General features: G+C 34.2%; 50 protein-coding genes and 2 riboswitches. Of the genes, 7 read left to right on the top strand and 43 right to left on the bottom strand.

The window, feature by feature from the left end:
• Positions 1 to 841 precede the first annotated feature (841 nt).
• The 10 genes from BN38_RS05170 to BN38_RS05125 all read right to left on the bottom strand — a co-directional run bounded on the left by BN38_RS05170 (position 842) and on the right by BN38_RS05125 (position 10,915).
• A complete protein-coding gene (locus BN38_RS05170) occupies positions 842 to 1,063 on the bottom strand; it encodes a DUF951 domain-containing protein (RefSeq protein ID WP_044565924.1) in 222 nt (73 codons plus the stop codon).
• Positions 1,050 to 1,895, bottom strand: a complete 846-nt coding sequence (locus tag BN38_RS05165; RefSeq protein ID WP_044565923.1) for a mechanosensitive ion channel family protein — start codon at positions 1,893 to 1,895, stop codon at positions 1,050 to 1,052. Before BN38_RS05165 ends, BN38_RS05170 begins: the two co-directional genes overlap by 14 nt.
• Before the next feature lie 73 nt (positions 1,896 to 1,968).
• Entirely contained in the window at positions 1,969 to 2,463 is a 495-nt protein-coding gene (locus tag BN38_RS05160; RefSeq protein ID WP_044565922.1) for a GDSL-type esterase/lipase family protein, read from the bottom strand.
• The gene (locus BN38_RS05155; RefSeq protein ID WP_044565921.1) at positions 2,460 to 4,454 is read right to left on the bottom strand and encodes an alpha-amylase family glycosyl hydrolase; all 1,995 of its coding nucleotides are present in this window, start codon (positions 4,452 to 4,454) and stop codon (positions 2,460 to 2,462) included. The genes BN38_RS05160 and BN38_RS05155 overlap by 4 nt, the downstream gene beginning before the upstream one ends.
• 15 nt (positions 4,455 to 4,469) lie before the next feature.
• The gene (gene fusA / locus BN38_RS05150) at positions 4,470 to 6,527 is read right to left on the bottom strand and encodes an elongation factor G (protein WP_044565920.1); all 2,058 of its coding nucleotides are present in this window, start codon (positions 6,525 to 6,527) and stop codon (positions 4,470 to 4,472) included.
• Between the two features lie 141 nt (positions 6,528 to 6,668).
• Entirely contained in the window at positions 6,669 to 7,025 is a 357-nt protein-coding gene (locus BN38_RS05145) for a DUF956 family protein (RefSeq protein ID WP_044565919.1), read from the bottom strand.
• A gap of 3 nt (positions 7,026 to 7,028) precedes the next feature.
• The gene (locus BN38_RS05140; RefSeq protein ID WP_044565918.1) at positions 7,029 to 8,000 is read right to left on the bottom strand and encodes a PTS system mannose/fructose/sorbose family transporter subunit IID; all 972 of its coding nucleotides are present in this window, start codon (positions 7,998 to 8,000) and stop codon (positions 7,029 to 7,031) included.
• Positions 8,001 to 8,011: 11 nt separating this feature from the next.
• Positions 8,012 to 8,827 (bottom strand): PTS mannose/fructose/sorbose transporter subunit IIC, encoded by an 816-nt coding sequence (locus tag BN38_RS05135; protein ID WP_044565917.1) that lies wholly within the window; start codon positions 8,825 to 8,827, stop codon positions 8,012 to 8,014.
• Positions 8,828 to 8,836: 9 nt separating this feature from the next.
• Positions 8,837 to 9,853 carry a PTS sugar transporter subunit IIB gene (locus tag BN38_RS05130; RefSeq protein ID WP_044565916.1) on the bottom strand — a complete coding sequence of 339 codons (1,017 nt, stop codon included), beginning with the start codon at positions 9,851 to 9,853 and terminating at the stop codon, positions 8,837 to 8,839.
• Between the two features lie 69 nt (positions 9,854 to 9,922).
• The gene (locus tag BN38_RS05125; RefSeq protein WP_044565915.1) at positions 9,923 to 10,915 is read right to left on the bottom strand and encodes a Gfo/Idh/MocA family protein; all 993 of its coding nucleotides are present in this window, start codon (positions 10,913 to 10,915) and stop codon (positions 9,923 to 9,925) included.
• An 85-nt stretch (positions 10,916 to 11,000) separates the two neighbouring features.
• Here BN38_RS05125 and BN38_RS05120 point away from each other — a divergent pair, with 85 nt between their 5' ends.
• The 6 genes from BN38_RS05120 to BN38_RS05095 all read left to right on the top strand — a co-directional run bounded on the left by BN38_RS05120 (position 11,001) and on the right by BN38_RS05095 (position 18,997).
• Complete coding sequence (locus BN38_RS05120; RefSeq protein WP_044565914.1) at positions 11,001 to 13,844, top strand: insulinase family protein; 2,844 nt, start codon at positions 11,001 to 11,003, stop codon at positions 13,842 to 13,844.
• Positions 13,845 to 13,919: 75 nt separating this feature from the next.
• Complete coding sequence (locus BN38_RS05115) at positions 13,920 to 15,026, top strand: 5-bromo-4-chloroindolyl phosphate hydrolysis family protein (protein ID WP_044565913.1); 1,107 nt, start codon at positions 13,920 to 13,922, stop codon at positions 15,024 to 15,026.
• 21 nt (positions 15,027 to 15,047) lie between these two features.
• Positions 15,048 to 16,064, top strand: a complete 1,017-nt coding sequence (locus tag BN38_RS05110) for a 5-bromo-4-chloroindolyl phosphate hydrolysis family protein (RefSeq protein WP_049944447.1) — start codon at positions 15,048 to 15,050, stop codon at positions 16,062 to 16,064.
• Complete coding sequence (locus BN38_RS05105; RefSeq protein WP_044565912.1) at positions 16,061 to 17,179, top strand: toxic anion resistance protein; 1,119 nt, start codon at positions 16,061 to 16,063, stop codon at positions 17,177 to 17,179. Before BN38_RS05110 ends, BN38_RS05105 begins: the two co-directional genes overlap by 4 nt.
• Positions 17,180 to 17,187: 8 nt before the next feature.
• Positions 17,188 to 17,448 carry a dihydroxyacetone kinase gene (locus BN38_RS05100; RefSeq protein WP_044565911.1) on the top strand — a complete coding sequence of 87 codons (261 nt, stop codon included), beginning with the start codon at positions 17,188 to 17,190 and terminating at the stop codon, positions 17,446 to 17,448.
• Positions 17,449 to 17,662: 214 nt separating this feature from the next.
• Positions 17,663 to 18,997 carry a hypothetical protein gene (locus BN38_RS05095; protein ID WP_044565910.1) on the top strand — a complete coding sequence of 445 codons (1,335 nt, stop codon included), beginning with the start codon at positions 17,663 to 17,665 and terminating at the stop codon, positions 18,995 to 18,997.
• 57 nt (positions 18,998 to 19,054) lie between these two features.
• Here BN38_RS05095 and BN38_RS05090 read toward each other — a convergent pair whose 3' ends face one another.
• From BN38_RS05090 to BN38_RS04930, 33 genes are all read right to left on the bottom strand, one after another.
• The gene (locus tag BN38_RS05090) at positions 19,055 to 20,452 is read right to left on the bottom strand and encodes a S41 family peptidase (RefSeq protein ID WP_044565909.1); all 1,398 of its coding nucleotides are present in this window, start codon (positions 20,450 to 20,452) and stop codon (positions 19,055 to 19,057) included.
• Positions 20,436 to 20,795, bottom strand: a complete 360-nt coding sequence (locus tag BN38_RS05085) for a hypothetical protein (protein WP_044565908.1) — start codon at positions 20,793 to 20,795, stop codon at positions 20,436 to 20,438. Before BN38_RS05085 ends, BN38_RS05090 begins: the two co-directional genes overlap by 17 nt.
• A 3-nt stretch (positions 20,796 to 20,798) precedes the next feature.
• Positions 20,799 to 21,809 (bottom strand): tRNA (adenosine(37)-N6)-threonylcarbamoyltransferase complex transferase subunit TsaD, encoded by a 1,011-nt coding sequence (tsaD, locus tag BN38_RS05080; protein WP_044565907.1) that lies wholly within the window; start codon positions 21,807 to 21,809, stop codon positions 20,799 to 20,801.
• Positions 21,806 to 22,243, bottom strand: a complete 438-nt coding sequence (gene rimI, locus BN38_RS05075; protein WP_044565906.1) for a ribosomal protein S18-alanine N-acetyltransferase — start codon at positions 22,241 to 22,243, stop codon at positions 21,806 to 21,808. The genes tsaD and rimI overlap by 4 nt, the downstream gene beginning before the upstream one ends.
• A 4-nt stretch (positions 22,244 to 22,247) precedes the next feature.
• On the bottom strand, positions 22,248 to 22,919 hold the full coding sequence (gene tsaB / locus BN38_RS05070; RefSeq protein ID WP_044565905.1) for a tRNA (adenosine(37)-N6)-threonylcarbamoyltransferase complex dimerization subunit type 1 TsaB: 672 nt from the start codon (positions 22,917 to 22,919) through the stop codon (positions 22,248 to 22,250).
• Positions 22,900 to 23,346, bottom strand: coding sequence for a tRNA (adenosine(37)-N6)-threonylcarbamoyltransferase complex ATPase subunit type 1 TsaE (gene tsaE, locus BN38_RS05065; protein ID WP_044565904.1), 447 nt, complete (start codon positions 23,344 to 23,346; stop codon positions 22,900 to 22,902). Before tsaE ends, tsaB begins: the two co-directional genes overlap by 20 nt.
• Before the next feature lie 131 nt (positions 23,347 to 23,477).
• Positions 23,478 to 24,083, bottom strand: a complete 606-nt coding sequence (locus BN38_RS05060; RefSeq protein ID WP_044565903.1) for an ECF transporter S component — start codon at positions 24,081 to 24,083, stop codon at positions 23,478 to 23,480.
• Positions 24,084 to 24,188: 105 nt separating this feature from the next.
• Positions 24,189 to 24,305: riboswitch (FMN riboswitch) on the bottom strand.
• Between the two features lie 147 nt (positions 24,306 to 24,452).
• A complete protein-coding gene (locus BN38_RS05055) occupies positions 24,453 to 25,046 on the bottom strand; it encodes a hypothetical protein (RefSeq protein ID WP_044565902.1) in 594 nt (197 codons plus the stop codon).
• On the bottom strand, positions 25,043 to 25,702 hold the full coding sequence (locus BN38_RS05050) for an ABC transporter ATP-binding protein (protein ID WP_044565901.1): 660 nt from the start codon (positions 25,700 to 25,702) through the stop codon (positions 25,043 to 25,045). The genes BN38_RS05055 and BN38_RS05050 overlap by 4 nt, the downstream gene beginning before the upstream one ends.
• A 3-nt stretch (positions 25,703 to 25,705) precedes the next feature.
• The gene (locus BN38_RS05045; protein ID WP_044565900.1) at positions 25,706 to 27,853 is read right to left on the bottom strand and encodes a hypothetical protein; all 2,148 of its coding nucleotides are present in this window, start codon (positions 27,851 to 27,853) and stop codon (positions 25,706 to 25,708) included.
• Positions 27,854 to 27,924: 71 nt separating this feature from the next.
• Positions 27,925 to 28,317: a lactococcin 972 family bacteriocin gene (locus tag BN38_RS05040; RefSeq protein WP_084593751.1), complete on the bottom strand. Its 393-nt coding sequence runs from the start codon at positions 28,315 to 28,317 to the stop codon at positions 27,925 to 27,927.
• A gap of 206 nt (positions 28,318 to 28,523) precedes the next feature.
• Positions 28,524 to 29,420 carry a helix-turn-helix domain-containing protein gene (locus tag BN38_RS05035; protein WP_044565898.1) on the bottom strand — a complete coding sequence of 299 codons (897 nt, stop codon included), beginning with the start codon at positions 29,418 to 29,420 and terminating at the stop codon, positions 28,524 to 28,526.
• 12 nt (positions 29,421 to 29,432) lie between these two features.
• A complete protein-coding gene (locus BN38_RS05030; RefSeq protein ID WP_044565897.1) occupies positions 29,433 to 30,089 on the bottom strand; it encodes a winged helix-turn-helix domain-containing protein in 657 nt (218 codons plus the stop codon).
• Between the two features lie 152 nt (positions 30,090 to 30,241).
• A complete protein-coding gene (gpmA, locus tag BN38_RS05025) occupies positions 30,242 to 30,931 on the bottom strand; it encodes a 2,3-diphosphoglycerate-dependent phosphoglycerate mutase (RefSeq protein WP_044565896.1) in 690 nt (229 codons plus the stop codon).
• Positions 30,931 to 31,980: a rod shape-determining protein gene (gene mreB / locus BN38_RS05020; RefSeq protein WP_044565895.1), complete on the bottom strand. Its 1,050-nt coding sequence runs from the start codon at positions 31,978 to 31,980 to the stop codon at positions 30,931 to 30,933. Before mreB ends, gpmA begins: the two co-directional genes overlap by 1 nt.
• An 8-nt stretch (positions 31,981 to 31,988) precedes the next feature.
• The gene (gene metK / locus BN38_RS05015; protein ID WP_044565894.1) at positions 31,989 to 33,158 is read right to left on the bottom strand and encodes a methionine adenosyltransferase; all 1,170 of its coding nucleotides are present in this window, start codon (positions 33,156 to 33,158) and stop codon (positions 31,989 to 31,991) included.
• The gene (ispF, locus tag BN38_RS05010) at positions 33,158 to 33,631 is read right to left on the bottom strand and encodes a 2-C-methyl-D-erythritol 2,4-cyclodiphosphate synthase (RefSeq protein ID WP_044565893.1); all 474 of its coding nucleotides are present in this window, start codon (positions 33,629 to 33,631) and stop codon (positions 33,158 to 33,160) included. The genes metK and ispF overlap by 1 nt, the downstream gene beginning before the upstream one ends.
• A 7-nt stretch (positions 33,632 to 33,638) precedes the next feature.
• On the bottom strand, positions 33,639 to 34,340 hold the full coding sequence (gene ispD / locus BN38_RS05005) for a 2-C-methyl-D-erythritol 4-phosphate cytidylyltransferase (protein ID WP_044565892.1): 702 nt from the start codon (positions 34,338 to 34,340) through the stop codon (positions 33,639 to 33,641).
• Entirely contained in the window at positions 34,341 to 35,441 is a 1,101-nt protein-coding gene (locus BN38_RS05000) for a PIN/TRAM domain-containing protein (protein WP_044565891.1), read from the bottom strand.
• 22 nt (positions 35,442 to 35,463) lie between these two features.
• Positions 35,464 to 35,943, bottom strand: a complete 480-nt coding sequence (locus BN38_RS04995) for a CarD family transcriptional regulator (protein ID WP_044565890.1) — start codon at positions 35,941 to 35,943, stop codon at positions 35,464 to 35,466.
• A gap of 88 nt (positions 35,944 to 36,031) precedes the next feature.
• Positions 36,032 to 36,937 carry a diacylglycerol/lipid kinase family protein gene (locus BN38_RS04990; protein ID WP_044565889.1) on the bottom strand — a complete coding sequence of 302 codons (906 nt, stop codon included), beginning with the start codon at positions 36,935 to 36,937 and terminating at the stop codon, positions 36,032 to 36,034.
• An 89-nt stretch (positions 36,938 to 37,026) separates the two neighbouring features.
• On the bottom strand, positions 37,027 to 37,827 hold the full coding sequence (locus tag BN38_RS10745) for a hypothetical protein (RefSeq protein WP_049944446.1): 801 nt from the start codon (positions 37,825 to 37,827) through the stop codon (positions 37,027 to 37,029).
• On the bottom strand, positions 37,827 to 38,510 hold the full coding sequence (locus tag BN38_RS04980; RefSeq protein ID WP_044565888.1) for an ABC transporter ATP-binding protein: 684 nt from the start codon (positions 38,508 to 38,510) through the stop codon (positions 37,827 to 37,829). Before BN38_RS04980 ends, BN38_RS10745 begins: the two co-directional genes overlap by 1 nt.
• Positions 38,503 to 38,868, bottom strand: a complete 366-nt coding sequence (locus BN38_RS04975) for a GntR family transcriptional regulator (protein ID WP_044565887.1) — start codon at positions 38,866 to 38,868, stop codon at positions 38,503 to 38,505. Before BN38_RS04975 ends, BN38_RS04980 begins: the two co-directional genes overlap by 8 nt.
• A 959-nt stretch (positions 38,869 to 39,827) precedes the next feature.
• Positions 39,828 to 40,397, bottom strand: a complete 570-nt coding sequence (locus BN38_RS04970) for an energy-coupled thiamine transporter ThiT (protein WP_044565885.1) — start codon at positions 40,395 to 40,397, stop codon at positions 39,828 to 39,830.
• A 65-nt stretch (positions 40,398 to 40,462) separates the two neighbouring features.
• Positions 40,463 to 40,551: riboswitch (TPP riboswitch) on the bottom strand.
• Positions 40,552 to 40,598: 47 nt separating this feature from the next.
• A complete protein-coding gene (locus BN38_RS11100; RefSeq protein WP_154649917.1) occupies positions 40,599 to 40,751 on the bottom strand; it encodes a hypothetical protein in 153 nt (50 codons plus the stop codon).
• 163 nt (positions 40,752 to 40,914) lie between these two features.
• Entirely contained in the window at positions 40,915 to 41,949 is a 1,035-nt protein-coding gene (locus tag BN38_RS04960; RefSeq protein WP_044565883.1) for a YveK family protein, read from the bottom strand.
• An 8-nt stretch (positions 41,950 to 41,957) separates the two neighbouring features.
• Positions 41,958 to 43,076 (bottom strand): EpsG family protein, encoded by a 1,119-nt coding sequence (locus tag BN38_RS04955; RefSeq protein WP_044565882.1) that lies wholly within the window; start codon positions 43,074 to 43,076, stop codon positions 41,958 to 41,960.
• 401 nt (positions 43,077 to 43,477) lie between these two features.
• Entirely contained in the window at positions 43,478 to 44,539 is a 1,062-nt protein-coding gene (locus tag BN38_RS04950; RefSeq protein ID WP_044565881.1) for a DUF4097 family beta strand repeat-containing protein, read from the bottom strand.
• A complete protein-coding gene (locus BN38_RS04945; protein ID WP_044565880.1) occupies positions 44,532 to 44,888 on the bottom strand; it encodes a DUF2089 domain-containing protein in 357 nt (118 codons plus the stop codon). The genes BN38_RS04950 and BN38_RS04945 overlap by 8 nt, the downstream gene beginning before the upstream one ends.
• 196 nt (positions 44,889 to 45,084) lie before the next feature.
• Positions 45,085 to 46,326, bottom strand: coding sequence for an SLC13 family permease (locus BN38_RS04940; protein ID WP_044565879.1), 1,242 nt, complete (start codon positions 46,324 to 46,326; stop codon positions 45,085 to 45,087).
• Between the two features lie 29 nt (positions 46,327 to 46,355).
• A complete protein-coding gene (locus BN38_RS04935; RefSeq protein ID WP_044565878.1) occupies positions 46,356 to 47,390 on the bottom strand; it encodes a uroporphyrinogen decarboxylase family protein in 1,035 nt (344 codons plus the stop codon).
• 36 nt (positions 47,391 to 47,426) lie between these two features.
• On the bottom strand, positions 47,427 to 48,701 hold the full coding sequence (locus BN38_RS04930; RefSeq protein ID WP_044565877.1) for an L-cysteine desulfidase family protein: 1,275 nt from the start codon (positions 48,699 to 48,701) through the stop codon (positions 47,427 to 47,429).
• Between the two features lie 263 nt (positions 48,702 to 48,964).
• Between BN38_RS04930 and BN38_RS04925 the strand changes: the two genes are divergently transcribed.
• On the top strand, positions 48,965 to 49,840 hold an 876-nt coding region (locus tag BN38_RS04925), incomplete at its 3' end, for a DMT family transporter (protein ID WP_044565876.1).

Here is a 49,840-nt window from a genome sequence, read left to right as displayed (position 1 = left end):
TTCCCACTGCTGCCTCCCGTAGGAGTCTGGGCCGTGTCTCAGTCCCAATGTGGCCGTACACTCTCTCAAGCCGGCTACTGATCGTTGCCTTGGTGGGCTGTTATCTCACCAACTAGCTAATCAGACGCAAGTCCATCTTACACCGCTAACACTTTGATTAATGCTTCATGCGAAGTATTAATATCATAGGGTATTATTCTCCGTTTCCAGAGGCTATCCCCTTGTGTAAGGCAGGTTACTCACGCGTTACTCACCCGTTCGCCACTAATTCACTTAAGGTCATTCCGAAGAAATCTTTTAAGTTTCATCGTTCGACTTGCATGTGTTATGCACGCCGCCAGCGTTAATCCTGAGCCAGGATCAAACTCTCATGAAAAATTTATGAGAGCTCTTGATTCAAGCTCTGCTCATTTACACTGATCTAAAATCAATGCGTGATTTATTTTTTAATCATCCGTTCAAAGAATCAACTTGGATAAGTTGTCAATAACTTATTTAAAGTTTTTTTGATAGGTTGATTATGTTTTGTTTTTACATAATCATTGATATTAAATTTCATTGTAGATGTTTTTTTAAAACATCTGGTTCAGCGCGATTCTTATTGAATCGACTTTTATAGTCTACCATTTAATTTTTATCTTGTCAAATCTTTTTGTAAGTTTTTTACAATAAATTTACTTGACCTTTACAAATTAAGTGTATCGACTTTTTATAGTCTATCACCTTTTCGCTACTTTGTCAAGAGTTTTTTTACTTATTTTTAAAATTCTTGACTAGCCTTTTTGGTGTCGACTTGTACTAAGTATACACAGGTCATTTTTTTATGTCAAGTCTTTTTTATTTATTCTACTTGATAGTTTACTATTGATACCATTTTGCCGTCTTTGTCTTGGATTTTCCTTATCTTTTTGTCAAAATCTATTCTGGTTAACCATATATTTTTTTCACATCCAAGACATTTTAATTTAATATCAGCTCCTGTGCGTTCAATCTTCCATTTATTTTCTCCGCATGGATGCCCCTTTTTTAGACTTACTATATCTCCTATTTTATATTTCTTCATTTACATCCTTTCCTTTTGTTACTGCTACTACTTGCGTACTAGGATTTAGATTTCTTTGGTATATTTCCTCTATTATAATCTTTCTTTCTTCTCTAGCCAGTGCCCACTGATATCCAGGCATAGCTATACCAGTTGTTTTTGCCACATATGATCTTTCATTCATTTCCATGATACCAAATAGGCTAACGTCTTTTAATATATATTTAGCTAGATCTTTGTTTGCCTTTAATTTTTCTCCTACATTTTTTACAATCTCTTCTAGTTCTTGGTAAGAAACTTCGTAGGATAGATAAATATTGCATTCAAATTTGATTGGTCCGCTGTTCAAATTCTGTACATTTGTTATTTGTGAATTTGGTATGGTATGCAAGGATCCATCATAGTCTCTAATCTTGGTGTGGCGCATTCCAAGGGTTTCTACTGTGCCTTCAACTCCTGCTGCCTTTATCCAATCTCCTACTCTAAAGGTATCATCTACGATTATTATCGTGCCAGTTACTATATCTTTGACCAGCGTTTGTGCCCCAAATGCTATGGCACCCCCACCAATTCCTGCTGTGGCTATGATTGAGCGAGTGTTTACCCCAATCATATCTAGGATTATCATTACTATTATAAAGCCAAGTATAAATTTCACTACTGAATAGAGATTCTTAGTTAGTGTTTCTATTCTTACTTTTCTATAACCATCTTGGTCCATTTTGTCATCAAAGGCCTTCTTTATAATTCTAGATATGGCTTCTAATAACAGTTTACCTAGTACTATAACTATGACTACTAATATAAGATCTTTTATAACACCTGCTTTAGTTATTTTTTCTATGTTGTTCATCCAAACTCCCTTCTTATAGTATATAGTATATTATAGCCTTAATAATTAGCAAAATAAAAGCAGCTTAAAGCTGCTAAATAATTTCTATTGTTTTTATTATCTCATGGGCCAATCTTTGGTGAAAATCTTCTCTCATATGAAGGCCATCTATAAAATATGATGGTGGAATTTTTCTTGCGTCAAGAGTTGGATAAGGCAAACCCTCTAACATTTCCCCATAGGAATCTATGGTATTGTTGATAAGCTCATATATAGGGTAGGCTTCTTCCTCTTCTATATAGGGTGGAATTATAATAAGATTTTTATTTGCCTTTGACATTTTTAATATTTCTTTGATGTTTGCAAAGGCAATTTCTGCTGAAATACCCTGGTAGATGTCATTGGTTCCTGCAAATACTATTAACAAATCACACTTAATAGGTATAAATCTTCTAAGCACATCCGAGGTCATATCGCCGTTTCTGCCTAAGTTTGTTGTTTCATATCCTGCTTCTTTGAGGTAATCTACGTATGATTTTTCTACTAAATATCCTTCAGTGAAGGAATCTCCTAAGCAAGTGATTTTCATTTATTGCATTTCTCCAAAGCCAAAGCTGTTCTTGATGGGATATATATTTTGATTCCATCGTAGTCAGTTCCAGCTAATCTTTCTGTCTTATAAACATAGTCATGGGAAATTCTTCCAACCCCACCAAATCTTACCTCATCCGTATCCAAAACCGTCCTAAATTCTCCAAGATCGTGGATTGGCAAAGCAAATGATTCATAGGAATTTGTAGGATGGAAGTTAAACACATAAACTATATCCTTGTTTCTAAAGGCGATAACCTTTCTATCATTATCAAGCCACAATCTAAATGTAGTGTTGCCCAATTGCTCGTACTTTTTAATATGTTCAATCATAGCCTTATCAAAATCACCTAGATAATGATATTTAAGATAGTCTGCATCAAGAATAGACCATTTTCTTGTAGCGTGTGAAAATGAGTACCCATTACCTTCTCTTGGGAAATCAATCCATTCTGGGTGACCAGATTCGTTGCCCATAAAGTTTAGGTAGGCATCCGCTCCCATAGAAATGGTAATCCATCTAATCATCTTGTGAAGGGCTATAGCCCTGTCAATTATATAATTTGTGCTATCTTTGTCCATGGACCAATACATTTCCTTATCAGCTAAGGTAAAGATAGTTGTCTTTGATCCAACCAAAGCTTGGTCGTGACTTTCTACATAGGATATGCGTTTTTCTTCTGGTCTGTGAGTTGAAAGTTCGTACCACATATTGGATAAATCCCAATCTTCGTCTTGCTTTTCAAGAGTTTTTTCCCAAAAATCTGGCATACCCATAGCAAGCCTATAGTCGAAACCTATGCCAGCCTTAGATATTGGCAGGCACATGCCTGGCATACCCGACATATCTTCTACTATGGTGATAGCATCAGGCTTTACTTCCCTAGCCAATTCATTGGCCAATTGCAAGTAATTGATGGCTGCAATGTCTGTGTTCATGGAAAAATATTTGCTATAGTGGTCAAAATTTTCTCCACGACCATGGTTTTTATAAATCATAGATGTGACACCGTCAAATCTAAAACCATCGAAGTGAAATTCTTCTAGCCAATATTTGACATTAGATAACAAAAAGTGAAGCACTCCTGGCTTTGAGTAATCAAATAATTTACTATCCCAATCTGGGTGGTTGCCCTCAACTCCTGCATGGAAGAACTGGTAGTCAGTTCCATCAAATTCGTTGATGCCCTCTATAGTATTTTTGATAGCATGGGAATGAACCAAGTCCATAATCACATTTATCCCCATATTATGAGCAGTATTGACCAAAGATTTGAGGTCATTGATTTGTCCATACCAAGAACTTGGAGCATAAAAGTTGCTGACTTGATAGCCAAAAGATCCATAGTAAGGGTGCTCAGCTATGGCCATTAGTTGGACGGTATTATAACCATCCTTTTTAATTCTTGGCAAAATATTTTTTTCAAATTCTTTGTAAGTTGAAACTTTTTCTTCCTCACCAGCCATGCCTATGTGGGCTTCATATATCAACAAGTCATTTTTATTAATTTTGAAATCTTGGTCAGTCCACTTAAATTTGGAACGAGGGTTTTGCAATATAGCTGCAAAGTCATTTTTGTTATCTCTTTCCACCCTTGTGGCATAAAGAGGAATCCTATCTTTGATAGCTCCATTGGCATCAACTAGGGCCTTAATCCTAGATCCATGTGGGATGGTCCTTATTCCTTTTATGAAGATTTCCCAATCCTCGTCATTTATTTTAGTAAGTGGGTGGGCGTGCCTATCCCAATCGTTAAAATCACCTATTAAATATAGGCCATCGGCCTTAGGAGCCCATTCCCTGTATATCCAGCCATTTTTGACTTTGTGAAAGCCATAATAGTGGTGAGCATTGGCAAAGTCTTTTAAGCTTTTATTATCTTGTAAGATTCTTTCTTTTTGCTTTTCGTATTCATTCATTCTCAGATTTATGTCGTTTTCGTAGTCTTTTATCCAAGGATCAATTTCTAATATCTCCCACTTTGCCATTGCTACCTCCTGATATTATTCTGCTCTATCTGCTATTACTTTTTGAGTGATTTCTTTTGGTACTTCTTCATATCTATCAAATTCCATTGAGAAAGAGCCACGTGCTGATGTTTGACTTCTTAGGTCGATAGCGTAGTTTAATACCTCTGCTAATGGAGCTTCTGCTAAGATGATTTGGCTACCATCTTCTTGTGGTTCCATGCCAAGTATTTTGCCACGTCTCTTGTTCATATCGCCCATAACATCACCCATGTTGTCTTCTGGAACTTTGATTTCTAGTTTCATAACTGGTTCAAGCAATATTGGATTTGCTTCTTCTATACCCTTTTTGAAGGCTATCTTTGCAGCAGTTTTGAAAGCTTGTTCGTTAGAGTCTACTGGGTGGTAAGATCCATCGTATAAGGTTGCACGAATACCAGTAACTTTAAATCCTGCTAGTGGTCCTTCAGAAAGAGATTCTTCTAGTCCTTTTTCTACTGCTGGGAAATAGTTCTTTGGAACTGCTCCACCAAATACTTCTTCGTCAAATACAAATTCTTCTTCTGTTGGTTCAAATCTGATAAATACATCTCCGTATTGGCCAGCACCACCAGATTGTTTTTTGTGCTTGCCTTGTACGTCAGATTTGCCCTTGATAGTTTCTCTATATGGAATCTTGTAATCTACAACTTCTGTATTTACACCGTAGTTGTCACGTAGTTTATCCATGATAACTTCAAGTTGCATATTGCCAAGACCAGATAGGATTTGTTGGTGAGTTTCTATATTTCTATCGTCCACAAATGTTGGGTCTTCTTCTATAAGTTTTTGTAAAGCTTCAGATATTTTATCCTCGTCATTTTTACTTACTGCTTTGATTGCGTAGAATAAAACTGGTTTTGGATATTTGATTTTTTTGTATTCGATCTTATTGTCAGCTGTAGCAAGGCTGTCACCTGTTGATAGGTCGTCAAGTTTTGTAAAGGCGCCAATATCACCTGCTATTACCTTGTCAGATTTGATTTGTTCCTTACCTTTTAGGTAGAATAGGTTAGATACCTTTAATTCCTTACCCTTTGTCACGTCATAAATCTTGTCATCTTTGGAAACTGATCCAGATAAAACTTTAAATATTGAAATTTTACCTACAAATGGATCTGCAAGAGTTTTGAAAACTACAGCAGAGAACGGAGCATCTTCGTTTGACTCAAAAGCTTCATAGCCTTCTTTTACCCTAAATCCAATGTTTGCAGCTTCATCGTTGATAGATGGCATATATTTTGTAATTACTTCAAGAAGTTGAGTTAATCCTATTTCTTTTTCACTGGATCCTGCAATAAGTGGAACAACTGTTCCTTCAAGTATAGCTTCAGAAAGTCCATTTCTAAATTCACTTTCTGAGAATTCTTCGCCTTCAAAGAATTTTTCCATTAATGAATCATCAGTTTCTGCAACTGCTTCTATAATTTCTTCGTAAACGGCATCAACTTCTGCTAGACGAATTTCTGGAATTTCTACTTCCTTCTTCTCTCCATTTTCGTAAGTGTAGGCTTTTTTATCTAGGACGTCTATGACTCCTTCAAACTTATCGCCTTGGCCTAGCATTAGGGTTAGTGGAATAACTTTCTTGCCAAAGTTGATGTGTAGATCTGATACAACCTTGTTGAAGTTAGCATTTTCTTTGTCTAATTTGTTTACAAATATTATTGATGGTAGGTTAATCTCTTGGATATATTTCCAATATTTTTCTGTACCAACTTCGATTCCGCTTTCTCCATCTATTACAAAAAGTGCAGCTTCGCTTGCTCTTAGGGCTTGTAATACTTCACCTTCAAAGTCAAAAAATCCAGGAGAATCTATAAAGTTAATCTTAAAATCTTCGTATTCGACTGGAACGATTGAAGTTTGGATAGAAATACCTCTTTTTTTCTCTTGAGCTTCATAATCTGAAACTGTATTTTTATCTTCAACTCTTCCTTTTTTATCGATTGCACCTGTCTTATATAATAAAGCTTCTGCAAGTGATGTTTTACCACTTGCAGAGTGGCCGACTAAAGCTAAGTTTCTAATTTTAGATGTACTATAATTTTTCATAATTTCTCCTTTGTGAAAACATTTATAAGTAATGTTTGATTTTTAATCTATAAGTTAATTATATAGCAATTTGAAATATTTTTCCATATTTTAGAAAATGTTTTCATTTTTTCACATGAAAATAGGGCCCCTGCTAGGGCCCTATTTCTTAAATATTCGCTTTATATAGTCCTTTATGCCAAGAGACTTCCTAAGTTTATCACTTGGAATATACTTATTTATAGCTCTTAGAGTCTTCTTATTATCAACAGTTGTGAATATAAAATCTCCATTTTGCTTAGTGTGAATGGCAAATCTTGGGATTTTCTTTTTGAAAACCACCTCTGCTGTGATTAGCTTAACTTCTTTCCAAGGAATCTGTATATAGTCATTAGGGTTTCTCCTGTTGTAGTATTCAAAAGCCTTATCCCCAACCATAACTGACCCAGAGCTTGTAAAACCCTGGAGATGGTTGGCCTTTATGGTCAAATCAACAGTTTTATTTTGAGATTCAACCATAGCCTACATTATGTGGAAGTATCTTGCTACAATTCCTATTGCAAATAAAGCAAGGATAATTGTAATTGGTGAAACGTCTTTTTTGAGAAGTTTTGATACACCAAGAGTTAGTAATAGTGGCAATAATCCTGGTATAAGCATATCCAAGTTATCTTGTAGGGTTGTTACCTTTTCTGGACTAAAGGCAGTTGCGCCGTAGGTATTATATGTTTCTAGGGCTTGTTTGATTCCTTCTGCTCCAGCTGGAAGCTTTTCCCAATGGATATAGGTTTGGGTATTTTGGGCAACTCTTGTAATTTCTACAGGAATATTGACATTTACCCAACGTTGAACAAGAGCTCCTATGACAAACATTCCTAGTATAGATGCCATTAGGGTAACTTTGCCAAGTAGTCCACCAGAAAGGTCCTTTGTGATTTCATTTCCTGCCTTGTAGCCTGCTTCTTGGGTTTTCCATAGGAAGATGTATCTGATTAAGTTCCAAAATACGAAAAATATTAGTGGACCTAATATATTTCCAGTTAGAGCAAGAGATGCACCAAGGGCTCCCAATATAGGTCTAATTGTAAACCAGAATACTGGGTCGCCTACACCTGCAAGTGGTCCCATCATACCAACTTTTACACCGTTTATTGCAGCATCATCTATAGCTGTACCGTTAGCTCTTTCTTCTTCCATAGCTAGGGTAACTCCCATTACTGGTGCAGATACGTATGGGTGGGTGTTGTAAAATTCCAAGTGGCGCTTTAGTGCCGCTGCTTGGCTAGCTTTGTCGTGGTATAAGGCTTTGATGGCTGGAATAATGGCATATGCCCAACCACCATTTTGCATTCTCTCAAAGTTCCAAGTACCTTGCAAGAATTGGTGTCTGTTGCAGACTTTCTTTCTGACAGATTCGCTAAGTTCTATTCTTCCATTTTCACCTGTGATGACTTCAGCTTGTTCTTTTTTAATAGTTTTTTTGTTTTCAGTCATTAGATCCCTCCTTAATAGTCATTGATTATATCGCCAAGGGGATCTCCAGAGTTTGAAGATGATCCTCCGCTATTTTGAGCAAGGCCTTTAAGTTTCATATAGACTAGGGCAAGGGAAACAGCTATGACACCTAGTCCTATCAATGTGATTTGTGGGATTGCTGCAAGGACAAAACCAAGGGCAAAAAATGGCCAGGTTTCTTTGGTACTCATCATATTTAATACCATGGCATAACCAACAGCTGCAACCATACCGCCTCCTATAGCCATACCTTCTTTAAGCCATACTGGCATAGAGTTAAGAGCATCTGTTACAACCTTAGCAGGGATAAAGCAAAGGATTACTGCAGGAATTGCAATACGAAGTCCTTGCATAGCTATACCTGCCCATTGAAGTCTTTCGATTTTTGCAAAGTTTGCATCTTCTGCTGCGCTATCCATGGCATGAACCATTGGAATAGCTAAGGTTCTTGCAAGCATTGTCAGAAACAATCCAGCTACTGAAAGTGGGATTGCAAGGGTTATTGATGTTGATATAGCTTCTGTAGCATTGGCATCTCCTCCGTTTAAGGCCAAAGCCATGATTATTGCTGATGCAACTGAAGCTAGGGCTGCATCTGGAGCTATAGCCGCTCCTACATTTGACCAGCCTAAGGCTAGCATTTGTAGTGAACCACCTAGCATGACACCTTCTTTGAGGTGACCTGTCACAAGACCTATGAGGGTACAAGCAACTACTGGTTGGTGAAATTGGAATTGGTCTAGGACCCCTTCACAACCTGCTAGGAAAGCTACCACAAAGATTAAAATAATATTAATTGCAGACATTTTTCTCTCCTAATTCATTTTTAATTCAGATTTTGCTTTTTTGAGCATATTATCTAAGTTGTCAGATTTGTCAGATGGAACTTTTCTCACATCAAAACTTATGCCATAATCTTTTAGCTTTTCTATAGTTTCTACATCATCTTTGTTCATAGCTACTGCTGTGTTTAAGTTGACTTTACCTTCTGAATAAGCCATAGATCCGATATTTACTTTGTCAAGCTTGCCACCTAGTTCCATAAGTTCTAGAACATCTTGTGGTTTTTCAAACAAAAGCATAGCACGAGTTGCCCCAAATCTTGGGTCGTCTATAATTTCTTTCATCTTCCAAACTGGAACTACGTGAGCCTTTACTCCTGGCGGCTCAGCCTCCATTACCATAGATTTGCGAAGTGCATCCTTGCTTACTGCATCAGATACAACTATGATACGGTCTGGCTTGGTAGCCTTGGTCCAGCTAGTTGCAACTTGTCCATGCAAGAGCCTTGTGTCTATACGAGCTAGGGCAATGTCAATCTTGCCATCGCCAATAACAGTTCCTGGAGGAATTGATCCATCTGCCTTAGTCTTGGCATCTACTTCCTCTTGGGCCTTGTCAACTTCTTTGGCTTCTGCCTTTGCTTCTGTTTCGTTTAGACTTTCTGGTTTGATCTTTACACCTTCTCTTGCAGATCCTATAATAGCCTTTGCAATGCCGTGAGAAGATTCATTAGTAAATCTTTCTGATAGGGCTTCTATGACCATTGGTAGATTCATTCCAGCAACTATTGCCCATTTATCTTCGTGGCCATCGAGCAAGTTTGATGTTTGGTTAAATGGAGTGCCTCCCCATAGATCAACTAGAAATAAAATTTCATCGCTATCAACTTTTTTGATGCAAGCTTCAAGCTCATTTCTCAAGTCATCTGGTCCCATGGATGGCAAAAGAATTGCTGATTCAAACTTTTCTTGGTCGCCAAAAATCATTTGCGCAGATTCTTTGATGCCCTCGGCAAAGTGGCCGTGACTTGCAAGTATTATTCCTACCATCTTCTCTCCTTTCCTTAAAACAAATTTTATATAAATTCATAGATTATATAACTTTATTATAGCACAGTCTTAATTAATTGTATCTGCTGGATAGTAAATATTTGCATCAAATCTAGCACGAGTTAGGACATCCATATAATTTTGTGTTAGTTTTAATAGCTCGTTTACCCTCTTTTTATCCTTATTTCTCAAAATCTCTTCGATTTCTACAAATTCATAATATAGTCTGGATTTGTTTTCAAGGTTATAGTCAAAACTTTCCACACCACTTGCATGAGTTTTTGTAAGCTTATACTTATCAAAACTATTCAAAGCGTCCGAAATCTCAATAGTTGCTTCACTTCCTTGTATAGTGTTTATGATAGGAGCAGCAGAATCTTTTGATCCAATACATGAAACTTTGAAATCCTCATAATCAAGGATAACTATGCCAGAGGTATCTATGTCTTTTTCTATATTTGCAAAGTACTTAACGTCCTTTGGCAGACCAAAAGTATCGACAGCAAAGGCTACATTGTATAAGTTTAGGTCAACCAAGGCCCCACCGGAGTTCTCTAATCTAAAGACCGGCTCAATGATTCCTTCTTTGAACTTGTCATATCTTGATGAATATTGGGAGTAGTTAAAGGAAACAATCTTTATCTCTCCCAAGTCCCCTATAAGTTTTTTAACTTCATTTGCATTAGGGATAAATCTGTGGCTAATGGCCTCAACTATCATCACATCATTTGCCCTTGCCTTTTCGATAATTTTTTCTGTTTGGTAAGAGTTTGATGTAAAAGGCTTCTCACAAATTATATTTTTCCCTTTATCTATAGCCTTATTCATTACTTCAAAGTGTAAGTTGTTTGGCAAAGCTACATAAACTGTATCTATCTCATCATCGGCCAAGAGATCATCTATAGCTAGATAGTATCTCTTTATTCCAAAGTCTTGACATAAGTTTTGTAGTTTTTCTTCATTTCTTGCAGCTATGGCCACAAGGTCTATATTTTCTATATCTTTTATTACAGGCAAAACTTCATTGACAATTTTGCCAGAACCCAAAATTCCTAGTTTCATAATTTCCTCCATATTATTATTCTTAGCTATTTTACCCAATATCAGTAAAACTTTCTTGGAGTATAGTTAAACAAACGGAGGAAATATGACTTACAAATTAAAAGATAAAAAAACTTACGAAAAAATGGGCGTGGAAGTATTTTTGTACGTCCACGATAAAACTAAAGCTCAAGTTGTTTATGTAAAAACATCTGACAAAAATAAGACTTTTGGCATAGGTTTTAAGACCCCACCAACAAATTCCAAGGGTATGGCCCATATTATGGAACATTCTGTATTAAATGGTTCCAAGAAATACACAACTCGCGAACCTTTTATGGATATGGCTAGCTCATCATTACAAACTTTCCTAAATGCAATGACCTATCCAGACAAAACTGTCTACCCAGTTTCTAGTGAAAATGACAAGGACTTTTTTAACCTTACAGATGTTTACCTAGATGCTGTTTTTAATCCAGCTGTAGTAAACAAAAAAGAAATCCTTGACCAAGAGGGCTGGCACTATGAGATGGATGGAGATGAGATCACTGGTATATCTGGCGTTGTATATAACGAGATGAAGGGTGCGCTTACAGATCCTGATGAGCTTGTATATAACGATATAATCTCACATTTATATAAAAATAGTCCTTACCAATACGAATCTGGTGGAGATCCAGCAGAAATATATAAACTTTCTTATGATGAATTTGTAGATTTTTACAAAAACCACTACCATCCATCAAATGCCTACATTTATTTTTATGGGGACTTGGATATAGATCTTTACCTAGATCATCTGGATAAGGAATATTTGTCAAACTATGACTACAAGGATTTTGATTATGATATCAAGGTTCCTGATAATTACTTTGATGGCGTGATTGAATCTACTTATCCATCAAGTAAGGCTAGTGAAAATTCTGATTACTTGGCCTATGGATTTCTAACAAAGGCAAATCCAGACACAAAATACACTTTGACCCTTGCAATTTTGGTAAGTGTCCTCTTCCACATGGATTCATCTATTATCAAAAAACAAATCAACGAGGAAATTGACCCAGAGTCATTTTATGCAAGAGTCGGCTATGGAGTAAGAAGTTCATTAGTTCTACTAGCTCAAAAGACAGATGGTAAAAAACTTGATAGATTTGTAGAAATCATAGAAGAAGGTTTAAAAGAAGCAAGCCTTGGCCTTAACAAAGAAAGTCTAAAATCAGCATTTTCAATCTTCCAATATGGACAAAGAGACCAATTAAATTCAGTAAGCAGAGGATTAAACTACTTTTTGATGTGGTCTTTTAACAAGTCAATCTTTGAAAGTTTTGAAATTGTCAACTACCTAAACGAACTAGGAGAGCTTGTAGAAACTGATTATTATGAAAACTTCATCAAACAGAACTTTATAGATAATCCAACAAGACTAATCTACATTGCAAAGCCAAGTAGCACTTATAACAAGAAAAAGCAAGAAGACCTAGAAGCTTATATTGATAATCTAAATAAAAATATTAGCCAGGAAGAATTACAAAAAATCAAAAAAGATCTAGAAAAACTAGAAATCCACCAAAATACAGCTGACACCGAGGAACAAAAGGCAAGTATTCCAGTTTTAAACATTGACGATGTACCTACAAAAGTTGACCAAACTCCAAGAGATCTGATAGATGATAAGTTTATCTACCACGATATGGACACAGCTGGCCTTATCTACACTTCCCTTTACTTTAATATCGACCACTTAGATTTAAGAGAATTGCAATACCTATCTCTAATAAACGACTTTATGGGATCTGTCGATACAAGTAATATGGCCTATACACAAATTGATGACGTCTTGTTCCAACACTTAGCAAGTCCAAACTTTTCAAATTCATTTATAAATGTTAATGAAAATGACCTTGCAAGGCTAGAAAAAGTTTCCTTTATTAGTACATCCAAGTCTTTCGCAAAAGCTTTGGAACTGATGAATGAATTCATGTTAAATTCTAAATTTGACAACCAAAAGAGAATTCTTGAAATACTAAGGATGAAAAAGGCATATTTTGCATCAGGAATGTACGATCAAGGACACATACTTGCCATAAACAGAGCAAATGCCCACATTGATATGGCTACTATGTTAAGAGATGAGCTATCTGGCATAGGATCTTACCTATTTTTGGAAGAAGTGATTGACCAAGCAAAAAATAATTTTGATGACTTTCACGATAAGATTACGGAAATTTATGCTAAGTTATTTTCAAATGATTTTGAAATAAATATAACTTGTTCAAAAGATGAATTTATAAAAGTTAAAGAAATAATAAATACAAGTTTTGACAACCTTGAGGATAAAAAAGATAAGGTTGAAATTGAATTTTCTCCAAAATCTTACAAAGAAGCTGTCATGTCAGATGCCAATGTCAATTATGTAGGTCAAAGTGCTGATATCAAAAAATACGGTCATAACTTTGAAGGTAAGTTAGTTTTAGCAAGTTCTATACTATCAAACCCATACCTATATGAGCTAATCCGTGCCAAGGCAGGCGCATACGGTGGTGGTCTTACTATAAATAAGGCAGGACTTTTGTCAGCATATTCCTATAGAGACCCACACATCTTAAAAACCTTGGAAACTTATAGACAAATTCCATCCCTAACAGAAAACATAGCACTTAGCCATATAGACTTTGAAAACCAACAAATCTCTTCAATGGGTACATTTTTAAGACCGAAATCACCACAAGCTTTGGCCGACGAGGATTATGCAAGGTATAAAAAAGAAAATCCTGTAGACCATGAAAAAATCCTTGCTGATATCAAATACGCAAAGCTTGATGAAATCAAAGAATATAAAAAGCTCTTTAAAACCGCTATTGGCGAAGAGAATATATGTGTCTTTGGCAATAGAGAAAGTATATTAGAAGTAAAAGATAAATTTGATAAGATTATAGATTTGAAGAATTAAATTTAAAATAATTGATTTTCGTTTAAATATATCAAGCTTTAAGGTATAATTATGGTAAGTTTCTAAGGAGAGTGTATGAGTGATAACAAGAACAATTTTAAAATAAATGACATACTATCTGACATCGATTTTGATGAGATTGGAAATACAATAAAAGATTCTGTAAATGCAACTATCAGAAGCTTTACAAAATCAAAAGGGTCTAAAGAAAATTTGCCACAGACCAGAAACAATGAGGTTTGTGCCCAAAAACCACCAGAACTCGCCAAGGCTAAGACCTATAAGGTTTTTTCAATCCTATCGGCAATAGGCTTTGGTCTAGCAAGTTTTATTTTTTATGTGGATGAATTCGCTTTTATGGGTGGCTTTGATAGTTTTTTATTTTTAATATTTCTAATAATGATGACTATTGGACTTCCCTATGTATTTTGGAAAGCGTCTAAAGAATACTTTAGGCTAACCAATAACTACGTGAGATTTATAAGAGAACTCGGCAACAATACAGTTATTTCTATTAGAGATTTGGCAAGTTCCGTTGCCCAAAGCGAAGAAAAAACCGTCTCTGACCTTATGAAGATGATGAAAAGAGGATACTTTTACCAGGCTCGTATAGTAGAAGACGACTCCCTATTTATCCTAGATATCCCTACCTTTAGGCTTTACAAAGAAAAGAGCAAGGAGCTTCCTCAAGCTAGGACAAGTAATAAAGAAGAAGAAGACGAAGTCTTGGTAGAAGATCTATCCTTTGAAAGAGCAAAGGAAATCATAAACCAGGGTAAGAATTCTCTTGACAGGATAAAACTAAGTCAAGCTAGGACTAACGATGCTAATTTCAGAATCAATGTAGATAAACTTATCAAAAATTCAGTGGATATATTAAATATAGTAGAAAAGTATCCAGACAAGTCCTATGCCCTAAACAAGTTTTCTGACTACTACTTGCCTACAGCTGCAAAACTTGTCGAAACTTACAACGATTTTGAAATGATGCGCACAAATGATAAGAAAATCGTAAATTCAATGAATCAAATCAACGAATCAATACTGACAATAGCAGAAGCCTTTGACAAAATCAAAGTGGAACTATTAGCTGATAGAGCCATGGATGTAAAGACTGATATTGACACAATAAACTTACTTCTTAACCAAGAAGGTTACGCAGAAGATGATTGGGAGAGCTAATTAATTTAACTTGGGGAAATTATGAAAAAACGCAGATATAGCATTAGACTGGTAGATGAGTCTACAGAAAAAGATAATAAAATAGAAGAAAAACTCTTTAGACTTCCTGCAAAGGAAATCAATAGAGCTAATGGAATGCTAGCCCTTGGCATTATCTTTTCTGTTATTAGTTTCGTGATTATTCTATTAATGTTTATAGCTTGGATATTTGGTGACCTATCATCTTGGTTAATAATTTTTATAATTTCTCTTTTTATTTCTATAGTTTTTATGCTTACAGGATATAGAGGAAAATTGGAATACGAAAGAATTGAAAAAAACTATAGGAGATATATTAGAGAGCTTAATGGGAATAAAGTCATTTCCATTAACGATTTGGCAAACTCAGTAGACCAAGACATTGAAGAAACATATAGCGACTTAAGGCATATGATAAAAGAAGACTATTTCCCAGAGGCAAGAATAGTTGAAAATAAGTCTCTTTTTATCCTAGATATTCCAACCTATAGCTTGTACAAAGAACGAAAAAACGAGATATTATCTGAAGCTTCGGATATCAGGCAAATTTCAAATGAACAAAACTTAGAAGAAATTAATCTAGTGCGTTCTAAGGAAATAATCGATTCTGCAAATAAAGATTTAGTTGCCATAAACTTGGTTAAAAATAAAATTGAAAATAAAAACTTTATCGGCCACATAGAAGATTTAGAAAATTCAAGCAAAAATATCCTTAAAGTAATCGAAAACCATCCTGAAAGTTCTCATGGATTAAATAAATTTTCTGAATATTATTTACCAACAAGCGTAAAACTTATAAATGCATATTACGAGTTTGAGCAAATAACATCAAAGAACTCAAAAATATTAAAATCAATGGAACAAATAGATGAAACAATAGTTGATCTGACTAACGCTTTTGAAAGATTACAATTAGATTTTCTAAGCGATAGCACCATGGAGATTAAGGCCGATATTGACACAATAAACCTACTTTTAAATCAAGAAGGACTTAAATACAATGATTGGAGGAGTAAATGAGTGATATAAAACTAACCCTTGACGGCGATAATGAAAATGACAATAAGCTTGAAAGTATAACTAATGAAGGACCAGATCTAGTAGAAAACAATATTAAGTTTTCACCTGAAGAAGAAAAAATGATTGATGATTTCTCCAAGAAAATTGACTTGGATAATACAAATATCATCCTTCAATACGGGTCTGGAGCACAAAAGAAGATTTCAAACTTCTCCGAAAAAACTCTAGATACAGTAAGAAACAAGGACTTGGGAGAAATTGGGGACTTGCTCGATTCTGTTGTAATGGATATCAAATCAATGGATAGAGAAGAAACTAGTGGACCACTAGGATTTTTGAAAAAACAAGTCAATAAGATTGAGGATATGAAATACCGCTACCAATCAGCAGAAAAAAATATTGACGAAGTTGCAAAGACATTGGAAAACCATCAAATAACCTTGATGAAAGATATTTCTATGCTAGATCAAATGTATGATCTAAACGAAGAATACTACAAAGAAATCACCATGTACATCGAAGCTGGCAATAGAAAACTAAAGGAAACTTACGCTAGTGAAATTCCAGCCCTTGAATCCAAGGCTAACGAATCAAACTTGCCTTTGGATGCCCAGAAAGTAAACGACCTAAAGGCTCAAGCCAATAGATTTGAAAAAAAACTTCACGATCTTGATTTGACCCGTATGGTTTCTATACAAATGGCTCCACAAATCAGGATGGTTCAATCATCAAATTCAATTATGGCAGAAAAAATCCAAACCACAATTGTAAATACCATCCCACTTTGGAAAAACCAAATGGTCTTGGCCCTTGGCATGAACCACACCAATCAAGCCATCAGAAGCCAACAAAGGGTGACTGACCTTACAAACGAATTATTAAGAAAAAATGCTGATACTCTAAAACAAAATACTATAGAAACAGCAAAGGCAACTGAACGTGGTATAATTGACCTGGATACAATCAAGCACACCAACGATCAATTGATTTCAACTATAGAAGAAGTTAGAAATATACAAATTGAGGGCAAGAAAAACAGAAGCCTTGCCCAAGCTGAGATAGCAAGGCTAGAAGAAGAACTAAAGAGAAATTTAAAACAAGGAAATAGTAATTAGGAGGATTTATGGTAGACATAGGAGATTTTAAATTTGATACACAAATGCTAATAGCAGGAGAAGATCTAGACGAAGATGAGATTTTTGACCACATCACAGCAAACTTTGAGGGTGATAGCCTTCTTGCTGTAGGTGATGAAGAACTAATCAAAATCCATTTTCACACCAATAGACCTTGGGAAATCCTAGAATATGCAGCAAGCCTTGGCGAAATCCACGACATTGTTGTAGAAAACATGCTAAGACAAGCCGAGGGACTTCAAGGCTAATATTTAAAGTAAATAACGAATAATATTAAATTGAAAAAGCACAATTTACTACTCCAGAAATCAAGTAATTCCTTGCGATTTGGATACTTACTTTTGTGCCTTTCATTTTAACTATAGTTTGACTAGGGTATTGCCCTAGTTTTTTTATTGAAATTTCACCACTTATTAATATAATAATAAGAAGAGATAATATAAGGATAAAAGAGAGTATATTATGAAAATAAATAAATTTTTCGGAGCCCTAGCCTTTAGCTTATGCTTGGCTACAGTAAGCGATGCTAGTGCTCAAGAATTAGATGAAAATATAATAATCAGTGAAATTGATAATAAGCTGGAAGCTTTGCCAAACTTCGATAAGGCTTCTGCTAGAGAAATCAAAGAGTATGAAGCAAACAAAGACCTTATTAATTTTGGCCAAGAATATGAAGATAGGCTTAAATTAGCTGAAAATATTGAATTATTAAAAAAGGCTGATGATGCTTCTAACGATAAAATAATCGAAGAATCCACCCATATCTTAAATGCTGATGATATGGAAAGTATCAAAACACAAAGCGACAAGCTTTCTGAAATCATAAGCCTATATAATATAAAAGAAAAGTTATCATTAACTGATAGCGAAAAAGAAGATATAGACAAGCAATTGACGGCTTATCTTGATAAAGGCCTATTATTTGAATCCAATACAAAAGATTTGGATTTGTTCCAAAAAGCTATTCTTAATTCAAAGTCTTATGAACTTGCTGATGATAAAACAAAGGATAAGTATAAGGAAGTTATTTACGATGTAAAAAACAAGGATTTTGACCAAGAAGCTGCCTACAAGATTTTACAAGATTTCTTGCAAACAGAAGATAAGCTAAGCTTCGATGGGAACTTGATTTTGACTGAAGAAATTGCCCAAAACCAAAAATTCAATTCTTCAAATGATACAAGTATCACACAAGTTAATGAAAATGAAGTTATTGAAACTACAAGCATTGATAGCGATAATATGGAGTCTGAAAGTTCCGAAAGTGATTCTGCCTTTTTGACAAATGAAAAGACAAAAAATAAGTACAGCGAGCTTACAGATGACCAAAAAAAGGAATTGGACCTAATTGATACAGACAAGAATGGACAAATTTCTGAAAGCGAACTTGAAAGTTCAGAAAACTTTACTCCAAATCTAGACAAATCCTCATGGCTATATCCATTTACAGAAAAAGCTCTAAACGAGGCTAGTCAAGAGGGCGAAAGTTCTAGTCAAACTAGTGATTCTAGCAATGATGAAACAAGCTCTGAAGAAATAGAAACTCCAAAAACTGTTACAATTGATAACAAGTCTACAAAATCACCACAACTTGCTACTGAAACAAATAAGGATGATAAAAAAGAGGAAAAAGAAGAGTTCAAAGAATCTGAAGCTCAGCCAGATAAGACAAATACAAATGCTGGATCAGTTGTAAAAACAGGAATCAAAGGTCTAGGGACTGTTGCAATAATTCTCGTAATTGCAATTATTGCTTACTACTTTATGAAGAAAAATTCAAGAGATATGAGAAAATAAAAATAAAAGAGGATTGAATCAATCACAATCTTGATTGACAGTCCTCTTTTTCTTTGCCTAAAAATTCCCATTTTCTATTTCAATTATTGTATCAATAGTGTCCTTGTATGAGCTAGATTTTATATCTGGCTTTGTTTTTTCTTCTGCATTAATTGTTCCATCTGGAGCATAGCCTAGGGTGTTGGTGTAGGTGAATACTAAACCAGAGTTTGGCATAACGTCGTTTATCACTCCAAGTGTTAGCCCGTCTCCACCACTTTCTTCGCCTATTAAGGTTGCAGCATCCGAGAATTTCATAAAACTTGCCATGCCCTCTGCCGCAGAAAATACTGCCTTATCTATTAGCAAATATATATTGCCATCAAATCCATAGTCTTTTTCACTTTCGTCTGGACTGATGCTTATGGTATCTCTAATATAATAATCAAAATCTTTGATATCATTGGCATGATCCAATTTTATTGCCGATATATCCACGTTTTTTATGGATTCTACATTTAGGGTATCGTCAGCTAATATCAGCTTTGCCCTTGGTGAATCTTTAAAAAACAAATGATTTGTTACAGATTTTTGGCTAGGTAAAATCTTTGGCAATAAGAATTTTTGCCAATATTCTGCATTGCCCCCATAGTTTTGGCGGATATCAATTACTAGAGCCTTGTAAAGGTGTTTATCTTTTAAGAACTTGTCCAAAACAGCTTCATCTTCTTTGACACTTTGAGGATCGACCATTTGTTTTATTTTTAGTATGGCTATCCCCTCGTTTGTTGTGTCCAAGGTCATATTGGCAGATTTGTCTTGATTTAATATAGATCCGGAAGCTCTATTACTTATGCTTGTTTCACTAGCTGTCTGCTCACCCTTTAGTCCATATCTATTTCTGACAACTTGCTTGTTTAGCTTCAAAAACTCGTAATAAATTGATGGGCTGTTCCAGTTTTTGGCATAATATTTGACAGTCTTATCTACATAATTTTGATCGGCAATTCTAGCGTGGTGGTTGTTTAACTCTCCCATAATACCAGCCATTTCATCTATGAATTCCTGGTCATTTTTAGCCTCTTTGATTCTCTTTAGGTATTTGCCATAGTCACCTATGAAGTCTATGTTTTTCTCTCTTTTTAGGGCCTCAAAGAAAGGATAATTTTCTTTTAGTTCCTTAAAAACATAGTTGAAATCGTCGACCATTTCTTTATTAGTCATTGGCTTTGGAGCCTTGTTTGCTTCTAGGTCCAACTTTGGTGGATTTTCCAAATTCTTATACCATATGAGGTAGGAATCAACATCAAACTTGTCTATGTCATCAGGATTGAAGTTATCAGAAGAAGTTTTTACCTTGTTAGTAGAAACTCCTTTTCTCCTAGCTTCTAATTGGTCATATCTTCTTTTGACACAGCCTGTAGCCACAAGCATAAAAACAAGGATTAGACAAAAAATTTTAAAGTGTTTTTTCATCAAATCCTCCATTTATCACATAATCTCTCTTAAACAAGTCATAGATTACAGCTATATTGGCCAAGGGATTGACCAAGGAATATATTACTATGCAAAGAGCAAGAAAGCTAAGCTTGTTTTTTTCTATCCTATATACAGCTGTAAGGCTAGTAATTTTCGTTCTGTGATTATAAATGCCATAAATCACGCCAGCTATACCAAAGACAATTTCAAAAATTTCCCTAAAGTATATGCCAAAAACCAAGACGCCAAGACCTGTCAAAATCCACAGTATAGTAGAGATTTTTTTCATGCTATTATATTTTTTTAATGAATTGTCGCCATCGCGTTTTTTTCTTCTCATAAATCATATTTCCAGATTAGGATAAACTTTCATAAATTTATCACTAACTTCTCCTGCTTGATAGTGCAAATATCCTGTCATAGCAATCATTGCAGCATTGTCTGTGCAAAGTTCTATAGGTGGGTAATAAAATTTAATGTTATTTTCTCTGCACTCTTCTTCTAGTCTTCCTCTAAGTCTAGAGTTTGCAGCCACTCCCCCACTTAGGGCAAGTTTATCATAACCGCTTTCTTTAATAAGCCTCATTGATTTGTCTACCAAGACATCAACTACCGCATCTTGGAAACTTGCTGCAACATCAGCCTTATTAAAATCTATATTTTTTTGCTCCATTTGGTGGATATAGTTGATTACAGCTGTCTTTAGGCCAGAAAAAGAAAAATCATAGGAATCCTTTTCTAACATAACCCTTGGGAAATCTACAGCCTGAGGATTGCCCTCTTTGGCAAGCTTATCTATTTTGGGTCCACCAGGATAGCCTAAGCCCATCTTTCTCGCAACCTTGTCATAAGATTCACCAGCTGCATCATCACGGGTCTTTCCGACAACTTCATAGTCTGTGTAGGATTTGACCTTGACCAGATATGTATGGCCACCACTTACAACCAAGGTTACAAATGGTGGTTTCAAATCCTTGTGGGCAAGGTAGTTGGCACAAATATGGCCCTCCATGTGGTTGGCCCCAATCATTGGCTTATTTGCTGCAAGTGATAGAGCCTTTCCGGCAGATATTCCCACTAGCAAAGATCCCATAAGTCCAGGTCCCTTGGTGACAGAAACTAAATCAATATCACTATAGCTAAGATTAGCATCTGCTAGAGCCTTTTCTATAAGGGGATTTATAGCTTCAAGGTGCTTTCTACTTGCTATTTCTGGCACCACTCCCCCAAATAGAGTGTGGATATCTATTTGAGATGATATTAAATTTACTATAAGATCTCTCTCGTTTTTTAAAATTGCAACACAGCTGTCATCACAACTTGTTTCAATTCCAATAGTATAAAAATCGCTCATTGTATTTCCTTCATCATATTGTAGGCATCTTCGCCAAGTTTTTGGTAATAATTCTTCCTAAGACCCATGACCTTGAAATCAAATTTTTGGTAAAGACTTATTGCAGCTTGGTTTTTTGTAGAAACTTCTAGCCAAATTTTTTTGACTGATTCATCCTTTGCCCAAGCCACCAAATGGTCCAAAAGTTTTGAACCTATACCACAATTTTGGTAGTCCTTGTCAACAGCAATGGTAAAAATTTCAACCTCGTCTAGGACCTGGCTTGCTATGTAAAACCCTAGAATATTTCCCTCTTCTTCATAGACAAAGTGTTCTAAGAATGTGTTTGTTTCAAGGTCTTTGATGAGGTTTTTCTTAGACCATGGTTCAAAAAATGCCTGGTTTTCAATTTCGTAGACTCTGTCTATATCATTAGTTTGCATTTTTCTAATCATAAGCTTATGCCTTGTTCTTTTTTTCGTATTCTCTTTCAGCTTGAGATTTTCTTAGGTAGTTTGGCCTTATTTCAAAAAGCTTGTAGTCTTCGTTTATATTTATAAGTCCAAGTCTTATTAATGACTTGCCTATGCAATTGTTGAAGTTTATTGGAAGCCTTGTGGCATTTTTAAATCTATCACAATATTTGCCACTAATCTCCCCAATTAGTTCAACTTCTTCTTCTAAAGCATCTACAAGTTCTACAAAATCTTCTATCTCGTATAGGTTTTCTTTGATAATCTCCTTGTCATCTTTGTCATAGACTGCGGCATAGACTCTATTTCCCCTGGCATCTAGCATAGGAGCTTTTAAAGACTTGCTTGATGAGTTGTTAGCTAGGGCAAGAAGTGTGGATACAGGAATTAGTTTTTTGTCATTAACTTGGGCTAGGGTTTTGGCAACAGTCATGCCAATCCTAAGGCCTGTAAAAGATCCTGGGCCTTGCGAAATCACAAATGCGTCTATATCTTCCATGGTCATTCCAAGTAGGTCCAATAAACTTTCAATCATAGGCACCAAGGACTCGCTGTGAGTTTTTTGTTGGTTTACGTTAAAATCACCAATGATTTCATTATCACTTGCAATAGTCACAGTAGAAATCATAGTTGAAGTGTCAATTGCCAAGATATTCATTTATTTCACGCCCCCTTATAGAATCATTTGCTATGCTAACTTCTCTCTTTTCCCCATCAAGCTTCTTGATTTCTAGATTTATCATTCCATCCGGCAAGAAGTCGCCAGCGTTTTCTGCCCATTCTATGATGGTAATGGCATCTTGTGGATAAAAATAAGTTTCATAATCAATATCCAAAAGCTCATCTGGATCATCCAAACGATACAAATCCAAGTGGTAAATCAAAATATCACCCTCATAGATATTAACAAGGGCAAATGTTGGAGATGATGAATCGTAGATGGCAAAATTTTCACAAAGAAAACCAGTAAAAGTAGTTTTGCCAGCACCCATATCGCCTATTAAATTTATAAAATCATTTTTCCTAAGAGATGAAGAAAATTGCTTAGCAAAATCTCTCATCTCGTCCAAATTATTTATTATCATAAAACCTCTTTATCCATCTATTATACTATTAATAAGTAGATTTATAAACAAAAAAGGCCCCTAGCTTTATGAACTAACCCCTTAAAGTTGCTTGGTCCAACTCTAAGGGGTCATATTACTAGGGATCTAATTTAGTATGATTTGATTATCGGTGATATTCTCTTATATATTAGCTCAGTCACAATAGCTTCCACTGTTCCTTTTATTATATTAAATGGTGCTATAGAAAATACCATAAGTGTGAAATAGTTATTTACTAGGCCATTGCCTCCTACCATGCCAGCAAAAGCTTCAAGGTCCATATGCATTACTTTTCCATAAACTGGGAAAACTATAAAAGCATTTGATAGGGTTGCAAGGGCTGTCATTGCAAGTACACCAAAGGCTAAAGCTATTATAGAAGTTTTTTTAGTCTTTTTGTTTTTGTAGATATAAGCTGATACTAAAACATAGGTTGAGCCTACAATAAAGTTTGATAGTTCTCCAACTCCACCTGTCATAGTTTTTGATAGGTTAAGTACGTTTTTGATAAGTTGGATCAAAACTCCATACCAAGGACCCATGGCAAAGCCACCTATTAGTGCTGGCACATCAGCTAAGTCAAGTTTCATAAAAGGTGGCGCTATTGGAATCGGCATTTGCACAAACATCAAAACATAGGCAAGTGCTGCCAAAATACCTACTTTTACTAAACGGTCTAAAGAAAATGATTTACTAGAACTTCTACTTTGATTCATAAATACCTCCTAATTTGGGGCATAAAAATAACCCCGATTTCTCAGGGTAATATCCAAATTACTAGATTAAGTCTTTACACTCAAACAAATAATAAAGTATTATAAAGTATACTTCTCTCATCCAGACTATACTGTCGGTTTTGGAATTGCACCAAATCAACCATAAAGGCTCGCAGACTATAACTGCCGGTTTAGGAATTTCACCTTACCCCGAATCACGCCTGCCCGGCGTCCTGAGAGGGCCCGTGCCAACAAGCACGGAAAACCGCAGACGCGAAGCGTCGAGGACCAAAAAGTTTAAGCCTAGCAGTGCGCATAATTTATTAAGCTCTTAACATTATTATATCACAAGGAAAATGTTTTTCAAGTCTATCTTAAGTCAAACTTAACCAATGAAGTCATATTTTCTCCAGCTTCCCAACTTGCACTAACTTCTTTACCGTTATTTAAAGTATCTGATGTTCCAAGCTCTCCATCCTTACCTAGTACATACAAGGTATAATTATAGCTTGTATCCGAACTAAAATCCGCCTTAATATTATCACTATTTTTGCTCATATTCCAGTCTTTTATATCAGGTAAATCTAGTGCCTTTTTTTCTCCACTTGTTTGATTTTCTAAGATAAGCTCATCACCTTTAATGTTTATTATCTTTATCTTATCATTCTCTTTAATCTTTATTTCTCTACTAGTGTAAGTCTTGCTGTCTTTTTTGGCAACTATCCTAAAAGTTCCTCCATTAGCAAAAAGATTATTTGGTATCAGGTAATTATTATTTTCGTCTTTACAAATAAGGATTTGGCTATCATCAAAAATGCCTACAGCTTCAAGTGATTGACTTGTATCATTTTCTATTATAACTGATGATGGTTTATTATTTCCTTTTATAAAGTAGGATATAAGAACTACAATTATTAGGCCTATTAGTATAAATAAGGCTGGCTTAGTTTTACTTCTCTTCATTTAATAACCTCCAATTTTTTATCTATTATCTCATAAGTCTTATCACATATACTTGTGAAATCTTTATCATGGCTTACTACCACTATACTCTTTCCCTTACGATTTTCCTCTATAAGTACTTGCATTAAAATTCTCTTATTAAATTCATCTAAAGATCCTGTGGGTTCATCAGCTAGCAAAACATCATATGGTTTTAGCAAAACCCTTGCCATAGCAACCCTTTGTTGCTCTCCACCTGATAGCTCATAAACCTTGTTATTTAGTTTATCAGCTATACCTAACTTATCTAATGTTTTATTTATTTCTTTCTTATTATTTTTAAATTCACTATATTTTAAGGCTATATCTATATTTTCTTTAACTGTCATATTATCTACCAGGGCAAAATTTTGAAATAAATATGCTATATTCTCCCTTCTAATCATCATAGCCTTACTAACATTTTTGTAGGGGTCAGAATAACCGAAGCTTTCTATGCTACCACTATCATAACTTTCTAGAGTGCCTAGGATGTTTAACAAAGTAGACTTACCACTACCACTTTTCCCAAAAATAGTTATAAAGTCTTTAGGATATATATCAAGATTTACATCTTTAAGTACATTGTGGTCACCATAAGTTTTATTTATATTTTTTAAGCTTATTTGGGGTTTCATTATTTATCCTCCTTTAAACTTTTTAATCAAACTACCATCTTTTCTTAACATATCTACTTCAATAATGGTACATATTATAAATAGAAGAAAGCTAAGACCAAATCCAATTAAAACTATCCCATTAGTCCAACCTTCTCGAGGAGTATAAAAACCTAATCCGCCAAACATTACACTAAGTCTTAGTACTATATAATAAATAGCTAGGGCTAATAAATATGACAAAGCCATAGATCTTATCTTAGCCTTGTGGATATCCTTAAAAGGATAACCAAATAAGCTCTTTACTGCAGCTTCATCTCCGTAGTTTAAATAGTAATTTTTATGGTCTGTCTTTACTATAACCCAATAAATATATATTAGGATGATTGAAGCTATAATATAAATTATAGTTTCATTTTTGTATCTTTGAACCTGGTATTCTACATAGTCATAGGCTGTCTCTATCCAAAGAACATACTTACTAGCTGGTGTGGTGGATATTAGTTCCTTTAAGTCTCCTAGACTCTCATCACCCTTATCTAGATAAGGGTGTAGCTGCCAATTAACTAATCCCTTAGACAGTAAGCCTTCTTCTGAATTAAGTCCGTCCTCATTTATTAAAATGTAAACATAATTGTCTGCATAAGGCTGATCTATCCTAGCTCTGGAATCTAGGCTTGGTAGCTTTTGGTCACTTTTTATTTTTACAATATTCTCAACTAAATCATCACTATTTTTAGATTCAAATATTTGTTTTTCTTTGATATCCTCTAAATCTTGATCAGTAAGCTTGGTATCTTCCGGAACTAAAATAACCCATTCATTTTCCTTTGCTTTAGTATCTAAAGCACGCCCCTTATCGTCTAATATATCAAACTTTGTAAGGTAATTGTGGTTAATGAAAGCAAAGCTACCATTGTTTAACTTATATTCTCCAAACATATCATCATCAATATTTAATCCTTCAATATCTTGGTATGGATTTAGGAACAATACCGCCCCTCTATCTATCAAAAGTCTAGCCAAGTCTTCTGTAGGTTTTGCAACTAATTCTTTATATTTATAATCGTCCTCATCAACTACATATTGCCAAGGCGTACCAGTGGCTATGTTGGCGTATGATTTTGCATCGTCCCAATCACTTAAATATTCATTTACATCTTTATAGTCTTTTAAAGAAAAGAAAGTGATAGCTAATAAGTAAGCTAAAGAGCCTGCAAATATTATTTTGAATATAGATAAAAACTTAGCAGAAACCTTTCTCTCTCCCTTTAATACACTTAATATATCTTCATGATTTGTTTTATATAATAATAGGATAAATTCTAATAAAAATATTACTAAAGCAAATAATAAAATAAATATATACATAGGATTCATAGCTATCAAAAATCCACCAATGCTATCTGGACTAACTAAGCTAAAGAGCAAGGCCGAATCAATTATTAAAGTTATTAATATAGGAATCGCCATAAGACCTATAGACTTACTTGCGGAAATCTTCTTATCATCATATCCAAATAGGAGAGATATAGATAATTCCTTAACTAGGCTTCTATTATAAATAAGCAAAGCAAATATAGTAGCAAAAATACTAATCAAATTAATGACAAGTATTAAGAAAAATTCTTTCATAGTCATTTCAGAAGTACTCATATAATCAGGTGTCTGTACAATATCTGCATAAGCTTTCAAATCATCTATAAATGATTCAACATTATTTTGATTTCCACTTATAGCATAGTCTCCAGATATATTATCTATGTCGATATCTTCATACTTTTTTATATCTATATTGTTTTTAGTTAAAAGATTATTAGAACTTATGCTATCAAATTTATTAGAAGTATTGAAATCTTCATTTATCTTTAAGTCCTTATGGGACTTATTAAAACTACTCGGATCACTTAAAAATAAATAAGCATCTACATCCATATTTTCTTTTTTACCAACTCTAGACTTCTTGACAAACTTTATTAAATTGATATTATTATCTGATGCAGCTTTAGCAATGTCATCTCTAATATCCTCATCATTATAGTCGACAAGATTTACAAACTTATCAAAATCAGAAAATTTACCTATAGCCTGATTGCTATCTATGTAATAAAAATAAGTTAAGGAACTTAGGATGAATGTTATTGTTATTAGTATCTTTAGTATTTTTTTCATAGCTTTACTACCTTATAAAAACCAACTTGTATAAAATCAAAAGATTTTATACAAGTTGACTTAACAATACTTTATTCTACATTTGCATATGCTTCATTACCAAATAATGCTTTTTCCCAACTAGCATAAGCTCTTTTACCAGGAGCAGTTCTACCAGATTTTCCAAACCTTCCGCCTGCACCCTTTACCTTGGTATTATGATATTTACTTCCATGATAAAATTGTGACCACACATGGGAACTGTTAACTCCGTGTCTCCACTTTCCACCTAGCCAGTCCTTAACTCCACTGTCGTAGTTTTTTGATGAATAAGTGCTAACACTCTCTGACTCTACTGTAACCACATCATTGTTTAATGAATCAAAGCTATACTCTTGAGCCGCAAAAGAAACTGGCGTACTAAATAATATTAGTCCTGCTACCGCTAATGCTTTTATTTTATTTTTCATAATTAATCTTCCCATTTATATTTTTAGAATAGAAAGTGTACACTTATTCTATGTCTTTATTATAAAAGATTTTAAAATATTATTTAATAGCCTATGTGCATGATAAAAAAGCCAATACAAATGCTGATAAGTACACAAAAAGCCAGTTTTTATTAATTAATATCAAAAATGATTTGAATTTTTCTAATATTAACTTAATAAAAACCGGCTTTAAAGCATGGTTACTTATCTTTATAAATTAATTTATTAAATTTTTCTTTTAATTCTGGCCTATTTGTTAGTAAACATAAGTCCATAGATTTATTTAAATATGATAAAAACTCTGGGTTTTTCTCTTTAAAAAGAATATCTCCTCTCTGATAGTATGAATTAATCAAGTTAATAGTGTCATTATTTCTAATAGATGAATCGATAGATTTTTTATTCCACTCTAACGCTTTTTCAACATCACCATCATTGCTATATGACCTACTAATATTATAAGATATTTTCGGATATAAATTATTATTTTCACCTATATTATTTAATATAAATAGTAGTATGTCGTAGCTAAATCCAATGTCTCCATTCTCCCTATAATAAGGGACCATAGCAGATAATATCCTGTATTCGAAATTTGTATAGTTATAATTTTTATACTTTTTAATCTTAAAGTCTTTATGAGATATGACCATAGCCTCATTTAGACCTTTTATAAAACTTTTGCTACTTCTTTTCGGATTATAAATTATAGATTGGTAAAATTTAAGATACTGACTATATTTTTTTTGATAAAAATTAGGTAGAGTATCTTTATTTATCTTCTCAAATTCTCCTAATGTTTCCTCTACTTTTTCATAGTTAAATTCACCCATATAATAATCTAGATCAGTTATGTAATCATCTATATACGACCATGTAGATCCTTGAAAAGAATTGAATATAGTGTAAAATTCAAGACCCAGCTCTTCTAAAATAACCAATAAAGAGCTAAGCTTTATATCTACCTTTCCGCTTTCAAGCCTCCTTATTGTATCTACTGATAAGTCAGCAGCAAAGGCCAAATCCTCTTGGGTTAGTTTTTTTTCTTTTCTTATAGTCCTTATTTCATTACCTATATAGGCTAAATTATAATCCATTATTCACCCTTTCTAAGGTGTACAAGAATCAAGTACCCACCTATAGCCCTTACGATTTACAGTCTCAATTGGATTTAAGTCAGCTTTTTTAAATTCTAATCTTATCTTTCTTATATGCTCTCTTACAGATCTTTCTGTGGTTTTAAGACCCTTTTTTCCCATTTGCTCTACTATTTCATATTTTGAAAGAGTCTTACCCATATTTGAAATTAGTACTGCACATATTGCAATTTCAAACTTGGTCAAATCTAGAATATCATTTCCAATCCTAAAAATCCCATTGTCCTCTTCCATGGTGCAAAAACCTAGGTTTATAATATTTGTATCATTAATTTCTTGAACTTTTCTAAAGACGCTATCTATAAATTCTTCCCTAGTATTTGAATGAATTACAAAATCTTTATCGTCGATTTTCTGCTCATAGGGATTGTTGCTATGTCTATCAGTTAGGTATATTACTGGTATATTGGTGGTTTGTTTTATATAGTGAATAACTTGTAAACATTTGTTGTGGCTCATATCTACGAGGATTAGTTCATAGTCCGTTAGGTCCCTGTCAACCAAATCTTCCAATTTATCAAACTTATCAACAAGTACTTGATTCTTGTCATAATGAGCATTCAAAATTTGTGATACACCGTTTTCATATTCAACAGATGCTATTTTCATACATACTCCTTTTTCTTATATAATATTATAGGTTTTCAAGGAGATTTTGTAAAGATATCTTTATATAAATTTATTGTGCCGGCCAATATAATTTAAATATTCTTGTATATACCTACACAAAAAAAGACCTGCCTAAGCAAGTCTAATAATTTTTATAGATAATATTTATTTATCATTTTTAGGTCATCATCTAGTTCGTATACTAGTGGTTGGCCTGTTGGGATTTCTAGGTCCATGATGTCTTCATCTGAGATTGACTCGATATGCTTTGCCAATGCTCTTAGAGAGTTTCCGTGAGCTGCTACTAGGATTGTTTCATCTTTTAGTAGTTGTGGAGCTATGTGGTCAAAGAAATATGGTAGAGCTCTATCTAGTGTTACTTTTAGGTTTTCAGCTGTTGGAATTACATCTTTTGGAAGATTTTTGAACTGTCTCATATTTAATTGTTTTTCTTGATCTTCTTCAGATAGTTCTGGTGGTAGTGTATCGTAAGATCTTCTCCAAATGTGAACTTGTTCGTCACCGTATTTTTCAGCTGTTTCTGCTTTGTTTAGTCCTTGAAGGGCACCATAATGACGTTCGTTTAGTCTCCAAGATTTTTCTACTGGTACAAATAATTGTTCGCTGTATTCTAGGACATAGTTGCAAGTTTTAATAGCACGTTTAAGTATAGATGTGTGAGCGTGATCAAATACTATGCCTGCTTCTTTGATTTTTTTACCAGCTTCTATAGCTTCCTTGGTTCCTTGTTCTGATAGGTCAACGTCTACCCAACCTGTAAATTTGTTTGCTAGGTTCCATTCACTTTGGCCATGTCTTACCATTACTAATTTTTTTGTCATCATCTTCTCCTTAGTTTTTCCTTATCTTCAAGTTCTTTTTGCTTTGCTTTCCTACCATCATCAAGCCCCTTGTCAACTTCATCAAGCCATCCTAGGGCTTTGCCAGTTCCATTTATGACGCATTTAGCCGCATCTTCTGCTATTATTACATCAACTTGGAACTTTTCGCTTAGCCTATCCTTAAGGCCTAGAGTATAGGCTCCTCCACCTGTGAGTATTATGTGTTTTTCGTAAATATCACTTGCTAACTCAGGAGGTGTTAGCTCTAATACACTTTTTACCCCATCTACGATCAAATCCACAGAAGCCTTTAGGGCTGCATGAATTTCGCCAAGAGTTATGATAATTTTGTTTGGTAGTCCATCGTTAATTTGTCTACCAGATACTTCTATAGTTTGATTATCTTCAAGGCTATTTGCCTTTATCTTAATCTCTTCTGCCTTGTTATCACCAATTAATAAGCCATATCTTTTTCTGATGAAATCTTTTATGGCGTTATCAAAAGTGATTCCAGCTACTGGTATAGACTTACTTACTATGATTTCTCCGGAAGATATTACTGCTATATCTGTAGTTCCTCCACCAATATCTATTACCAAGTCTCCACTGGCTTCTGTTATGTCGACTCCAGCTCCAATGGCTGCGGCAAGTGGTTCTTCTATAAGATAAGTCCTATGAGCTCCAGCATTTTCGCTTGCTTGAAGGACTGCTCTTCTTTCCACTTGGGTTGACCTTGATGGCACGCAGATTAGGACATCTGGTTTTATGAGGGCCTTGCTAATGGTCTTATCTAGAAAATATTTTAGCATTTTCTCAGTTGATGGAAAGTCTGCTATAACCCCATCTTTCATAGGCTTAATGGCCTTTATATTGCCAGGAGTTCTGCCTACTAATTTTTTAGCTTCTTCTCCTACTGCAAGTATCTCATCTGTTAGTACATCAATGGCAATAACTGACGGTTCTTCTAGGACTATGCCCTTGTTGTTCAGATAAACCAATACTTCTGAGCTACCAAGGTCTATAGCCACACTTCTTCTAAATCTTGCCATTATCTCTCCTAGTAATTTTTTAGTTTGTCTACTTTATCCAATTTTTCCCATGTGAAATCTTCATTATCTCTGCCAAAGTGACCATAAGATGATGTTTGTTTGTAAATTGGTCTTTGTAAGTCTAGGTAATCAATTATAGCTTGTGGCCTAAAGTCAAAGTTTTCTTTTACTATTTCAAGTAGTTTTTCATCATCGTATTTGCCTGTGCCAAAACTATCTACGTATATTGATAGTGGGTGGGCTACACCTATGGCATAAGATATACCTATTTCAAGCTTGTCTGCAAGGCCTGCTGCAACCATGTTTTTTGCAGCATATCTAGCCATATAGGCAGCTGATCTGTCTACCTTTGTTGGGTCTTTTCCAGAGAATGCTCCACCACCAGATTTAGAATATCCACCATATGCATCTACGATAATCTTTCTACCTGTAAGACCACTGTCACCCTTTGGTCCACCTATGACAAATTTTCCTGTTGGATTTACATAAATTTTGGTATTTTCATCGATTAAACTCTCATCAATTACTTTTTTGATGACTTCATTTATGATATCTTCACGGATTTTTTCAAGGCTAACATCTGCTGTATGTTGGGCTGATATTACAATATTATCAATTCTTACTAATTTGTCATCATCATATTCTACAGTTACTTGGCTCTTGCCATCTGGTCTTAGGTAATCTAGAGTCCCATCTTTTCTAACTTCTGCTAGTCTATAGGCAAGCTTATGAGCGTAGTCTATAGATACTGGCATATATGATTCTGTTTCATTGTCTGCATAGCCAAAGATAATTCCTTGGTCTCCTGCACCAATTTTGTCGTATTTCTCACTTGTAGAATTATATTCTTGAGCTTGGTTAACACCTTGAGCTATGTCTACTGATTGTTCTATTAATGATGTTAATACAGCAACATTTGAGTAATCAAAGCCAACTTTTGGATCGTCATATCCAATTTCTTTTATAGTATCTCTTACAATTTGCTCAATAGGAGCATAGGCTGTAGTTGAAATTTCTCCTACAACTAAAACCAAACCAGTTGAAGTTACTGTTTCTACAGCAACTCTTGAATTTTTATCTTGTTTTAAACATTCATCTAAGATTGCATCAGAAATCCTATCGCAGACCTTGTCTGGATGGCCTTCTGTGACTGATTCGCTTGTTATTAATTTTCTCATTATTTCTCCTCCAAGATTACTACTGCCCTGGCCTCTATTCCTAAACCTTCACCAGTAAATCCTAGTCCTTCGCTTGTGGAGGCTTTTATAGACACATTTTCTATGTCAGTTCTTAGGTGAGTAGCCAATACTTTTTTAATTTTTTCTCTTTTAGGACTAATTTTGGGCAATTCACATATTACTATAGTATCTATATTACCGATTTTATAACCTTTATCATCCATTAATTTGACTATATCATCTAGTAAGATTAAGGACGATATATTTTTATACTTAGGATCAGTATCTGGGAACAATTTTCCAATGTCAGCTTCTCCCAAAGCTCCCAAAATCGCATCCATTATGGCATGAGTCAGAACATCCGCATCAGAGTGTCCCAATAGTCCCAATTCATAGTCAAATTCCACCCCTCCAAGGATTAATTTTCTATCCTCGGCTAGTCTGTGGACGTCATATCCTATTCCTATTCTCATTATATCCTCATATCCTTTTTTCTGCTAAATAGGCTTCTGCAAATAGTATATCTTCTCTTGTTGTGATTTTGATGTTGGAATATTCCCCACTTACAATTTTTACCGGAATATCTCTGTGGAAGAATTCAAAAAGTTGGCTGTCATCCGTAATCTTAAATTCACTTTTCACGTATTTTTCATACATGGAATAAAGGATTTTTTTGTCAAAGGCTTGAGGTGTTTGAATATTATATACATAGTCCCTATTTGGGGTAAAATCAACAACCATATCCTCATCTACGATTTTTATAGTATCCTTGGTCTTTGTTGCACTTATTACAGCCTTGTAGGATTTCAAATCTTCAAGAACCCTATAAAAAAGTTCCCTACTTGCAAAAGGCCTTACCCCATCATGGGTTAAGACCAGTTCACATTTGCTATTTAAGGCTTTGAGCCCTTCAAAGGTTGAAAGCTCCCTTGTAGTAGAGCCATAAACGTACTTTATGTCTCTATCATAGCCTTTTATAATTTTCTTTATATCATCCTCATCTTCTCTTCTTATGACAAGGATTATTTCATCAAAAACATCTATTTTTGTAAGTGTATCAAGAGTTAATTCAATGATTTTTTTGCCCCTTATATTCAGAAAAGGCTTGTTGATCTGGCTATTCATTCGTCTGCCAGAACCTGCAGCTGTAATAACAGCTGAGATAAACTTATTATCTAACATTTAATCCTCTTCGCTTCTAACAAAAATCATACGACCTGCAGATGTCTGCAAAACACTTGTTACAGTTGCTCGAATTTTCTGATCAAGGTACTTATCCCCATCTTCAACTACAACCATAGTACCATCTTCTAGGTAACCAACACCTTGGTTTCTGCCCTTACCAAGTTTTATTACTTCTATTTCCATAGATTCCCCAGGGATTACTATCGGTTTTAAGGCATTTGATAGGTCATTTATATTTAATACTGGTATTCCTTGAACATCAGCCACCTTATTTAAGTTGTAGTCATTGGTAAAAACTTTGCCGTTCATGTCAAGAGCTAGTTTTAGTAACTTGCTATCCACTTCTTTTATATCTGGATAGTCAGTATCGACAATGACGAGGTTAGTTTTGTTGTTATTTTTGATATCATTTACTATATCTAGACCCCTGCGTCCGCGCTCTCTTTTTAAATCGTCAGGACTGTCGGCTATATGTTGTAATTCTTCTAGGACAAACTCTGATATTATGAGGTCTCCCTCTATAAAGTCCGTTTCCAATATATCAACTATTCTTCCATCTATTATTACTGATGTGTCTAGAATCTTGGGGCTTGCAAGATTTTTATTCTTATCATGCCTTAAAGAAGACTTGCTTTCCTTATTATCTCTTATGCCTTTGAAAAGATTATAAAAATCGTCAGAATTTTTTGTAGAAACTCTCCATCCCAAGTAACCTAAACCGATATATAATAAAATAGATAATAGCACAAAAATTGAATTGCCTCCATATGGTAATTGTAGGCTGGTTAAAGGTCTTGATATTAGAGTTGCAACAAAAATTCCTATTATTGCTCCTATAGTTCCAACTATCAACTTACTTGCAGGTATTTCGCTAATTTGCCCTTCAATATTGGAAAAGTTTTCTATAAACTTACCTGCAAGCGACTTTGAAATTAAATAAAAAATTATTCCACCTATTAGACCCGCTAGGAAGTTTGCGATGATAAAGATAATGCCGCTTGTTTCCATCCACAAACTTGCGGCATTTACTACATTTAGTATCACAATACCAAGCACAGCTCCAATTAGTGTCATAACTAATTGAAATATTCGCTTCATCCATGCTCCTTATTAATTTTTCTTATAGACCGATTGACTCATCAATCATCTCTTCTGCTTTTTCTTTTTCTAGAGAACCTGCCATTACTAATTCGCTGGCCATTATTCTTCTTGCTCTGTTTAATAACTTTTTTTCTGTAGTAGATAGGCCTTTTTCCTTATCCAAAATCGCAAGGTTTCTAACCATTTCTGCAATTTTAAAGATATCACCAGTCTTTATAACTTCTTGATTTTCTCTATATCTGACATTCCAATTGTCAGGCATAGGTGTTGGGTCATCATCCAAAATCCTAAGAACTTCATCACCAGATTCCTTGTCAATAACATCTCTGACATTCATTTTATCTATATTTGAAATCGGGATTGAAATATCCATGGAACCAATTGGCATTTTTAGGATAAAGTATTCCTTTTCTTCTCCCAAAAACTCTTTCTTCTCAATAGAATCTATTACCCCAGCACCGTGGTTAGGGTATACGATTTTATCGCCTATTTTAAACATTTTTACCTCCTAGGTTCTCATTTATATTATATCAAATCCTGAGAAACTAGTAAAACATAAATGTTATATGCTATAAAATACAAATATTCTATTGATTATCTCTAATGCCTGTTCTCATCCTAACTTTTTCTTTCAATGCATCTATTTTGGCAAAAGTACTTGTGCCACCATATTCACCATCTAGGGACCAAGAAACTTTTTGGTTTGTCTTAACTTCAAAATGTGATCCCTGACGGAAGATTAACATATCGTTTTCTTCTCTATTGGTAAGACCTGATACGATTTTATTTACATCTGCTAAAGATTGAGGACGACGAACCATTGTTAGCTCAAAGATTCCATCAGATAAAGAGACATTATCGCCAGTTATCCCTGTAAATCCACCCACGGATACAGAATTTGTCACCATAAAGTGGATAAAATCACCGTTTATATTTTCATCATCTACTAACACATCCATTTTATAACTTGTCATGTTAGTTAGAGGTAAAGCTTGCTTTAAACCTTCAATAATATAAGCACTTCTGCCAAAAATATTCTTAGCATCTTGGTCTGTATTGAAGGAAACGTCAGATATTGATCCAAAGGCTGCAACATAGACAAAATACTTGTCATCTATTTGACCAATATCTATTCTTTTTTGATCTCCTCGACTTGCTAGTTTTACAGCTTTTTCTATATCTGTTGGGATTTCTAAGGACTTTGAGAAGTCATTTGTAGAACCAGTAGGAATATAGGAAATAAGTGGATCAATTTCCGCCTTTGAAATTGCTGCTATGGCTTCATCAAGAGTTCCATCTCCACCTGCTACAATGATTTCTTGAAAATTTTCCCCATATTTGCTAATTATCTTGCTAGCATCTCTTGGAGCTTGGGTTGCATATACACTTGTTAGATATTCTTTCTCGCTTAGATAGTCAATAATCCAAGACAATTGATCATTTATAGTTTTTTGACCGCTGTTTGGATTGTAGATAAATAGGGCATTTTTCATAAGCCCTCCTTATATAGTTTATTTAAGTAAAATATACGCTTTATTGGGATTTTGTAAATAAAAAAGGGGTGTATAAAACACCACCAAATTTATGCTACTGAAAGTTTTCTGTCGTGTAGATAGAAAGCTCCCCCAGCTAATGATAAACTTATCAATACATTGTATACCATTGGAGCTATGATAGCTCTATAACCATTGCTATTATCAGCTAACATTTCAATATTAGTACCACCTACAGTTACATATACCGATTCTTCATAATTAGATGCAGAAAGGACTTGAATTTTTGCAAATATTAAACCGACAATTAGTGAAATAATTATGAATATCAAAATTACTTTCCCTTTCGATGGTCTGCCAAATATTCCAGAAGATCCCGCTGTGATCGAGAATATAACTTGCATTATATTTGTAATTGTCAAAATAATCATATATAAAATTAATACAGCAAAATTTTTGCCACCTATGGAAGAAACAGCCTTAGCTATCTCCTGAAAAATATCACTCATATTCATATTTGATTCATATGAAAAATTTACTAATATAGAAAAATTGGCAAAGGCAAATAGGCCAGCTAATAAAAACATTAATAAGTAATTGATAAATCTAGCAGCATTTATTGAGCCAGTTTCAGCCGGAATAGCTGAATAAAATGCTGCATACTTGCCATAAAACCTTTCGTAATCATTTACAGCAACAGATATTAAAGCTATAAATGGTCCAGCAACAACTAGAACCATGGTTATAGCAATGCCAACTATTACTAGAGGATTTTCACCAAAAGTATTTAAAAGCCTAGTTAAAATCAAAGTAAAAATAAGGGGTAAAGTTAGCCAAAGTATATTATTTTTGATATCTTCCTTAAAAATTCTTCCTAATAATTTTCCCATTATAAGACCTCCGTAAAGTATTCTTCCACACCCATATGATGGTTTTCTCTTATATCATCGACACTTTCATTTACCACAAGCTTGCCATTATCCAAAAATAAGGCTCTGTCCAAGACTTTTTCAACTTCTAGGACAAGGTGAGTTGATATAATCATAAGACCTTGGTAGTCAAAATTATCTATTATTGTATTTAATACTATTTTTCTAGACTTTGGATCTATTCCACTCATAGGTTCATCAAGTATGTAGATTTTGGATTTTCTAGATAAAGTAAGGGCAATTTGAATCTTTTCTTTCATCCCCTTAGAGCATTCCTTAATCTTTAATTCCTTTGAAATTTCAAAGCTATTTAAAAGCCTATAAAACTTATTACTATCAAAGTCATCATAAAAAATACTATAAACACTGCAAACTTCTTCAATTTTTAAATTCTCATCCAAAGGCAAGTGGTCTGGCTGATAGGCAACTATGTCATTTGTAAGACTTCCAGGCCTATTACCACAAATACTTACAACTCCTTGGTAATTTCTCTCAAGACCAGCTAATATTCTTATAAGAGTAGTCTTCCCAGAACCATTTTCTCCCAAAAGTCCAACAATTTGCCCTTGATCTAGGCTTAAGTTTACATTATCAAGAACTGCCCTGCCACTATAAACCATTGTTAAATCCTTAATATCAATCATAATTTTTCTCCCAATAATTCCTTAAATCATCTATAGCTTCTTCTTTTCCTAGATTTAAATTCTTTGCACCTTCAATAAATTCATCGGCTATTTTTTTAAAGGAGTCATCCTCCAGGTCTGAAATCAAAGATGCATTATCAGTAACAAACCTACCAGCTGTCCTCCTAGTTTCTGTAAGCCCCTCTCTTTCAAGCTCAGATAGAGCCTTTTGAACAGTGTTGGGATTTACCTCATAAAAACTTGCAAGACTCCTCACCGAATCAATCTTCTCACCAGCTGGCCACTGGCCCGTGGAAATCTTTAACTTAAATTCTTCCAGAAGTTGCAAATAAATTGGCCTTTGATTATCAAATTCCATAGCTACCTCCAACTTGTATTATTGTATTACTATCTTAGTACAATAATATTATATCATGGATTTGAAAATATGCAATAGAAAATCGACGATATTTTAAAAATATCTTGGACTAAAATCATGTAATTTTTAAATGTGTGCTTATCTTGTGGGTTTTCGTTATTTAAGGTTAAACCTTCGACCTAAGGGGGTAGGGTCGAGGGGTAGCAATTGCCAGTCCGGCCGCTCTCGGACAGACCCCTACGTCGCTTCCCCCTTACACCCCCAAACCCTTTTTACCCCCACCGCCACTGCGTGGGGCAATGATTAGTAGAAGTTTGCTTCGCAAATTCTTTTATTTTGATTTTATTAACTAACTATATTTTTCTAGCACACCTGTCATCCTTGAGGGAACGAATGTGACCGAAGGATCTCATAGAGAAACACTACGCCAGGAGATTCTTCTTTCGCTAGCGCTCAATCAGAATGACAGGGGGCCGGGAAGTATAACTAAGCTTAGAGGTGGAAAAATTGGTGTTTTTAAATCTCATAATTTCGTATAAAAAATCGCACTGTTTGAGCGTAGCGAGTTTGCGATTTTTAGAAATTTGAGATTGATAAAACCCTATTTTTGGTGTTTATACCACAACATCGCCCCACGCGAGTGGCCGTTTCGAGGGGGTAGCAGAAAAGGGGGTATAAGGGGGAAAACCGGTTGGGGAGAATCGGAACTCCCCTGGGTTTTCCCCCTTAATACGAAGGCACAGCCTTAAAAAATATTTAAATAAAAGACACTGATTAGCTAAAAGTAAAGAAACATTTTTCTTTTTGATTTCTTTATAAAGATTCTCCGATTGTCTCTTGAAATACCCCTCGAGGATGACAAGTTCATTAAAACTATATAAGCAACAAAAATAGATTATTACTTTTTAAAATAAAATTTTTATAGAAAAAGACCACCATTTTTACTTGGTGGTCTTTTCCTATATTTTTGATATCCTTTGGTCCTCATAAAGCTTTCCTAAGCTCTTATAACTTATAACATAAACTATAAGTAGTATGGCCATATCTGCTAATAATACTGAATAGTTTAGTGCAATGTTATAGAATATAAAGTTATCAAAGCCTGCTTCTTTAGCTTTTGTCATGCTATAAAAGAAGATTTGACCGCTTATTACGTTAAATACTCCACTTGCTAGAAATGCAATTATTATTGATGGTATATAGCTTGTTAGCTTTCTCTCATCTCCAAATTTGATTCCAGCTAGACCTATCATTGATGCTGATAGGATGTAGTCTAGTATGGCTTGGGCTGGGTGGATTACATATCCACCTATCAACATATTTAAAAGTCCAAATAAAACTCCTTCGACCATACCAGCTTTTACTCCCCATCTAATGGCAAATATTACTAGTGGCAATTTACGTGCTAGTGTTACTGATCCGCCATATGGCATTCTAAAAAGGACAATTTTGTCTAATAAGAATGCTAGGGCAAGCATTATCCCACCTTCAACAACCATTCTGGTTGACCAATTTGTGTTTTTTTCCATAAAAAACCTCCTTATAATTCCTAACTAAAGGCTAGCCAATAAGCTAACAATTAAACCAGAATTACAAAGAGTTTACTTCACTTTCCAACGCAAGCATTACCTTGATCTGGTTTAAGGGTAAAATCTCAGCCATTTGGCACCCCTAGTGTGTAATTATTATAATCGACTTTTAAACATTTGTAAAATCTAAGTAAAATAATTCTATATTTCTTTTAAAAGTTCAACTTCAACATAACCCTCGTTTCCATTGTAATCTACCCAAACAAAACCATCTTCAGCTTCCCTTAAAATCTGTACTACAGATGATTTTTCTAATTTATCATATTTAGACCATTTTTCTGGAAATTCGTACATATATGTGTCTTCTTTAACTTCATAAAGGCCATTTATTTGAAGCTGATCATTTTCCTTAGTTTGTTTTGTATTTTCTCTTATTTCTATATCTTTTGCCTGGTAGGACTCAGATGAATTTGAACAAGAGGATAATATTATGATAGCGCATATTAAAAAAAACTTTTTAATAATAAATCACCCCTAAAAGCTTGATACCAAGTCTTTTGTATTCATCTACTTGGCCTAAAAGTTCATTTTTGTGGGATTTTTTGTCTACAAGTAGGATTTTGTAGTCCTCAAATTTTGCTAAATCGATACTTATAGGATCATTTGCTGATTTTTCTTCAAATATTACATTTCTATAATCTTTTAATTTTTCTGCCATCTCGCTTTCAAAATCAGCAAAATTTTCTCTAGGACTTCTTGCATCTATGACTTTTGCATCAAGAATATTTGCAAGATCATTTGCTATATCTAATTGATTCTTTGATACCTTCAAAGGAGTAAAGCCTATGATGTTTTCAAGGGATATATTGTCAATTTTTCTTTTTACCTTTGCTAGTTCTCCAGACCTTTCTTTTGATAAATCTGCCAATACTTCTATATCAAGCTCTCTAATATCATTTGCATCGTTTATTTTATCTGATAAGATTTCTTTAATAATGATGATGACAAGTCCGATAAGTCCTCCTACTATGAAGGCAGCTATAGTAAATATTAGATTACGAGTATTAGAAGCTTTTTTTACAAGAACATTTTGCAAATACTCTATATTTTCCATATTCAAATAGTCTTTGGCAAATTTTCTAAATTCCTCTGTGATTAGATTTAGGCTATCCTTTGCTCTTGCTTCATTTGAATCCTTGTAGGTAAAGGCAATGACCCCTCCTTGTGGATTTACAGTGTATTCCAAATTGTTTTCAATGTCAGAAGCTTTCATATCTGGGGAAATTTTAGAAGCCACCTTTTCGTAAAGGTCATTTGATTCTAAGAACTGGCCGTAGATATTGGATAATTTCTCATTTAAAATTAGCTTGTTGTAGGTGATTGGTTCGTCAGTATTGCTAGTTACAATCAAAACTGAGTTTGCTTCATAAGTCCCGCTTTTTACTACAGTAAAGAAAAAGCTAAGACCTGCTAGAACTATGGCAGGAATAAGTAATAGCAAGATATTTCTTTTTACTGCTTCTATAATTTGTTTGCTAGTTAATTTTTGCATATTATCTCCTATTTTAATGAATATATTGCATTTAAATTTGTAAAGAAAAAGTCATAGGCTGGAGCCTTTGCCATCAAAAAGATAGCATAGGGTATCAAAAATACCAAGACTGCAAGTATTATCAAAAATCTACCAAGTTTGTCTATATTTTTGATATGATCTAGGACAAGGGGAATGTATATTATCTGTAAAACTGTAAAAAACGTTGAAAATCTAAAGGCTATGGCAGTTGATGACCTAAAGATCAAAAGGACCAAGAGGCTAAACCACATGGCCTTGATAGATGTTTCTTCTATGGTGTTTTTGCCAAAAGACTTTTTATCAAAATACATAAGTGTTGTCACAAAAAGAGCCAGAGCAAATATAATCCTAGGATCATATAGGCTCATGGACTGGGCAAATTTACCAGTAAATGTATAGTTATTAATTTTTGTAGCCATTCTTGCAAGTCCTACACTTGATAGAAGAGTTGCTAGAAGTCTAAAAACTAAGGTTGAAAATACACTTACCAGCATGGCAAGTATTGCACTTACTATCTTAAAAGGTCTCCCCATTTCAAAGGCCATAAAAAACAAGAATGGCAAAAGTATAATTGCCGCCCTGTGAAAGGAAAATGAAAATAGGAAAAACAAAAGACTTTTTATGTGCTTTCTTTCAGCAAAAAAGTTAATACTTAAAAGTCCCAGTCCTATAGCCGATGCAGTTCTTGCTGTTTGCATATCAAATTGGATGAAAATCGGCAAGAAAATAATGGCCGACAAAAATGGATCTTTGGATTTTTTTATGGATATATAGGCTACAGGGAAAATGGATAGAGCATTCATTATAGCTATCACCCACTGGCGTGAAAGGCCCAGGATATTGATAATATAGGAAAAAAACCTAAAGCCGAATTCCACTGCATATGAAAAGTTAAAGACCTTGCCAAGATCAGTCCCTATGTCTTTTACAAACCATAAGTAATTGTAGTAATCTGCATCCCCAGATCCTCTTATGGCCGCAAAAACAATCATAATAAAGAACATAAGCCCTGCAAAGATTCTTTTTTTCTTTTCATCTTTAAACTTTATTAAGCTGTTAATTATAAATAAGCAAAACTCACTTATTGTAAATAAAGCAAATCCCATAATAATCCTCATAAATTCTTAAGCTTATTATAACAGATTATAAATGCAAAATAAAATAGATGATGGGCAAGAATAATGCCTATATTATTTAGAAATTTTTATTATTTAACACAAATTTTACAAAACTTTTATGCAAATAATACAATACTAGCTTAGTATATAAAGCGAGGAAACAGTTTAATGCTGACACTATTAATTTTCATCGCAAATGCGTACTCTTCCTTAAAAAAATTTATGTCAACTGTTTACCTTTTTGTACAAAACTAATTACCCTCATACTTTTGTACTAATCTCTCACAAAGAAAATATCAAACAAAGTGAGAACAAGGCAGTCAACTATACAATGCGTTGACTGTTTGTTATTTTCCCCACAAAAAAAGCACCCCATGGTGCCTTTTTTGTTATCTAAGACTAACTTTTCCAAAACCTGATTTTACATCAATATTTAAATCTTCCTTGTTTGCATTTGTTGATACTTCATAGCCATTTTCAATTTGCATCTTGTTTTTATATTTTTCTGAAAGATTTAAGTCACTAGCTTCAATCTTTGCCTTAATCTCACCTTCAAAACCTTCGCTGTCAATAATAATGTTACCAGAAGATGAGTCTAATGATATGGATTCAGCATCTTTGACGTGATAGATTCTGATATTGCCAGAGGTAGTATCTGCAGTAAATTTCTTTGAATTTAGTCCATCTATTCTAACATTGCCACTTACTGCTTCTACATTTGCTTCTTGGCCACTGATATTTGATAGGTAAACAGAACCGTTGACATTGTCTATATTTAAAGCACCGTTTGTGTTTTTTATGTCGATTTTTCCATTTACATTGTTAATATCAAGCTTTCCACAAGAATTTATTACAGTAATTCTAGCATTTACAGAATCTATGGTTGAATTTGTAAAATCAACATCTTCTACTTCTATAGAACCATTTACAAGGTCAATAGTTAGGCTATCATATATATTCTTTCCTAAAGATAGGTGGATGACTGGGGTTGCATCGTAGTTTCTGTGTTCGTCATTGATACTGATATTTAGTGAATCTCCAAGTACTTCTACATCCAAGAAATCGACTAAATTAGATTTTTTTGACCAAATATCTTGGCTTAGGGTTATGGCAGAATCGATAGATCTTTCTATATAGATTTTGCCACTAGGAATATCGATATTGATATTTTTGATATCATCGTCAATTCTCATCTCATCGTGAGTATTCATTTGACCTCTGATATTAAATTGGTTGATATCTATATTATCCAGGTCAAAATTGCCCAAGTTTTCAAAGGTTTCAGTTGTCTTTTTGATGACAGCTTCCATTGATTGGGTGAATTTAGAAACAAAGTCATTGTCATTTCTACTTTTCTTGCTACCGATTGCTTCTAGCAGATTGTTAGCTTCTTCAACAGTAATCTTGCCTTCTTTTAGCATTTCTAATATAAGTTGTTTTTCATCATTCATCTTTTAATTCCTCCAATAATTCGCGAGCTTGGTCAGCTGTAATCTCGCCATTATCTAACATATTTAGTATGTCTATGCGGCTAGCTTTTTTGTCAACTTTGCCGCCCAATTTTGCCACTAACTTATCTATTCTATTTCTAACTGTAGGATATGAAATGCCTATTTCTTCTCCTACATCTTTAATACTTCCTCTTTTTTGTAAAAATAATTCAATGAATTCTTTATCTTCTTTATCAAGTCTAGAGAAATTATCCATTTCAAATTCGCCGCTTACCTCTGTATAACAATTATTGCATCTATATGATGTGATGATCATCTCATCACCACAGTTTGGACATTTATTTATCATAGATAGCCTCCTTTTGATATAAGTATACTATGTTTTTAATATTTGTAAAGTCTAAATTAATATTTTTAATTATTATTTCATTATTTTTATGCTTTTTTTACTTCCAGTTGCGAGTCATTCAAATCAAAAAAAATAACCGCATGCTAAATATTTAGCATACAGTTATTATAGTTACTCTTTTTTAATTTATTTTAAATTATAAATAAAAAAAACTAATTAGCGCTGTTGATAGCAACCAGAATAATACTAAAAGAGGCAATCCTGACTTTAAAAAGTCTTTTATAGTATATCCACCAGCTTCCCAAACTAGTAGGTTTGGTCCTGTTCCAAATGGAGTTGTAAAAACACCACTAGCACAAATTGATACTGCCATAGCTCCAGCCAATGGGTTTACACCTGCGGCTTCACATAATAATAAAGCGATTGGCACCATAAGCACAGTAGCTGAGGAGTTAAGTAGAAATTGAGTTACAACTAATTGTACGAGGGCTATAGCTCCTATAAGAACTACTGGAGGTAGTCCTGTTAGTGCTGGACTTACTAAGTTGACTATGTATTCTGCTGCACCAGTATCAACAAGAGCCATTGATAGCGGAAATATACCACCCACTAAGAAAACAGTAGTTGTGGAAAATGAATTTATAGCTTCATCAACAGAAATACATCTAAATAATATAACCAATATAGCTCCCAATACTGAGGCAATATGTACAGGTATAAGATTAGCCGCCATTACAGCTACTATACTTACAAATATAATTCCAACAGTTATCATTTTCTTGCTATCACGTTTAGCTAATTTTACTTCTGATCCTGATTCTATATGTTTATCTGGTAGAAGTTTTGCACCAAAAAACATCATGTATAGCAAGCCAAATACTAATAGTGGTACACCTATTTTAGCATATTCAAAGAATCCAAATTCTCGTAAACCATTGTCTGCCAGAAGACCATTTACTACAATATGTGGTGTTGTTCCTATAAGTGTAATAGTTCCTCCCAATGATGCTGAAAAAGCTAAAGCCATAAGAAGCTTAGACTTATTAACTCCCGCTTTTTCACCCATAGATGATACAATAGGCATTAGACAAGCTGTTGAGCCTGTGTCATTCATAAAAGCTGAAAGACCACCAGCCACAACACCAGAGCCTAGGATTATGGATTTCTCACTCTTTCCAATAGCCCCTATAATCTTTTCTCCTATTAAGTCAGCAAGTCCTGTTTTAAATAGGGCCTGCCCAACGACTCCTAGACCTAGACATATTACTACAGTAGAATTAGTAAATTGTGAATAGGCAGTTTTAGGATCTATAATTCCTAATATAACTAAAAGTGTTGGTATAGCTGCGCCTACTAAAATCGGATGTATTGGTTGCCATATCAATAAAACTACGACAGCAACAAATATCAACAAAGTTATTATTGCTTCAGTTGTCATATCTTCTCCTTATATTTACTTTTATTACATTAAATATTAACACTATTTCTAAACGCCATCACTTCTTCATCTGTTGAATGGATTGATATTGAACAGTATGGAGCAAGTATAAATGGAACATCTTTGTTTTCATTAATCGCAAGTTCTGCTTGACGAGCAATCTCAACTTCTTCATTGTTCCCAAACAACATTTCATCAACTCCACCCATTGGAGTAGTATCTCCAAGGTATTCTGCTGCTTCTTTAATATCTGGATTATTTTCAGCACCTTGGTCCCAATGTAAGATGTCAATATTGTAGTTAACAAATCTCTGTGGGTTAGACTTTATACCACATGTGTGATACATTACAATGCCTCCATCAGCTCTTATAGCATCGCAAATTTTTTCATCAAAGTCTTTAACGTATTTTTCCCATTCTTCTTCTGTCGCGTAACCACTGCGCGCCCATGAAACACCTGCTAAAAACATTCCATCACATCCAGCTTCTTTTAAGCCCTTCCAATAGTTGATGTAGGTTTGAGTGATGTTTTCCAAAGCTTCTAATAGTTCACCTTCTCTATTTTCCATGATATCAAAGATTGGATCATCTGCTCTGTCCGCTGGGAAATGGCGACGCACCATTGGAAATCCAAATACTCCTGTAAGTATTGAAATTGGTGTAAATACTGTTTGAAGTACTGGAGCATCATCCTTCATTTTTTCCTTGATAATCTTTACCACTTCAATGTGATCTTTTAATACTGGAGTATCTATATCTTTTTCAGTAAAGATTGATAAATCACACTTTGAATCAGTTTCAGAAATACGAGTAGGGAATATTTCATTTTCATAATTTATATAATCAAATTCTTGACCCCAAACTTCTTGCATATATGTTGCAGCTGGGTGGATTTTTAATATATCCCAGTCATATTTTTCGTGGAACTCAAGCATTGTATTTGCCAGTTCTTCAGGGTTTCTTTCATGTCCAGGAAAGTGTCTATATGCGGTTATTGGTGGCCTATCTGCGAGCTTTCCATTTAGAACAGCATTAACTCTCTCTCTTTTTGTATATTTTCTCATAAAATCTCTCCTCCTATACAATCTTGCTTATCATTTCTATATAATGTCTATTACCGTTTCATCAACTTTTACAAATGATTCCCTAGATAATCTTCCGATATTGTTAATTGTATTTTCTATTGAATCACCAATAACTCCAACATTGCCTTCAACCACTACACCATTTAGTGACAAATATGCGTTGATTATTGACTCTACAGCACTTGTAGAAAGTTTTAATGAACAAGATTCTTTAGCCCCATCACAAATCATGCCTGTCAAGTTTGCGTAAATATTCGAACAAGCTCCTGCAATTTTTTCTGAATTTCCTCCTAGCATATAAACTATGCCTGCTGTTGATCCAATCGATGATGCTATCCCACATCCACACATACCAGATAGCTTTCCAGAATATTCTTTTACATATCTATTTAAGCAGTGGGCAAAGAATAATGACTTTGCCAGAAGCTCGTCATCCACTTTATTTTCTTGGGCAACAATATAGATAGGAAGTATAATTCCAATACCTTGATTTCCACTACCACCACTTGTCATTACCGGATATTGGCCTCCGCCCATTCTCATATCTGCAGCCGCTGCTGCTAAATATCTGGTTTTATTAAGAATATCGTTATCAGTCTTACTTTGTTCATACATTTGTCTAAGCGATTTACCTAGGCTCATTCCATAACCTTTAAGACCTTCTGAAGCCGCTTGCATATTTACGTCAATACCTTCAAGAGTAAAACTAATTTTATCAAAGTCAGCATTGTCAACTATTGTTTTTAATTGCTCAAATGATAAGCTTTTTATATCGAATATTCTATCAAATAATAATTTCTCTTCCGACTTATCCTTTATTATTTCATCATCAACTACGATTTTAGATACATTTGTATGTCCACCTGATATAACAGTCTTAGCTGTTTTATCAGCTTCAATTTCTACTTCTATGTATACGTCTTCTCTATTATCTAAAACTTCTATAGTTATGACTTCGCTATTGATTAAGGAGTCGGCAGCGTTAATAACAGAGTCATTCACCCCCCTAAATACAAGCATCGGATTTGTTACTGAATCGATAGATACTCCTAGAGCAACTGCAAGGTCAATTCCCGACCTGCCTGTTCCTGGTATTTTTACCGATTTTGCATTCTTATAGATGTTCTTACTCAACCTAACGTCAATTCGATTTATTTGTTTACGATTTACGTTTTGAACCGTTAAATTGGAACAATAGGCAATAGCTACAGGCTCGGTACACCCTATTGCTTTAGATGAATCACTTTTTACAATGGATATTAGCTCTTGTAATATCTCATCTTCATTCATACTTACCTCCTTCTGTTAATAAAATTTTACTTTGTATTGAATAATATTCATATTACTCAATCCGTAACTATGATAGCATCCAGGAAAACATTTGTCAATTATTTTTCAGCCAATTAAATTATATATATACACGACTTAATTAATAAGATTTATCATTTCAATATATCGATTACTTGATATTATTTATTCACTTATACTTGAAAGAATTATTTAAATTAGTAAATTTATATTGTTGAAGTATTGTGTTTAAAAAGGAGTTAAATTTGTTAAAAAATAAGAAAAACGCTATTATATTTAGTATTTTTGCCATGCTCTTGTGGGGCTCTGCTATTCCACTTATCAAATCTACTTATTTAGAATTAGGGATACTTAGATCAGAGACAGGCCTTAAAATATTGACTGCTGGCATAAGATTTTTTATGGCAGGTATTGTGACCCTGATTTTATATAGATTAACTGGTACAAACAAAAAAGACTATCCACCCATAAATATTAAGTTTGTAATCATTTTAGCCTTAGTCCAAACAGCTATACAGTATATATTTTACTATATAGGATTATCAAATACCGCAGGTGTTAAGTCAGCTATTATACAGGCAACGAATGCATTTATTGTGGTAATACTATCGGCTATACTTTTGCCTGGAGACCGCATCAATCCAAATATAATTATAGCTTTAATACTAGGTACTGCAGGTGTATTTATAACTAATACAGGCAAATCTTCTACTGGAAGCTCTATAAGTCTAACAGGCGAAGGTTTCATATTTATTGCAACATTCTTTAACGCCCTAGCAAGCATACTAATCAGAAAATATGGAAAGGGTCAAAATCCATTTAAACTTACAGCCTATCAATTTCTAATTGGTTCGGGGTTTCTGATAATTATTGGTATTATAACGGCTGAAAGAACAATACCAATGACGAGCAAGGGACTTTTAATGCTTAGCTATGGCGCATTTGTCTCAGCAGCTGCATTTTCTATATGGACTATAGTATTGCAATATCACTCAGCAAATGAATTTGGTGTATATAAATTATTTATACCAATATTTGGTTCAATCTTGTCTGTGATTTTTTTAGGTGAAATGTTTACTAAGAGATTGCTTATTGGAATGATATTGGTCCTTGCAGGATCT

Source organism: Anaerococcus provencensis, assembly GCF_000312365.2.
In the GTDB taxonomy this organism is placed as follows: domain Bacteria; phylum Bacillota; class Clostridia; order Tissierellales; family Peptoniphilaceae; genus Anaerococcus; species Anaerococcus provencensis.
The sequence above is the reverse complement of the archived record's forward strand: the minus strand, read 5'-3'. Positions and strand labels throughout refer to the sequence as shown.

Bases quoted from the DNA above. Each gene is read 5' to 3' on its own strand.
- BN38_RS05035 (WP_044565898.1), bottom strand. From the start codon at position 29,420: ATGGATTATAATTTAGCCTATATAGGTAATGAAATAAGGACTATAAGA.
- BN38_RS05125 (WP_044565915.1), bottom strand. From the start codon at position 10,915: ATGAAACTAGGAATTTTGGGTTCTGGCAAAATTGTCAATGAAGTTTTG.
- BN38_RS04960 (WP_044565883.1), bottom strand. From the start codon at position 41,949: ATGCAAAAATTAACTAGCAAACAAATTATAGAAGCAGTAAAAAGAAAT.
- BN38_RS05055 (WP_044565902.1), bottom strand. From the start codon at position 25,046: ATGAAGAGAAGTAAAACTAAGCCAGCCTTATTTATACTAATAGGCCTA.
- ispF (WP_044565893.1), bottom strand. From the start codon at position 33,631: ATGAGAATAGGAATAGGATATGACGTCCACAGACTAGCCGAGGATAGA.
- BN38_RS05090 (WP_044565909.1), bottom strand. From the start codon at position 20,452: ATGAAAAAACACTTTAAAATTTTTTGTCTAATCCTTGTTTTTATGCTT.
- BN38_RS05170 (WP_044565924.1), bottom strand. From the start codon at position 1,063: ATGAAGAAATATAAAATAGGAGATATAGTAAGTCTAAAAAAGGGGCAT.
- BN38_RS04980 (WP_044565888.1), bottom strand. From the start codon at position 38,510: ATGATTGATATTAAGGATTTAACAATGGTTTATAGTGGCAGGGCAGTT.
- tsaB (WP_044565905.1), bottom strand. From the start codon at position 22,919: ATGAATATCTTGGCAATTGACACTTCAACTATGATTTCTACTGTGACT.
- BN38_RS05050 (WP_044565901.1), bottom strand. From the start codon at position 25,702: ATGAAACCCCAAATAAGCTTAAAAAATATAAATAAAACTTATGGTGAC.
- metK (WP_044565894.1), bottom strand. From the start codon at position 33,158: ATGAGAAAATTAATAACAAGCGAATCAGTCACAGAAGGCCATCCAGAC.
- BN38_RS05095 (WP_044565910.1), top strand. From the start codon at position 17,663: ATGAAAATAAATAAATTTTTCGGAGCCCTAGCCTTTAGCTTATGCTTG.
- rimI (WP_044565906.1), bottom strand. From the start codon at position 22,243: ATGATTAGAAAAATGCAAACTAATGATATAGACAGAGTCTACGAAATT.
- BN38_RS10745 (WP_049944446.1), bottom strand. From the start codon at position 37,827: ATGGGAAAATTATTAGGAAGAATTTTTAAGGAAGATATCAAAAATAAT.
- BN38_RS05100 (WP_044565911.1), top strand. From the start codon at position 17,188: ATGGTAGACATAGGAGATTTTAAATTTGATACACAAATGCTAATAGCA.
- BN38_RS04950 (WP_044565881.1), bottom strand. From the start codon at position 44,539: ATGAATGATGAAAAACAACTTATATTAGAAATGCTAAAAGAAGGCAAG.
- BN38_RS04930 (WP_044565877.1), bottom strand. From the start codon at position 48,701: ATGAATGAAGATGAGATATTACAAGAGCTAATATCCATTGTAAAAAGT.
- mreB (WP_044565895.1), bottom strand. From the start codon at position 31,980: ATGGCAAGATTTAGAAGAAGTGTGGCTATAGACCTTGGTAGCTCAGAA.
- gpmA (WP_044565896.1), bottom strand. From the start codon at position 30,931: ATGACAAAAAAATTAGTAATGGTAAGACATGGCCAAAGTGAATGGAAC.
- tsaD (WP_044565907.1), bottom strand. From the start codon at position 21,809: ATGAGCGATTTTTATACTATTGGAATTGAAACAAGTTGTGATGACAGC.
- BN38_RS05130 (WP_044565916.1), bottom strand. From the start codon at position 9,853: ATGGTAGGAATAATACTTGCAAGTCACGGCCACTTTGCCGAGGGCATC.
- BN38_RS04955 (WP_044565882.1), bottom strand. From the start codon at position 43,076: ATGGGATTTGCTTTATTTACAATAAGTGAGTTTTGCTTATTTATAATT.
- BN38_RS04935 (WP_044565878.1), bottom strand. From the start codon at position 47,390: ATGAGAAAATATACAAAAAGAGAGAGAGTTAATGCTGTTCTAAATGGA.
- BN38_RS05085 (WP_044565908.1), bottom strand. From the start codon at position 20,795: ATGAGAAGAAAAAAACGCGATGGCGACAATTCATTAAAAAAATATAAT.
- BN38_RS05030 (WP_044565897.1), bottom strand. From the start codon at position 30,089: ATGAAAATAGCATCTGTTGAATATGAAAACGGTGTATCACAAATTTTG.
- BN38_RS04975 (WP_044565887.1), bottom strand. From the start codon at position 38,868: ATGGAATTTGATAATCAAAGGCCAATTTATTTGCAACTTCTGGAAGAA.
- ispD (WP_044565892.1), bottom strand. From the start codon at position 34,340: ATGTTAGATAATAAGTTTATCTCAGCTGTTATTACAGCTGCAGGTTCT.
- BN38_RS04995 (WP_044565890.1), bottom strand. From the start codon at position 35,943: ATGTTTAAAATAGGCGATAAAATCGTATACCCTAACCACGGTGCTGGG.
- BN38_RS11100 (WP_154649917.1), bottom strand. From the start codon at position 40,751: ATGTACGAATTTCCAGAAAAATGGTCTAAATATGATAAATTAGAAAAA.
- BN38_RS04940 (WP_044565879.1), bottom strand. From the start codon at position 46,326: ATGACAACTGAAGCAATAATAACTTTGTTGATATTTGTTGCTGTCGTA.
- BN38_RS05000 (WP_044565891.1), bottom strand. From the start codon at position 35,441: ATGAAGCGAATATTTCAATTAGTTATGACACTAATTGGAGCTGTGCTT.
- BN38_RS04970 (WP_044565885.1), bottom strand. From the start codon at position 40,397: ATGGAAAAAAACACAAATTGGTCAACCAGAATGGTTGTTGAAGGTGGG.
- BN38_RS05115 (WP_044565913.1), top strand. From the start codon at position 13,920: ATGAGTGATAACAAGAACAATTTTAAAATAAATGACATACTATCTGAC.
- BN38_RS04990 (WP_044565889.1), bottom strand. From the start codon at position 36,937: ATGAAAAATGCCCTATTTATCTACAATCCAAACAGCGGTCAAAAAACT.
- fusA (WP_044565920.1), bottom strand. From the start codon at position 6,527: ATGAAAAATTATAGTACATCTAAAATTAGAAACTTAGCTTTAGTCGGC.
- BN38_RS05145 (WP_044565919.1), bottom strand. From the start codon at position 7,025: ATGGTTGAATCTCAAAATAAAACTGTTGATTTGACCATAAAGGCCAAC.
- tsaE (WP_044565904.1), bottom strand. From the start codon at position 23,346: ATGATAATAAATAATTTGGACGAGATGAGAGATTTTGCTAAGCAATTT.
- BN38_RS05045 (WP_044565900.1), bottom strand. From the start codon at position 27,853: ATGAAAAAAATACTAAAGATACTAATAACAATAACATTCATCCTAAGT.
- BN38_RS05165 (WP_044565923.1), bottom strand. From the start codon at position 1,895: ATGAACAACATAGAAAAAATAACTAAAGCAGGTGTTATAAAAGATCTT.
- BN38_RS05140 (WP_044565918.1), bottom strand. From the start codon at position 8,000: ATGACTGAAAACAAAAAAACTATTAAAAAAGAACAAGCTGAAGTCATC.
- BN38_RS05155 (WP_044565921.1), bottom strand. From the start codon at position 4,454: ATGGCAAAGTGGGAGATATTAGAAATTGATCCTTGGATAAAAGACTAC.
- BN38_RS05060 (WP_044565903.1), bottom strand. From the start codon at position 24,083: ATGAATCAAAGTAGAAGTTCTAGTAAATCATTTTCTTTAGACCGTTTA.
- BN38_RS05120 (WP_044565914.1), top strand. From the start codon at position 11,001: ATGACTTACAAATTAAAAGATAAAAAAACTTACGAAAAAATGGGCGTG.
- BN38_RS05040 (WP_084593751.1), bottom strand. From the start codon at position 28,317: ATGGGAAGATTAATTATGAAAAATAAAATAAAAGCATTAGCGGTAGCA.
- BN38_RS05110 (WP_049944447.1), top strand. From the start codon at position 15,048: ATGAAAAAACGCAGATATAGCATTAGACTGGTAGATGAGTCTACAGAA.
- BN38_RS05160 (WP_044565922.1), bottom strand. From the start codon at position 2,463: ATGAAAATCACTTGCTTAGGAGATTCCTTCACTGAAGGATATTTAGTA.
- BN38_RS05135 (WP_044565917.1), bottom strand. From the start codon at position 8,827: ATGTCTGCAATTAATATTATTTTAATCTTTGTGGTAGCTTTCCTAGCA.
- BN38_RS05105 (WP_044565912.1), top strand. From the start codon at position 16,061: ATGAGTGATATAAAACTAACCCTTGACGGCGATAATGAAAATGACAAT.
- BN38_RS04945 (WP_044565880.1), bottom strand. From the start codon at position 44,888: ATGATAAATAAATGTCCAAACTGTGGTGATGAGATGATCATCACATCA.